The organism is Microbacterium barkeri, from assembly GCF_027921765.1.
GTDB classification, from domain to species: domain Bacteria; phylum Actinomycetota; class Actinomycetes; order Actinomycetales; family Microbacteriaceae; genus Microbacterium; species Microbacterium barkeri.
Genome location: NZ_BSEJ01000010.1, coordinates 53,965 through 108,616, shown reverse-complemented (window position 1 = coordinate 108,616; position 54,652 = coordinate 53,965). Strand labels below are relative to the sequence as shown.

The following is a 54,652-nucleotide window of genomic DNA, read 5'->3' as shown; positions in this document are numbered from 1 at the left end:
CGGGCGGCCCCGACGGGTTCGGGCCGGCGTGGACCCTCCCGCTGCTGACCGCGCTCGTCGGGGGAGGGACGACGCTCCTCGTCGCGGGGCTCGCGCTCGTGGGAGCGCGCGGGGGCGCGAGCGGACGCACTCGCCGGCACGGGCAGCGCATGTCCCTGCGCATGCTCGCCGCCGTCATCTGGTGGGAGGTCGGACTGCTCGGCGTCGGGCTCTCCGCGAGCGTCTTCGCCCAGGTCGGTCTGGACGACGCGAGGGACGCGCCTCCGGTCGGATGGGGGATGGCCGCGGGCTTCGCGGTCGGGGTCGCGCTCGGCATCGCGGCCTGGCTCGTCACGATCGACCCTCCGCACGAGGAGGGCGAGAGGCCTCGTCCGGTCGCGCTCGCGACGCACGAGCGCGCGGTCTGGGCGCGCACCGCCTCGATGGCGCCCGCCGGCATCGCGCTCCTCGCGGTCTCCGCCGCGGCGGTCATCGCGATCGCGCTCGTGACCGCCTCCCTCGATCTCGCACAGAGCGGCGCGCTCTCGGGCGGGACCTGGATCACGATCGCCGCGGCGGCGCTCGTGACGTTCCTCGTCGGCGTCGGGTGCGTCTTCCGCGTGCGGGTCGACGAGGCCGGGCTGACGGTGCGCGCGCCGATCGGCTGGCCCCGCGTGCGCATCTCCGCGTCCGACATCCGCGCGGTCGAGGTCGTCCTGGTGAACCCGATGGCCGAGTACGGCGGGTGGGGCTGGCGCTGTGCGGTCGGCAGCGGCTGGGGCGTCGTGCTGCGCGCCGGCGAGGCGCTGCGGGTCACACGGGCGAACGGCAAGGCGTTCACCGTCACCGTCGACGACGCCGACACGGCCGCGGCGCTGCTCGCCGGGTTCGCCGAGCGCGCGAGGGCGTGACATCGCGCCCGCGCGCGCCCGTTACGATTCTGTGGACGGCGCGACGCCGCACCCGACCTCCGGCACGGCGCCGGACCCCTCACCCGAAGGACCCGATCCATGCGACTCTCCTCGTTCTCCCGCCGTGGCCTCGGCGCCGCAGGTCTCGCCGCAGGCGCTGCGCTCGTCCTCGCCGGCTGCTCGTCGGACGGCGGCGGATCGGAAGGCGGCGGGGAGGAATCGCTGTCGATCGGCATCAGCCAGCTCGTGCAGCACCCCGCGCTCGACGCGGCGACCGAGGGCTTCAAGCAGGCCTTCGCCGACGCCGGATACGTCGAGGGCGAGACGGTCGAGTTCGACGAGCAGAACGCGCAGGGCGAGCAGGCGAACGCCGTCACCATCGCGCAGAATTTCGCCTCGAGCGACCTCGACCTCGTCCTCGCGGTCGCGACCCCCGCTGCGCAGGCCGCCGCTCAGGCCATCCTCGACACCCCGGTGCTCTTCACGGCGGTCACGGACGCCGTCTCGGCCGAGCTCGTCGACTCGAACGAGGAGCCGGGAGCCAACATCACTGGCACGAGCGACGCCGCGCCGATGGCCGAGCAGTTCGAGCTGCTCCGGCAGCTCGTGCCCGACGCCGCCACCGTCGGCATCGTCTACAGCTCGGGCGAGGTGAACTCGGAGGTCCAGGTCGCCGCGGCCGAGGAGGTCGCCGACGAGCTCGGCATCGAGATCGTCACCCAGACGGTGACCACCGCGAACGACATCGCGCAGGCCACCGAGGCGCTCGGCGACGTCGACGCGATCTACGTGCCCACCGACAACATGGTCGTCGCAGGACTCGCCTCGCTCGTCCAGGTCGCCGAGACCCAGAAGACGCCGGTCATCGCCGCCGAGGCGGGCACGGTCGAGAGCGGCGCGATCGCGACGATCGGCATCGACTACACCGAGCTCGGCCGCCAGACCGGCGAGATGGCGCTGCGCATCCTCGAGGAGGACGCCGACCCCGCGACCATGTCCGTGGAGACGGCCAGCGAGTTCACCTACGTCGTCAACCCGGGCGCGGCCGAGCGCATGGGCGTGGAGATCCCCGCGGAGATCCTCGACCAGGCCGAGACCGTCGAGTAGAAGCCGGCAGGGAGGACGCGCATGATCGGCGCGATCGAGCTCGGCCTCGTCTACGGGGTCATGGCGCTGGGCGTGTACCTCACGTTCCGCGTCCTGAACTTCCCCGACCTGACGGTCGACGGGAGCTTCACGACGGGCGCGGCGGTCGCCGCGGCGATGATCACGACGGGGCAGAACCCCGTCGTCGCGACCCTCACGGGCGCCGCGGCGGGCGTCGTCGCGGGAGCCGTGACCGGCGTCCTGCACACGAAGGGCCGCATCGACGGCCTGCTCGCCGGCATCCTCACCATGATCGCGCTATGGTCGATCAACCTGCGGATCATGGGCACGGCCAAGGAGGACGCCACCGTCGCGGCCAACCTGCCGCTCCTGCGCGCCGACACGCTGTTCACCCCGCTGCGCGACGCCGACCTGCTCGGCACGTGGGGCGGCGTCGCGATCATCCTCGTCGGCGTCGTCGTGCTGAAGCTCGCGGTCGACTGGTTCCTCTCGACCAACCTCGGGCTGGCGATCCAGGCCACCGGCGACAACGGGCCGATGATCCGCAGCTTCGGCGTCTCGACCGATCGCACGACCATCCTCACGCTCGCGATCTCGAACGGCTTCGTCGCGCTCTGCGGCGCGCTCGTCGCGCAGTACCAGGGCTTCTCCGACATCAGCATGGGCATCGGCCTGATCCTCGTCGGGCTCGCGTCGGTCATCCTCGGACAGGCCGTGTTCGGCCAGCGCTTCATCTGGCTCGCGAGCCTCGCCGTCGTGCTGGGCGCCGTGCTCTACCGGCTCATCATCTTCTTCGCGATGCGGGCGGGCCTCGACCCCAACGACATGAAGCTCGTCACCGCCGTGCTCGTCGTTCTCGCGCTGCTGCTGCCGCGCTGGGGCTTCCTCAAGCGCATCCCCTCGCTCCGCGGCCGCGGCGGACGCGTCGCGCGGCGCGAGCCCGAGCCCGCCGTCCCGGCGCCCGCGGGCGCCGAGAGAGGGAGGTGACCGCCATGCTCGTCATGGACGGCATCGTCAAGACGTTCTTCCCCGGCACGGTCAACGAGCGCCGCGCGCTCGCCGGGCTCAGCCTCACGCTCGACGAGGGCGACTTCGTCACGGTCATCGGGTCGAACGGCGCGGGCAAGTCCACGCTGCTCAACTCGATCTCGGGGCGGATCGCCGTCGACGGCGGCACGATCTCGATCGACGGACGCCGCGTCAACCGGCTCCGCGAGTTCCAGCGTGCGCGGTACGTCGGCCGGGTCTTCCAGGACCCCATGGCGGGCACGGCGCCGAACCTCACGATCGAGCAGAACCTCGCCCTCGCCGCGCGCCGCGGCAGGCCGCGCGGCCTCGGCCGCGGGCTCACCCGGAAGCAGCGCGAGCGCTTCCGCGAGGAGCTGCGCGTGCTGCAGCTCGGCCTCGAGGACCGACTCCACGCGAAGGTCGGGCTCCTCTCGGGAGGCCAGCGCCAGGCGCTCTCGCTGCTCATGGCCGGCTTCACCCAGCCGCGCATCCTGCTCCTCGACGAGCACACGGCGGCGCTCGACCCGCAGCGCGCGGACCTCGTGACGCGGCTCACGCAGCGGATCGTCGAGCAGGGCGGCCTCACGACGCTCATGGTCACGCACAACATGGAGCAGGCGCTCGCCCTCGGCAACCGGCTCATCATGATGCACGAGGGGCGCATCGTCTTCGAGGCGACCGAGGAGCGCAAGCGCAGGCTGACGGTTCCCGATCTCCTGGCCGAGTTCCAGAAGATCAAGGGCGCGACCCTCGACGACCGGGCCCTCCTGGGCTGAGAATCGGGGCATGACCGCTTCGCATCCCGACGCATGGGCCGCCGTCGACCGCTACCTCGCCGAGACCCTCGTCGGGAGCGACCCCGCGCTCGACGCCACGCTCGCGTCGCAGGATCGCGCGCATCTTCGGCCCATCGAGGTCGCGCCCGTCGCGGGCAAGCTGCTCCATCTGCTCGTGCGGATCTCCCGTGCGCGGCGGGTGCTCGAGATCGGCACGCTCGCCGGCTACTCCGCGATCTGGATGGCCAGGGCGCTGCCCGCGGACGGGCGGCTGATCTCGATCGAGGCCGAGCCGGCGAACGCCGCGCTCGCGCGGGAGAACGTCGACGCCGCCGGGGTGGGGGAGCGCGTGGACATCCGCATCGGCCGCGCCGCCGACGTGCTGCCCGGTCTCGCCGACGAGGCGCCGTTCGACCTCGTCTTCATCGACGCCGACAAGGAGTCGAACACCGTCTACCTCGACTGGGCGGCGCGGCTCTCGCAGCCCGGCGCGGTCATCGTGGTCGACAACATCGGGCGCAGCGGCGAGGTGGCGAACGCCGACACGGACGACCCTCAGATCCAGGGCGTGCGCGGCGGCCTGGCCATGCTGGGCGAGGACCCCCGCTTCGATGCGACCGGCCTGCAGACGGTCGGCGTGAAGGGCTGGGACGGCCTCGCGATCGCCGTGCGCGTCTGACCGGTCAGGACCGACCGCGCGTCGGCAATAGACTGGCCAGCGGATCGACGTCGCTCCCCGCATCACCCACCGACAAGGAGTACTTCCGTGGCACTGATTGAGGCTGTAGGCGCTCGCGAGATTCTCGACTCGCGAGGCAACCCGACCGTCGAGGTGGAGGTGCTGCTGGACGATGGCATCGTGCAGCGCGCGGCTGTCCCCTCCGGCGCGTCGACCGGCGCCTTCGAGGCATACGAGCTGCGTGACGGCGACAAGGGCCGCTACGCCGGAAAGGGCGTCCAGAAGGCCGTCGACGCCGTCATCGACGAGCTCGGCCCGGCCATCGAGGGCCTCGACGCCAGCGAGCAGCGCGTCATCGACCAGGCGCTCATCGAGGTCGACGGCACCGAGAACAAGAAGCGCGTGGGCGCGAACGCCATCCTCGGCGTGAGCCTCGCGGTCGCCAAGGCCGCCGCCGACAGCGCCGACCTGCCGCTGTTCCGCTACGTGGGCGGCCCCAACGCCCACGTGCTGCCCGTCCCCGCGCTCAACGTGATCAACGGCGGCGCGCACGCCGACACGGGCGTCGACATGCAGGAGTTCTTCCTCGTGCCGCTCGGCGCGGAGACCTTCAGCGAGTCGCTGCGCTGGGGCACGGAGACCTACCACGTGCTCAAGAGCGAGCTCAAGGCCGGCGGCTACGCCACGGGCCTGGGCGACGAGGGCGGCTTCGCCCCTGACCTCCCGAGCAACCGCGGTGCGCTCGACTTCCTCATGGCCGCGATCGAGAAGGCCGGCTTCACGCCGGGCAAGGACATCGCCGTCGGCCTCGACGTCGCGTCGACCGAGTTCTTCAAGGACGGCGTCTACCACTTCGAGGGCAAGCAGCTCACGGCCGAGGAGCTCACGTCGTACTACGAGGACCTCCTCGCGAACTTCCCGCTCGTCACGATCGAGGACGCCCTCGCCGAGGACGACTGGGAGGGCTGGAAGGCCCTCACCGACCGCATCGGCGGCAAGGTCCAGCTCGTCGGCGACGACCTCTTCGTGACCAACCCGCAGCGTCTCTCGGACGGCATCGCGAAGGGCGTCGCGAACTCGCTGCTCGTCAAGGTCAACCAGATCGGCACGCTCACCGAGACGCTCGACGCGGTCGCGCTCGCGCAGAGCAACGGCTACACCGCGATGATGTCGCACCGCTCGGGCGAGACCGAGGACACGACGATCGCCGACCTCGCGGTCGCCGTCAACTGCGGTCAGATCAAGTCCGGCGCGCCCGCTCGCAGCGACCGTGTCGCGAAGTACAATCAGCTTCTGCGCATCGAGGAGGAGCTGGGTGCCGGAGCGAAGTTCGCCGGCCGCAGCGCCTTCCCGCGCTTCACGGCGTAAGCAGGGCGAGAGCCCCGCTCGGAAGGGGGAGTCATGGCGAGAAGACCATCGGCTCCCCCTTCCGCCGTTCGCGGACGGGGCCGTGCGGACGGCCGTCCTGTCGACGTGCGCGGCTGGCTCGGCGGCATCCGCCTCTCCGGGTTCACGGTCATCATGCTCGGCCTCGTCGTGCTCGCGGCGTTCGTGCTCGTGCCGACCGCGAGCACGTACCTCGAGCAGCGCCAGCGGATCGCGTTCCTGCAGGAGGCCGTCCAGGTCAGCCAGGACGAGGTCGACGCGCTCGAGCGCGAGCGCTCCCGCTGGCAGGACCCCGCCTACATCACGACCCAGGCGCGGGAGCGCCTGTTCTACGGCTTCCCGGGGGAGGTCGTGTACATCGTGGAGAACGACCTCGAGGAGGCCGATCAGCCGCGCGAGCCCGACCCCGTGAGCGCCGAGGTCGAGGAGGCCGAGCACGACTGGATGGGCCAGATGCTCCGGTCGGTCGTGGCCGCGGGGCTCACCGAGAACGCCGTCTCCGAAGAGGACGCCGCGCTCGACGGCGGGGGCGTCTTCCAGCCCGACTCCAGCACCGACCAGTAGCCTGACGGGGTGACGACTCCTCCCTTCGAGCCCGTGCGCCCCGTCGATCTCGAGGTGGTCTCGGCGCAGCTGCAGCGCGAGGCCCGCGGCGTCGTCGGCATCGCCGCGCGCTGCGTGTGCGGCAACCCCACCGTCGTCGCGACGGCGCCGCGCCTTCCCGACGGAAGCCCGTTCCCGACGTTCTACTACCTCACGCACCCCGCGGCGACCGCCGAGATGTCGCGCCTCGAGGCCAACCAGCTGATGCTCGAGCTCGCCGCGCTGCTCGAGGCGGACGAGGACGTGCGCGCTGGCTACCTCCGCGCGCACGAGGCGTACCTCGCCGACCGCGCGCAGTTCGGCGACGTGCCCGAGATCGCCGGCATCTCCGCGGGCGGCATGCCGACCCGGGTGAAGTGCCTGCACGCGCTCGCCGGGCACGCCCTGGCCGCCGGTCCGGGAGCGAACCCGATCGGCGATCTCGCCCTCGAGCGATCGGCGTGGTCGCCCGAGCGGTGCGCCTGCGAGGATCCCGGCGCGGCTGCATGACCCGACGCGTCGCCTCCCTCGTCATCGCCCTCCTGGCGCTCGCGGGCGCGGCCGCTCCCGCGTCGCCGTCGGCGCTCGCGCAGACGGCGCCCGCGGCGCCGGTCGCCGCGCCCGCGACCGCGGATGACGAGGACGAGGGCGACGACGAGACCCCGTCTCCGACCCCGACGCCCACCGAGACCCCCGAGCCCGACGATCCGATCCGGTCGGCCGAGTACTGGCTCGAGGAGTACGGCATCGACGAGGCGTGGGAGACGACGCGCGGGGCCGGCGCGACGATCGCGGTGATCGACACGGGCATCGCGAAGGGTCCGGCCGAGTTCGAGGGCGCCGTCGCCGACGGCACGGATGTGTCGGGCGTCGGGTCCGAGGACGGCCGGACGCCCGTCGGCGTGCAGGACCAGAACCACGGCTCGTACGTCGCCTCCCTCGCCGCCGGGCGCGGCACAGGGGAGGACACCGGGATGATCGGCGTCGCGCCGGAGGCGGACCTGCTGTCGATCTCGATCGGCTTCGGCTCCTCGGCGGCGGTCCCGTTCGACGAGCAGGTCGCGAAGGCGATGGTGTGGGCCGTTGACCACGGTGCCGATGTCATCAACCTCTCGTTCACGACGAACACGCTCGACTGGGACGAGAGCTGGGACGACGCGTTCCTGTACGCCTTCGAGCACGACGTCGTCGTCGTCGTGGCAGCGGGGAACCGGGCGAGCGGCACGACCGTCGTGGGCGCGCCCGCGACCATCCCGGGCGTGCTCGCGGTCGCCGGGGTCGACACCCGCGGCGTGGCCTCGGTCGGCGCGTCGACGCAGGGCATCACGATCGGCGTCGCGGCGCCCAGCGAGCAGCTCCTCGGCGTCTCGGCGACGGGCGACGTCGTGACGTGGAACGGCACGAGCGGCGCGGCGCCCATCGTCGCCGGGATCGCCGCGCTCGTGCGGTCGGCGCACCCCGACCTCGACGCGGCGAACGTGATCAACCGGATCATCTCGACCGCGAACCGCCCTCCCCAGGTCGAGGACGTGCCCGACCCGCAGTACGGATACGGTCTCGTGGACGCCGAGGCGGCCGTGAGCGCTCCCGTCTCGCGGGTGGCCGAGAACCCCCTGGGGAGCCTCGCGGACTGGATCGCGCTCCACCGTCGCGCTGACTCGGGCCCCGAGCCCACGCCGACAGCGGGAGCGGTCGAGATCCCGCCCATCCCACCCGCCGATGCGCCCGGTGAGGCGAGCTCTCCGTTCGCCCCGTCGGCCGACAGCATGCGCGAGGTGACGCTGCCGCTCTTCGCGCTGAGCGCCGCTGGTATTCTTGTCGTGCTCGGCGTCGTGTCTGCGGTCAGGCGCGTTCGTTCGACGCGCGCGCAGCGATAGCCAGCCGAACATCAACTCAAGGAGTGACGTTTCACGTGCCCAAGATTCTCATCGTCGGTGGTGGATACGCGGGGTTCTACACCGCGTGGAAGCTCGAGAAGCACCTGCGACGCGGAGAGGCCGAGGTCGTCCTCGTCGACCCGCTTCCGTACATGACGTACCTGCCCTTCCTGCCCGAGGTCGCGGCCGGGTCGATCGAGCCGCGCCACGCGGTGGTCTCGCACCGCCGTCACCTCAAGCGCACGAAGCTCATCACGGCGAAGGTCACGAAGATCGACCACGCCCGCAAGACGGCGACGATCACGCCCGAGGGCGGCGAGGCGTGGGAGTACACCTACGACCAGATCGTCGTGACCGCGGGGTCGGTTTCGCGCACGTTCCCGATCCCGGGCATCGCCGACAACGCGATCGGCATGAAGTCGATCGAGGAGGCCGTCGCGGTGCGCGACACCCTCATCGGCAACTTCGAGAAGGCCGCCGCCCTCCCGAAGGACAACCCCCTCCGCCAGCGCCTCCTCACGACCGTCGTCGTGGGCGGCGGCTTCGCGGGCATCGAGACGTTCGCCGAGCTCCGCTCGCTCGCGAACGCGCTGCTCGAGAAGTTCCCGGAGATCTCGTTCGACGAGACGCAGTTCCACCTCATCGAGGCGATGGGCCGCATCATGCCCGAGGTCTCGCTCGAGACGAGCGAGTGGGTCCTCAAGGACCTCGCCAAGCGCGGCGCGCACGTGCACCTCGACACGCAGGTCACCTCGGCCGTGGACGGCGTCGTCGAGACGTCGACGGGTGAGAAGTACCCGACCGACCTCATCATCTGGACCGCGGGCGTCATGGCGAACCCCATCGTCGTGAACGGCGGCGACCTGCCCAAGGAGGCCCGCGGCCGCATCAGCGCCCAGGCCGACCTGCGCGTCGTCGACGCCGACGGCAACGTCGTCGAGGGCGCGTGGACCGCGGGCGACGTCGCGGCCGTGCCCGACCTCACGGGCGGCGGCGTGGGCGGCATGTGCGTCCCGAACGCCCAGCACGCCGTGCGTCAGGCGAAGCGCCTCGCGAAGAACCTTGTGGCGGTCATCCGCGGCGAGCAGCCGGTCGACTACGTGCACAAGAACCTCGGCGCGGTCGCGGGCCTCGGGCTCTACAACGGCGCCTTCCAGTCGGGCAAGATCGCCCTCAAGGGCTTCGTCGCCTGGGTCGCGCACCGCGGCTACCACGGCCTCGCGATGCCGTCGTGGGAGCGCAAGTGGCGCGTCATCTGGGGCTGGGTGCACAACTTCTTCCTCGGTCGCGACACCGTCCAGCTCGGCACCACGCAGGCGCCCCGGGTCTTCTTCGAGACCTACGCCTCGCGGCCGAAGCCGAAGGTCGAGGAGCAGCCGGCTCCCGCCGAGCAGCCCAAGGTCGAGGAGCCTGCGGCCGCTCGTTGAGCAGCTTCGCGCGAAGGCCGTCACCGCTGGTCGGTGACGGCCTTCGCCATGCCGTAGCGTCGTTTCCACCCCCCGTAGCCCAACGGCAGAGGCAGGCGACTTAAACTCGCTTCAGTCTGGGTTCGAATCCCAGCGGGGGGACCGAGCGGGCCGGCTCAGGAGGCCGGCGTGTAGGTGATCGCCACGAGCTGCGAGCCCGGCAGCACGCGGGCGCCGCGCAGGAGCAGCGGCGCGGGCGCGCCCCGGTACAGCGGCGAGCCGCCGCCGACCAGGGCCGGGCCGACGAGCAGGATGAGCTCGTCGACGAGCCCGTGCGCGAGGAGCGGATTCCACGTGGTCGAGCTGCCGAACATGATGATGTCCCGCCCCTCCGCCTGCTTCAGTCGAGCGATCTCCGCGGTCGCCTCGGCGCGCGGGACGACGCGTGTCGTCGCCGCCCACGGATCCTCCGGCCTCACCGCGAACGAGTCGCTGACGACGACCGCCTCGAGGGCGAGCACGCGCTCGGCGATCTCCCGGTCCCGTGCGCCGGAGTCGTCGCTCTCGGCGACGGCCGACCAGGTGTCCCAGTTGAGGCGGAACCAGCGGCTGCCGTAGACGATCGTGTCGGCGTTCCGCAGAAGGTCGAGATTGTGGTCGTTGAAGGCGTCCTCGAACGGCATCACCGCGAGGTCGTGTTCCGGCCCTTCGAAGAAGCCGTCTGCCGAGACGAGCACCGAGACGATGAGCCTGCGCATGACGCGAGGCTAGGGATGACCGGGCCTGCGCGCCAGATCAGCCCTCGCGGCGGCGCACGATCTCGGCGATCCAGATCGGGGCGTACGGCGACGTGCAGTTCGGCGGCGTCGGGTAGTCCTTGAGCACCTCGAGTCGCTCGCCGATCGCGATCGCCCGCTCACGCAGGTGCGGGTGGTGGATGCCGATGGTCGCGAGCGTCTGATTCATCGCCCACTGGAGGCGGTCCGGGGCATCCCTCATGTCGGCTTCGATCCGGTCGAGGAGATCCTCGAGGTCGAGGCCCTCGGGCTTCTTCGCGACGCGGTCGGTCGTGAGGTCCCAGCCCGCGGCCGCGACCGTCGGATCCGCGTCATCGAACCAGCGCGTGCGAAGCGCCTCGGCGTGCGGCCCCTTCTTCACGACGTAGTTCACGAGCCAGTCCTGCACCTTCGGCGCGCGGGCCTCGCGCAGCATGGCGTCGAGCTCCTCCGCGGAGAGCTCGCGGGGCCGCGCGACGAGCACGGCGACGAGGCGCGCCGCCGTGTCGTCCGTGCGCCACAGCGCGCGGGAGAGGCCGGTGTCGGCGCCGAGGCGCTTCGCGACCGCCCGCAGCTTCGTGAGGTTGACGCCGTGGTCGTCGCCGTGCCGCTCGTTGACCGCGCGCATCCGCGGATCCTCCAGCGCGGTGAGCTCGGCGAGCACATCGGACACGGTCGAGTCGGCGATCCCCTGGGCCATGAGCTCAGCGTACGCGCCTGCGGCTCATGCGAGCAGGGCGCGCAGGCGAGCGAGCCCCTCGCGGAGCTCCGCGCGCGATGCCGTGTACGACAGTCGCACGTGCGTCTGCGCGGTCGCTGCGCCGAAGTCGCGGCCCGGCGTGAGCGAGACGTGCACCTCCTCGAGGGCGCGGCGGCAGAACCCCCAGGCGTCCATGCCCGTCGAGGACACGTCGGCGTAGACGTAGAACGCGCCGTCCGGGGGCACAGGCACCGAGAGGCCCAGCTCCGCGAGCCCGGCGAGCGCGATCTCCCGCCGCGCGCGCAGCTCGGCCCTGCGGTCCTCGCAGACGGCGAGCGTCTCCGGCGTGAAGCACGCGAGCGCCGCGACCTGGGCGGGCGTGGACGCGCACAGGAAGTAGTTCATCGCGAGCCGCTCGACGGGCGCGACGAGCTCCTCGGGGAGCACGCACCATCCGAGACGCCATCCGGTCATCCCGAAGTACTTCGAGAAGCTCGACACGACGATCGCGTCCGGATCATGAGCGAGCACCGTCCGCGGCCGGAGCCCGTTCTCGCCCTCATCGGCGAGGTCGAGGTAGATCTCGTCGACGAGACGCCAGGCCCCGCGGTCCCGGGCGAAGGCGCAGATCGCCGCGAGCTCGTCGGGGCGGATGGTCGTGCCGGTCGGGTTCGCGGGCGTCGCGATCATGACGGCGCGCGTGCGCGGGGTCCAGGCGTCCGCGACCGCGGCCGCATCGAGCTGATAGCGCGCGGCCGCGGGAGCGGGGAGGGTCACCGCACGGGCGCCGAACGTCTCGATGAGCTGCCGGTTGCACGGGTACGAGGGGTCCGCGAGGAGCACCTCGTCGCCCTCGTCTGCGATCGCGGCCAGCGTGACAAGGAGCGCCGCAGACGCGCCCGACGTGACCGCGATGCGGCGCGGGTCGACGTCGACGCCGTGCCGGTCGCGGTAGAAGCCCGCGATCGCCGCGCGCAGCGCCGGCAGCCCGAGCGCCGGCGTGTAGGGGAGCGGGCGGCCGTCCATCGCCGCCCGCATCGCCTCGCGCACGGTCGGCGGTGCGCCGAAGTCGGGCTCGCCGAGCCCGAGGCGGATGACACGGTGGCCCTCCGCCTCGAGCTCGGCGGCGCGCGCGCCGAACGCCATCGCGTGGAAGGGCTCCACGCGCTCGGCGCGGCGGGACATCCTCATGCGACGACGGCCGTCAGTTGAGGGCGGGCGTGTCCTGCGGGATCACGCCGTCGCCGTAGAGGTCGGTGGCGAGATCGCGGAGCGCGCGGAGGGCGACCCGCTGCGTCAGAGGACCGTAGGAGATGCGTGCGACGCCGAGCGCCTCGTACTCGGCGGCCGTCAGCGCGCCGGGCAGCCCGATCACGCTGACCTTGCGCTCCCCGATGCCCTCGACGAGTCGGGCGACCGTGTCGCGGTCGAGCGCGCCGGGAACGAACACGAGGCTCGCTCCGGCGTCGAGGAACGCGCGTCCGCGTGCGATCGCGTCCTCGATGCTCTCGTCGCGGGGCCGGTCGCCCGCGCGCACGAACGCGTCGGTGCGCGCATTGAGCTGGAAGGCCACGCCCTCGGCCTCCGCCGCGCGGGTGATCGCGGCGACCTTCGCGACGGAATCGTCGAACGGAGCCAGGCGGTCCTCGACGTTGGCGCCCACGACGCCCACGCCGATGGCACGGCGCACCGTGTCGGCCGCGTCGTCGTATCCCGCATCGAGATCGGCCGTGACCGGCAGGTCCACTGCCTCGACGATGCGCGCGATCGCCGCGAGGTTGACCTCGAGCGGCATCTCGCCGTCCTTGAATCCGTGCGATGCCGCGATCGAGTGGCCGGCCGTGGCGATCGCCCGCGTGCCCGGCAGGCCGGCGACCGTGCGGGCGCTGACCGCGTCCCACACGTTCACGACGCGGAGGATCTCGGGGGCTTCGTGCAGCGACTTGAGGGAGAGGGCCCTGTCCTGAATGCTCATGCCTCGACGCTATCGACCCGCGGCGCCCGCCAGGGTCGTCCGCGCATGTGTGTCTCCCGTGACCTCACACGAGCGGCTTCTCGAGCTCGTCGAAGCGCAGGCCGGCCACGCGCGGCTCCCCGAAGCGCGCGTCGCCGTAGGGGAAGGGGGAGGTGCCGCCGGTGGGGCGGTAGCCGCGGCGCGCGTACCACGCGATGAGGTCCGTCCGCGCCGAGATCACGGTCATCCGCATCCGCGGGGATCCCCACTCCTCGCGTGCGACGCGCTCCGCCTCCGCGAGGAGAGCCGCGCCGAACCCGCGGGCCTGGCGGGCGGGGTCGACGGCGAACATCCCGAAGTAGGCGTGATCCGCACGCCGATCGAGGTGGCACGTCGCGACGATGTCGCCATGATCGGAGAGCGTCAGGAGCCCGCCGGTGGCCGAGCCGACGAGCTGCTCGACCTCGTCGGCGCCGGTGCGGCGCCCGCCGATGAGGTGCGCCTCGGTCGTCCAGCCGGCGTCGTCCGCACGGTAGGCGCGCTCGACGACGGAGACGATCGCCGCGACGTCGTCGACGGTCGCGAAGCGGAAGCGGAGGGAGGAGTCGGGTCGTGCGATCACGGACGCCATCGTATGCGGATGCGCAGGCGGCGCACGGTGGCCGCGGATGGCGCGGTGTCTAGGATGGACGCAGAAACCAAGGGGGTTCCGTCGTGGAGTGGTTGATTCCCGTTCTCGTCGTGGTGGCGATCGTCGTCATCGCGGCGATCTACCTGTGGGCGACGTACAACTCGCTCGTCCAGCTCAACGTGCGCGTCGACGAGGCGTGGAGCGGGATCACGGTCCAGCTCAAGCGAAGAGCGGATCTGATCCCGAACCTCATCGAGTCGGTGAAGGGCTACGCGGCGCACGAGAAGGCGGTGTTCGAGAACGTCACGCGGGCGCGCGCCGAGACGCTCGCGGCATCGGGCCCCGCGGAGGCGGGAGTCGCCGAGAACCACATCCAGCAGGCCCTCAAGAGCCTGTTCGCGGTGGCGGAGTCCTACCCCCAGCTGCAGGCGAGCCAGAACTACCTGCAGCTGCAGCACAGCCTCGTCGACACCGAGGACAAGATCCAGGCCTCGCGCCGCTTCTACAACGGCGGCGTCCGCGAGCTGAACACGAAGATCTCGGTGTTCCCGAACAACCTCTTCGCGCGCAACCTCGGATTCGCCCAGCGTGAGTTCTTCGAGGTCGACGGCGGGGCCGCGATCTCCGAGCCGCCGCGCGTCCAGTTCTGACCGCTCGGGCCGAAGGGCTCCTGCTCAGTTCACGCTGAGCAGGAGCCCTTCGTCATCGAGCGAGATCGTTCCGTAGAGGCTCCAGGCATCGGTGCGGTAGGTGAAGACGCCCTCCGTGCCGTCGGGGCGCGTGCCCGTGACGGTCGCGACGACGGCGCCGCCGGTGGCCTGGAAGGTGCCCGTCTCGAGGTCGATCGCGGTCTCGGGCATCCGGTCCGCACGGAAGGAGACCTCGGCCGCCTCCGCGAGGTCGGCCGGCCAGGGGACGATCATCCCGCAGCCCTGCGGCACCTCGGAGGCGGTCGCGAGACAGCCCTCCAGATGGGCGGTCAGCTCGGCTTCGGCATCGGCGAGCGCCTGGTCGGTGAACGTCGGCGCGAGATCGACCGCGACCGGCTCGGCGGACGTGCCGACCTCGGCCGTGGCTGCTCCGTCGAGGTACTCGGCGGGCCACGCCGACACCTCGTACGAGCCCGGAAGGAGTGCGAGCTGCGCGGCGCCGGCCTCGAGCGCGACCGGCTCGCCGGCCACATCCACCCACGCGCCGCGCGTCGCCGTCACCGTCACGGGCGAGAGCGGGACCTCGGCGACGTGCCATCCCGATGGGGAGGAGGTCAGCGTGAACGCGAGCTCCTGCGGCTCCCCGTCGAGGGTCGCCTCCGCCCGCACCTGGGCGCTGTCCTCCGACTCGTCGACCTCGACGATCTCGGCGGAGGAGAGATGCGCGGACGCCGTGGAGAACGCGCTCCACGCGGTGTCCGGCACGGCGTCGGCGTCTGCGAGCAGGGCGCGGACCGCGTCGGCGTCGCCCGACGAGAGCGCGTCGAGATACCGCGCGGCCGTCTCCTCCGCGCTCGCCGGTCGGCTGGTCGACCAGAAGCCGATCGCGAGCATGCAGACGACGATCACGCCGACGACGGCGAGGATCGGGACCAGGGGTCGTTTCATGCGGGCTGCCTCCACCCGCAACACTAATCAGCCGTTGCTCGGAGAGCGCCGGGATGGGCGTGGCGCGGCGCGTCGAGCACGTGCGCGACATCGTCCGCGGCATCGCCCCAGTGCGAGACGGAGATCGCGTCGAGCCCCTGCCAGGCCGCTGCCTCGCGCAGCGCCTCCGCCGCCCTCTCGGCGACGGCGGCCGGATCGACGTGCGCCTCCCACCAGGCGGACTGCACGCGCAGCGCGCCCGCCGCGCGGTCGGCCTTGAGGTCGAACCGACCCGCGATGCGGTCTCCGACGAGCAGCGGGAGCGAGTAGTAGCCGAACCGGCGCCGCTCGGCCGGCGTGTAGATCTCGATGCGGTAGTCGAATCCGAACATCCGCTCCGCGCGCTCGCGGAACCACACGACGGGGTCGAAGGGGGTGAGCAGGGTCGCGCGGTCGATGCGCCGGGGGAGCACGGCGTCCCGATGACGCCAGGCCGGCAGCGCACGGCCCGCGCGCTCCCACCCGCGCACGGCGACGGGGACGAGCTCTCCCGCGTCCTCGAGGTCGGACACGGCGGCGAGGACGCCGCGGCGGTCGCGCAGCCGGTGGTAGTCGGCGATGTCGGATGCCGTGGCCACGCCGTATGCGAGCGCCGCCCGGCGCACCAGCTCGCGGACCGCGTCGTCGGGGGCGACGACGCGCTCGAGGTGCTCGTGCGGGATGAGGTGCTCGGCGAGGCCGTAGCGGCGCTCGAAGCCGTTGCGGCCGGCGATCGCGACCTCGCCGAAGCGCCACAGCATCTCGAGGGCGCGCTTGACGTCGTCCCAGCCCCACCACGGGCCGCGGCTCGCCTCGACATCGCGCTCGATCTCCGCGGGCCGCAGCGGACCGCGCTCCGCGAGCTCGGCGCGCACCCAGTTCACGGTGTCGGCGTTCGCGGCGAACCAGCTTCCCGGCCCCGCGTACCGGCTCCGCATGGCGTCCATGCGGAATCGCCAGAGCGGCCAGTCCGCGACCGGGACGAAGGTCGCCTCGTGGGCGAGGTACTCGACGTGCTCGGGCGCCCGCCCCCGACGCGCGGGGGTCAGGACGAGGCGATCCAGCAGATCCCGGTCGTAGGGCCCCAGCCGCGAGAAGAGCGGCATGTAGTGCGATCGGGAGAACACGTTCACGGAGTCGATCTGCAGGACGTGCATGCGCGCGAGCTCGCGGCGGACATGACGCAGCGAGGGCGCGGCCGGACGCGCACGGGAGAGGCCCTGGGCGGCGAGGCCCACGCGGCGGGCTTCGGCAGCCGAGAGGACATCCTTCACGCGCGCAACGCTACCGGCGACCTCCGACACCGGGTCGCGCAGGCGGCCGATCGCGTGCCGACAGCGGAATGCACCCGGGATTAGGATGACGAGGATGAGCGACGACACGCCCCCGAGCTCTCGCGCGGGATTCCTCCGTCGACGCCGCGCCGCGCCGCCGAGCGCTCCTCCCGCGAGCCCTCCGCCCGCGGATCCCGTCGAGGTCCCCGTCGGACTGCGCATCGCGACGGCCTACGGATGGCGCTTCCTCGTGCTCGCCGCCGTCGCCGCCGTGATCGTCTGGCTCGTCATCCAGTTCAAGCTGCTCGTCATCCCGATCTTCGTGGCGACGCTGCTCACCGCCCTCCTGTTCCCGTTCTTCTCGTGGATGCTGCGCCACCGGGTGCCGCGCGTGCTCGCGGTCGTCGTGAGCGTGCTCGGGACGCTGGCGATCGTGACGGGCCTCGTGTGGCTCGTCGTCTGGCAGATCTCGCGGCAGGCGGAGGAGGTGCGCGCCCGCGCGGCCGAGTCGATCGCCGGTCTGCGGACCTTCCTCATCGACGGAGGGCTCGTCACCGCCCAGCAGCTCGACGACCTGCTCGCGGGAGGCCTCCAGCTCGTCGAGGAGCAGGCCGATCTCCTCCTGAACGGCGCGCTCGCGGTGGGCTCGACCGTGGGGCACGTGGCCGCCGGCGCGCTCGTCGCGCTCTTCGTGCTCCTGTGCTTCCTCCTCGACGGCGCCGGCATCTGGCGCTGGACCCTCAGGCTCTTCCCGCGCGCGGCGCGGCCGGCCGTCGACGCGGCGGCGCGCAACGGCTGGACCACGCTCATCAACTACGCGCGCACGCAGATCATCGTCGCGACGATCGACGCGATCGGCATCGGCATCGGCGCGTTCGCGCTCGGCGTGCCCCTGGCCATCCCCATCGCGGTCCTCGTGTTCCTCGGGGCATTCGTCCCGTTCGTCGGCGCCATCGTCACGGGTGCGCTCGCGGTCGTGATCGCGCTCGCCTACAACGGCATCTGGATCGGCGTCGCGATGCTCGCGGTCGTCCTGCTCGTGCAGCAGGTCGAGAGCCACATCCTGCAGCCGCTCCTCATGGGATCGGCCGTCAAGGTGCACCCGCTCGCGGTCGTCCTCGTCGTCGCGGGCGGCTCGATGGTCGGCGGCATCGCCGGCGCCCTGTTCGCGGTGCCGGTCGCGGCGTTCGTGAACGTCGTGGCCGTGACGCTCAGCTCGGGGTCGTGGCGCACGGGAGCCGAGGTCCGCTCGGCCGATCTCATCTGGAGCACGGTCCCCAAGAGCCTCGGCCGAGGCGACGAGGACGACCACAGGAAGGCACGCACATGACGCGGATGGACGCGGACGCACCCGAGGACGCTCACGCGACGCCGGACGCCCCGCCGATCCCCGCGCTCGCCGAGTTCGAGGAGGCCGCGCGCTTCCTCGAGGGCGTCGTGGAGCACACCCCGACCGAGTACTCGCAGCACCTCAGCGAGGTGCTCGGCGCCCCGGTGCACCTCAAGCTCGAGAATCTGCAGCGCACGGGGTCGTTCAAGGTGCGCGGGGCGACCTACCGCCTGTCGCGCCTCACGGAGGACGAGCGGCGTCGCGGCGTGGTCGCGGCCTCGGCGGGCAACCACGCGCAGGGCGTCGCGCTCGCGGCGCAGCAGCTCGGCATCCCGGCGACGATCTACATGCCGCTCGGCGTTCCCGTCCCGAAGCTCCTCGCGACGAAGGGCTACGGCGCCGAGGTGGTGCTCGACGGCGCGACCGTCGACGTCGGGCTGCGTCGCGCTGCGGAGCACGCCGAGCGCACGGGAGCCGTGCTCATCCACCCGTTCGACCACCGCGACGTGATCATCGGCCAGGGCACGCTCGGCCTCGAGATCCTCGACGACGTGCCCGACGTCGACACGATCATCATGGGGATCGGCGGCGGAGGCCTCATCGCGGGCGTCGCCGCGGCCGCGAAGGCACGGGCGGCCGCGGCGGGGCGCACGGTGCGGATCATCGGCGTGCAGGCTGAGAACGCCGCGCCCATGCTCCCGTCGCTCGCCGCCGGAGAGCCCGTCCGCGTCGAGACGAAGCCGACGATCGCCGACGGCATCCTCGTCGCCCGCCCGGGCGATGTGCCGTTCGCGATCGTCCGCGAGCTCGTCGACGAGGTCGTGACCGTGGGGGAGGACGACATCGCGCGCGCGCTCCTCGTGCTGCTGGAGCGGGCGAAGGTCGTCGTCGAGCCGGCCGGCGCGGTCGGCGTCGCGGCCATCCTTGCGGGCAAGGTGAGTCCGCAGGGGTCCACGGTCGCTCTCCTGTCGGGCGGCAACATCGATCCGCTCCTGCTGCAGCGGGTCGTCGCGCACGGCCTCGCCGCGTCGGGCCGCTACATGACCATCCGCATCCCGCTGCCCGACCGTCCCGGTCAGCTCGCGCGCGTCTCCGAGCTCCTCGCGGAGGCCGGAGCGAACGTGATCGAGGTGCTGCACACACGGCACGGGCAGGGCATGCAGATCAGCGAGGTCATCCTGCAGATCTCCGTCGAGACGCGCGGCGAGGAGCACAAGCTGCTCACGCTGCAGATCCTCCGCGACGCGGGCTTCCGGCCCGAGATCCTGCCGGAATGACGAGAGAGGGCGACGGCCGGCCGGCCGTCGCCCTCTCGTGCGTGCGGGCTCAGCCCGTGAAGGTCTCGACCTTGACGATCTCGACGGGGATGTCCTTGCCGTTGGGCGCCTGGTAGCTCGTCTTCTCGCCCTCCTTGAGGCCGAGGATGGCGGCGCCGAGCGGGCTCTGCTCGCTGTAGACGTCGAGGTCGGTGCCTCCGGCGATCTCGCGGCTGCCGAGCAGGAAGCGCTCCTGGTCGCCGAACACGACCGCCGTCACGACGGTGCCGGGCTCGACGATGCCGTTGGACTCGGGGGCGACGCCGACCTTCGCGTCCTTGAGGAGCGCCTGCAGCTGGCGGATGCGCGCCTCCTGCTTCCCCTGCTCGTCCTTGGCCGCGTGGTAGCCGCCGTTCTCGCGGAGGTCGCCCTCCTCGCGGGCCGCCTCGATGCGCTTCGCGATCTCCTCACGACCGGTGGTCGAGAGGTGCTCGAGCTCGGCGGCGAGGCGGTCGTACGCCTCCTGCGTCAGGAACGGGACCTGGGTGTCATCGGACACGGTCTGTCTCCTTCGTGGATGCGCGGCCGAGGGGGCCGGCATATGTGAAGACGCCCCGGCAGGTCGCCGGGGCGTCGGATGGACTGACCGTCGATCTTACGGAACCCAGCAGGACTTCACAATTCCGGTCGTCGCCTCCGCGACGGTGGGGATGCTCTCGGTGTGCGAGGCCGACACGGCGTCGGACGGCGGGTACTCGACGATCCGCCAGCCGACCACGCCGAACTGCTCGTCGAGCGCCTCGAGCGCGCAGGCGACGCTCTCGCGCGAGCCCGAGGTGATCTGGAAGGTCACCGACACCTCGTGCTCGCTGCGCACCTCGTAGCCGAGATCGTCGAAATCGACCTCGGCGGCGGCGGTCTGCATCGTCGACCACCCGAACCACCCGACCGCGAGGGCGGCGAGCGCGATTCCCGCGATCCATGCGATGCGGCGCGAGCGGCGGGGGATTCGCCCGTAGCGCTCGTCGAGACGCTGCTGGATCGTCACGGCGTCGTCCTCTCAGGTCGGGCGAACTAGGCTGGGACTCCAGGCTAACCGCCTTTTCCCGGCGCCCCGTCTCGGGCGCCGCGCACCCCTGAGGAGTCCTCGATGCCCGCTCTCGCCGTGCTCGCCGCCACCCCGAGCCCGCAGCCGACCGTGGACCCGGACCTCGTCACGCCCGGCCCCCTCGGCTTCGCGACGATCGTCGTCCTCGTCATCGCGGTGTTCCTCCTCGTCTTCGACATGCTGCGCCGCGTGCGCCGGGCGCGGTACCGCGAGGAGGCGAACGCCGTGCTCGACGCGGAGGAGGCCGCCGCACAGGAGGCGGCCGCGCAGGAGGGCGCCGATCCGCGGGGAACCGGGACGGCGTCGGATGGCCGCGGTGAGACGGGCGAGGAGCCTACGCCGGGCCGTTGAACGCGGGATCGAGCGCGATGAGCAGCGCCCCCGCCCAGTGGCAGAGGAACGCGAGCACCGTGCACACGTGGAAGATCTCGTGGAATCCGAAGTGGCCCGGCCACGGGTTGGGCTTCTTGATCGCGTAGACGACCGCGCCGGCCGAGTAGAGGAGGCCGCCGACGATCACGAGGACCATCATCGTCCGGTTCGCCTGGAAGAGATCGCCCATGTACATGACGGCCGCCCAGCCGAGCACGAGGTAGAGGGCGACGTAGAGCCACCTCGGGGCGCCGATCCAGAACACCCGGAAGAGGATCCCGAGGAGGGCTCCGGTCCAGACGAGCACGAGCAGCAGCACGCCCTTCGACGGCGGCAGCGCGAGCACGCCGATCGGCGTGTACGTGCCCGCGATGAGCAGGAGGATGTTCGCATGGTCGATCCGCTTGAGGATCAGACGCGTGCGGGGCTTCCAGTGGAAGCGGTGGTAGAGCGCCGAGTTGCCGAAGAGCAGGAGCGACGACGCGGCGAAGACCGCCGACGCGGCCTTCGCCGCCGCGCCGTCGGCGAGCGCCACCAGGACGATGCCCGCCACGATCGCGACGGGGAAGGTCCCGGCGTGGATCCAGCCGCGCCACGACGGCTTGGGCTCCTCGTGGGCGTCCGCGCGCGCGGCATCCATCAGCGGGAGCCGGGGCACGCCGTCCGGGGTCTGCGCGGGCGTGTGCTCGTCGGAGGTCATGGTCTGACAGTACGCGCCAGCGCATGCCGTGAGCGGCACGCGGACGCCCGGAGTACGCTCGGAGGGTGATCAGCGAGCGGTCGGCGGCAGGACGGGGGCCTCTGTACCGTCTCTACATCTCGCGGCTGCACCGGCAGATCGATCCGGCGAAGGTGCCCCACCACGTCGCGATGATGATCGACGGCAATCGCCGCTGGGCGCGTCAGCTGGGCTACGAGACGCCGGCGCACGGGCACCGCGCGGGCGCCGCGAAGATGCGCGAGTTCCTCGAGTGGTGCGAGGCCATCGGCGTCGAGGTCGTCTCGCTCTACCTGCTCTCGCACGACAACCTCCGCAAGCGCGACAGCCGCGAGCTGCAGGATCTCATCGAGATCATCGCGGGGCTCGCGGGGCAGCTCTCCCGACGACGGGACTGGCGCGTGCAGCACGTGGGACGCTCCGAGGGCCTTCCGGACTTCCTCCTGTCCGCCCTGCGCGACGCGGAGGAGCGCACCCGCGGCAACAGCGGGCTGCACGTCAACCTCGCGGTCGGGTACGGCGGACGCCACGAGATCGTCGACGCCGTCCGCAGCATCATCCGCGAGCACGGGTCGAACGGGGGCACCCTCGAGGATCTCGCCGCGCACCTCACGCCCGAGCAGATCGCCGAGCACCTCTACACGGGAGGTCAGAAGGACCCCGACCTCGTCATCCGGACGAGCGGCGAGCAGCGCCTGAGCGACTTCCTGCTCTGGCAGAGCGCGCACAGCGAGTTCTACTTCCTCGAGGCGCTCGGCCCCGACCTGCGCGAGGTCGACTTCCTCCGCGCCATCCGCGACTTCGGGTCGCGAGACCGGCGCTTCGGCCGCTGACGCGCGCAACCTCGCGGACCCCCGCCTCTGCGAGAATGGAGGCGTGACCACCCTCGCAGACCTCACCGCCTCGTTCGACGTGGAACCGGGCTATCTCGACTGGGCGCGGTTCGGCCCCCTCTCCCGCACCGTGCGCGAGGAGGCGATGGCCGATCTCGAGCTGCTCGGCTCCGGTCGCGAGAGCGGGATCGGCCTCGTGTCCGGCCGTGCGGACGAGGCGCGCGCGGCGATCGCCGGCCTCCTGCGCGTGGACCCCGCGGAGGTCGCCCTGCAGCCCTCGACCACGCACGGCCTCGCGCAGGCCGTCTACGGCGTCACGGGCGGCGTCGTCGCGTCGCCCCTCGAGTTCCCCAGCATCCCCGTGACGATCGCGCGGGCCGCGACCGCCCTCGGCCGCATCGTGCCGCAGTGGATCGCGCCCGAGCACCGGTTCGTCACGCCCGAGGCCGTCGCCGAGACGATCGACGAGTCCACGAGCGCCGTGGCCGTGAGTCTCGTCGACTTCCGCACCGGCTACCGCGCCGACCTCGCAGGCATCCGCGAGGTCATCGGCGACGACCGGCTGCTCATCGTCGACGCGACGCAGGCCGTCGGCGTCGTCGACGCCGAATGGACGGCCGCCGATGTCGTCGCCGCGCACGGATACAAGTGGCTGCGGGCGGGGCGGGGCACCGGCTTCGCGTGGTACGGCCGACGGGCGCGCGTCGCGCTCGACCCGGTGCTCTCGGGCACCACCGGCACGGACGCCGACGACCTGCCGTACGACGTCGTGCCCGTGCCGGCGCCCGCGCCCGATGCCCGCGCCTTCACGGTCTCGCGCCCCGACCCCCTGGCGGCCGCGCGTCTCGCGTCGGCGGTCGGCGAGGTCGCATCCGCGGGCATCGCCGAGATCGAGGCGGCCGTGGCGGAGCGCGCCGGACGCATCATCGAGATCGCCGACGCGCACGGCATCGAGGTCGTGACGCCGCGCGATCCGGCCCGACGCGCGGGCATCGTCGCCCTCGACCCCGGGGCACGTCATGTCGGAGCCCTCGGCGCCGCCCTCGCGAACGCGGGGGTGACGGCGACGGCGCGATCCGGATACGTCCGCGTGTCGCCGCACGTCGCGACCGACGACGAGACGCTGCGGATGCTCGACGACGCGTGCGCGGTCTTCGTGCAGACGCGCGTGGGCTGACCTCGCCGCGTTCACGAGATCTTCATCCGCCCGTCAGCGTGTCCATGCGCCGCAGACGGCCCCGGCGGTCGTAGCTTCGGATCACCGGGCAAGGCGTCCGGTCGGGTCGGCCGTCAGGACTGCGACTCGTGGCCCCAGGTCGACTCGTCGAATCCGGGCGGAAGCCCGGGGTCGGGAGTGTGACGTGGCCACCACGACGGGCGTGAGCACCAGCACTGTCAGGAAGACCGGGCGGCGGTCGACGACGCGGGAGGCGCAGGACCTGCGCACCTACGTGCTCGACACCTCGGTCCTGCTGAGCGATCCGAGGGCGTTCTTCCGCTTCGCGGAGCACAGCGTCGTGATCCCCGTGGTGGTGATCACCGAGCTCGAGGGCAAACGGCACGATCCGGAGATCGGCTACTTCGCACGCGCCGCGCTGCGGCACCTGGACGAGCTGCGCGTCGAGCACGGGCGCCTCGACTTCCCCGTGCCCGTGGGCGAGGGCGGCACACTGCGCGTCGAGCTCAACAACACCGACCAGAGCGTGCTGCCCAGCGGCATCCGCCTCGCCGACAACGACAGCCGCATCCTCGCCGTCGCCGCGCACCTCGCACAGGACGGACAGAGCGTCACGATCGTCTCCAAGGACCTCCCGATGCGCGTGAAGGCCGCCTCTCTCGGCCTCGCGGCAGAGGAGTACCTCGCCGAGCAGGCGGTCGACTCGGGCTGGACCGGGATCGCGACCCTGCAGGTCTCGGGCGACGAGATGTCGGACCTCTACGAGAGCGAGGTCGCGCTGCACGACGACGCACGGGGGCTCCCGGTCAACACCGGCCTCGTCATCCAGTCGGAGCGGGGCTCGGCGCTCGGCCGCGTCACGGGCGACGGCGAGCTGCGCCTCGTCCGCGGCGACCGCGAGGTGTTCGGCCTGCACGGGCGCTCGGCCGAGCAGCGCATCGCGATCGACCTCCTCCTCGACCCGACCGTCGGCATCGTCTCCCTGGGCGGGCGCGCCGGAACGGGCAAGTCGGCGCTCGCGCTCTGCGCGGGGCTGGAGGCGGTGCTCGAGCGCCAGCAGCAGAAGAAGATCATCGTCTTCCGGCCGCTGTTCGCGGTGGGCGGTCAGGAGCTCGGCTACCTGCCCGGCGACCAGGCCGAGAAGATGAACCCCTGGGGCCAGGCGGTCTTCGACACGCTCGGCTCCGTCGTGTCGCAGAACGTCCTCGACGAGGTCGTGGAGCGCGGGATGCTCGAGGTGCTCCCGCTCACGCACATCCGCGGCCGCTCGCTGCACGACGCGTTCGTGATCGTCGACGAGGCGCAGTCGCTCGAGCGCAACGTGCTCCTCACGGTGCTGAGCCGGATCGGGCAGGGATCGAAGGTCGTCCTCACGCACGACGTGGGGCAGCGCGACAACCTGCGCGTCGGCCGTCACGACGGCATCGCGAGCGTCATCGAGTCGCTCAAGGGACACGATCTCTTCGGGCACGTCACGCTCACGCGCAGCGAGCGCTCGGCGATCGCGGCCCTCGTGACCGACCTGCTGGAGGTCGGCGAGCTCTCCTGACGTGGGCACGGCGACGGCGGCGGGGCAACGTCCCCGCCGCCGTCGCCGTGCGTATCCTCGGATACCGGTCGGCATGTCGGCCGACGCACGAGGAGACGAAGGAGTCACGGCCATGGCACAGGACCCAGCCCCGCGCATCGCCCCCGAGACCGAGGCGTCGCCGCCCGTCGCCGTTGCAGACGACCGCCGCTGGACGCCGCTGCGCATCGTGATCTGGACGGCCATCGCCCTCCTCGGCGGCGTCGCATGGACCATGCTCGCGATCGTGCGCGGCGAGACGGTGAACGCGATCTGGTTCGTCTTCGCCGCGGTGTGCACGTACCTCGTGTTCTACCGCTTCTACGCGAAGTACATCGAGCGGAAGATCGTGCGCCCGGATGACCGTCGCGCGACGCCCGCGGAGTACCGGTCGGACGGCAAGGACTTCGTCCCCACCGACCGGGTCGTGCTGTTCGGCCACCACTTCGCCGCGATCGCCGGCGCAGGGCCCCTCGTGGGCCCCGTTCTCGCGGCCCAGATGGGATACCTCCCCGGCACCATCTGGATCATCGTGGGCGTCGTCCTGGCCGGCGCGGTGCAGGACTACCTCGTGATGTTCTTCTCGATGCGCCGCGGCGGCCGCTCGCTCGGCCAGATGGCGAAGGATGAGCTGGGCCGCTTCGGCGGCGCCGCGGCCATCCTCGCGACGCTCCTCATCATGATCATCATCACGGCCATCCTCGCGCTCATCGTCGTGAACGCCCTCGGCGAGAGCCCGTGGGGCGTGTTCTCGGTCGCCATGACCATCCCGATCGCGCTGTTCATGGGCGCTTACCTCCGCTGGATCCGCCCGGGCCGCATCCTCGAGGTCTCGATCATCGGGTTCGTCCTCCTCATGGCGGCCATCGTCGGCGGCGGCGCGATCGCGGCGACCGAGTGGGGGCAGGCCCTCTTCCACCTCGACCGCGTGACGGTCGCGTGGGCCATCATCGTGTACGGCTTCGTCGCCGCCGTCCTGCCCGTGTGGATGCTGCTCGCGCCGCGGGACTACCTCTCGACCTTCATGAAGGTGGGCGTGATCGTCGCGCTCGCGGTCGCGATCGTCTTCGTGCGTCCCGAGATCTCGGTGCCGGCGTTCAGCGAGTTCGCGAGCGGCGAGACGGGGCCGGTATGGAGCGGGCCGCTGTTCCCGTTCCTCTTCGTCACGATCGCCTGCGGCGCCCTCTCGGGCTTCCACGCGCTCATCTCGTCGGGCACGACGCCGAAGATGATCGAGAAGGAGAAGCAGACGCGCTTCATCGGCTACGGCGGCATGCTTATGGAGTCGTTCGTCGCGGTCATGGCTCTCGTCGCCGCCGTCTCGATCGACCGCGGCATCTACTTCGCGATGAACTCCTCGGCGGCGGCCACTCTCGGCACGGTCGAAGGGGCGGTGGCCTGGGTGAACGGGCTCGGGCTGACCGGCGTCTCGCTCACGCCGGACGCGCTCACCACCATGGCCCAGCTCGTGGGGGAGGAGTCGATCGTGTCGCGCACGGGCGGCGCCCCGACCCTCGCGGTCGGGCTCGCGCTCATCATGGGCCAGTGGATCGGCGGCAGCGGCATGATGTCGTTCTGGTACCACTTCGCGATCATGTTCGAGGCGCTGTTCATCCTCACGGCGGTGGATGCCGGCACGCGCGTCGCACGGTTCATGCTCCAGGATTCGATCGGCAACGTCGTGCCGCGGTTCCGCGACACGTCGTGGCGGCTCGGAGCGTGGATCTGCACGGCGATCATGGTCGCCGGCTGGGGAGCGGTGCTCATCATGGGCGTGACGGATCCGCTCGGCGGCATCAACACGCTCTTCCCGCTGTTCGGCATCGCCAACCAGCTGCTCGCCGCGATCGCCCTCGCGGTCGTGCTCACGATCGTCGCGCGGCGACGGACCTTCGGGGCGCTCTGGATCGTGGCGCTCCCGCTCGCGTTCGTCACGGTCGTGACGACGGTCGCGTCGCTGCACAAGATCTTCTCGGGCGTGCCGGCGGTCGGCTACTGGGCGCAGCACGCCGCATTCCGCGATGCGCTCGCCGCGGGGGAGACCTCGTTCGGCACCGCGCCGAGCGTCGCGGCGATGGAGGCGGTCGTGCGCAACACGGCGATCCAGGGGACGCTCTCGATCATCTTCCTCGTGCTGACGCTCATCGTGCTCGTCGCGGCGATCGTCCGCGTCGTGCAGGCGCTGCGGTCGACCGAGACGATCGACAACGAGGACGCGCCCGTCCCGTCGCGCCGGTTCGCCCCGGCAGGGCTCATCCCCACGGCGGCGGAGCGGGCCGCGCAGCGCGAGTGGGATGCGCTGCCCGCGGAGCGCCGTCCCTCGCGGGGGCACTGATGGCCATCCGACTGCTTGCGCCGCTGGCCGCCGTGGGCAGCGTGTGCGCGCGCTTCGTCTCGGGGATGACCGGGCAGTCGCGGTACGCGGCGTACCTCGCGCACGAGCGAGAGCGCCATCCCGACCGCGAGCCGCTCACCGAGCGGGAGTTCTGGCGCGAGATTCACCGCGCGCAGGACCTCGATCCCGGCGGGCGCTGCTGCTGACAGCCGAGAGGGCCGGTCGGCGAGGGGTCTCCTCGCCGCCCGGCCCTCTCGCGTGGACCGGTCAGACCTCGTCGGTCGTCTCGGACGGCTGCTGCCCGTTCTCGCGCTTGCGGCGGGCGAGGAACGCCAGGCCCGCGGTCGCGAGCGCACCGGCGCCCGCGAGCAGGCCGCCAACGACGCCGCCGCCCGTGGGCGACAGCGGGGCGTCGGGGCCCGGCGAGGGCGCGGCGCTCTGCGACGGCGACGGGACCGGCGTCTGCGACGGAGCCCGCGTGGGCGCCTGGGTCGGGGTCGCCGTGGGGCTCGCGCTCGGCGTCGTGGTGGGCGTCGGAGTCGACGTCGCGGTGGGCGTCGGCTCAGGCGTCGCGGTGGGCTCCGCCGTCGGCGTGGGCGTCGGCGACGGCGCGGCCACGGGCATCACCTGGACGACCGTCGGGCGGGGGCCGGCGAACGTCCCGCCGCCGGCGCCCGAGAGCGGGGCCTGCTTCATGCTGTCCGGGAACGTCGAGGTCTGCTCCTCGAACGAGCCGTCCTCACCCGGGTGCTGCACCGACACGAACACGTGCCATTCGTCGTCGTGGATGACGGGGCCGCAGGTCTCGGCCTCACGCGGCACCGACAGGAACTGCTCGACTCGGCCGCGCTGGTCGCCCTCGAGGCCGACGCGGAAGAGGCCGTCGTTGAACCCGATCGTGCTGGGCGCGCCGTCCGTCGAGATCCAGAGGTTGCCCGCCGTGTCGAAGGCGAGGTTGTCGGGGCACGAGATGGGCGAGACCTCGTCGACCGGGAAGCCGGAGAAGTACGCCGAGTCGTTGCGCGCGGGGTCGCCCGCGACGAGGAGCAGCGTCCAGCCGAAGGTGCGCGCGGTCTGGTCGCCGCCATCCTCGGTGATCTCGATGATGTGCCCGTCGCGGTTCTCGGTGCGCGGGTTGACCTCGTCGGGGCCGGCCTTGCCCTCCGTGCCGCGGTCGCTGTTGTTCGTGCACGCGACGTAGACACGGCCGCTCGTCGGATGCGGCTGGACGTCCTCGGGACGGTCCATCTTCGTGGCGCCCGCGCGGTCGGCCGCGAGGCGCGTGTGCACGAGCACCTCCTCGACCCTCATCCCGTCGACGGCCGATGCGCCGTCGACGACGAGGGGGAGCCACTCGCCCGAGCCGCCGAAGCCGCCGTCGGAGGGCAGCGTGCCCGAGCCGTCGATCTCGGTCGCGGGCGAGTCGCCCGAGAAGCGCGCGACGAAGAGGTCGCCGTTCTCCAGCAGCGTCATGTTGTGCGCGCGGTCGCCCTCCACGTACGTGTCGCGGGAGACGAACTTGTAGAGGTAGTCGAAGCGCTCGTCGTCGCCCGTGTACGCCACGACCCTGCCGTTCGCGGCGACGATCACGTTCGCGCCCTCGTGCTTCAGGCGGCCGAGAGACGTGTGCTTGCGCGGCGTCGAGGACGGGTCGGTCGGGTCGATCTCGACGATCCACCCGAACCGGTTGGGCTCGTTCTCATAGCCGGGGGTGCGCGCGTCGAACCGCGGGTCGACGTTCTCCCAGCCACGCGCGGTCTCCTCGTCGGCGAGGCCGTAGCGCTGCTCGGCCTCCGAGAGGCCGGACGAGCGGAAGTAGCCGTCGAAGTTCTCCTCGCCGCTGAGGATGGTGCCCCACGGGGTCGTGCCGCCCGAGCAGTTGCCGAAGGTGCCGAGGACGGTCCTGCCCTCCGGATCGGCGACCGTGCGCAGGAGCTCGCTGCCTGCGGCGGGCCCGGTGAACGCGTAGGGAGTGTCGTCGAGGAAGCGGCGGTTGAGGGCTCCGCCCACGACGGGCGTCCACGGCGCGGTCTCGCTCGTGCGCGTGAGCTCGACGACGCTGAGACCGTGCGCCTTGAGTCCGACGCGGCGCACGCGCTCGACGTCGCTCTCGAGCTGCTCGGCGGGGAACATCACGTTCTCGTTCGTGTACTCGTGGTTCACGAAGAGGATGGCGGTGGTGGCCGAGGTGCGGATGATGTCGGTGTAGTCGACGTTGTAGCCGAACTGCCGGGCCTGGGCCTCGGGCGTCTGGTTGAGGGCGTCGAAGGCGGGGCTGTCGGCGAAGAGCGGGTCGCCCCAGCGGATGATGGGGGTCCAGTCGAATCCCTCCGGGACGACGAAGCTGTCGACCGTGTACGCGACGGGGTCGATCGGGGCGAAGCCGAAGGCGCCGGTCTCGCCCACGGCGGCGTAGGCGGTGCCGGTCGACGCGGCGGCGCGCTGCCCGGCCAGCGACGGCGCCAGCACGATCGCGGCGGCGCCGGCCGCACCGAGGCCGAGGAGAGCGCGGCGGGAGAGCTGGGCGTCGACGATGTCGCGGAAGTAGCCGTTGCCGGACGTGTTGCACACGCCCTTCGCGCAGGCGTTGGCGCACTTGAGGTGGCAGGTGACGGCGCTTCGCTTGCCCTTGACGTGCTGCGCCATGGGCAGCGTGCGGCCCAGGTTGATGACCATGTTCGACTGTCTCCTTCTCGCGGGCGGGGGAATCCCTTGTCGATCAGGCCCCGGAGAGCCCTCGCCACCACCTCACCGATGCCGGGTGTCCGGCAGGTGAAGCGGCGGCGAACGCCGGCTGACGCCCCGGGCACGGCTCGCATGCAGAGGGCCCGGGCGGACGATCGTCCACCCGGGCCCTGAGAGCGGGCTCCGCGTCAGCCCGCGTGCGTCATCGAGAGCAGGTCGAGCTTCTCGTCGAGCTGCTCCTCCGTGATCTCGCCGCGCTCGACGTAGCCGAGGTCGATCACGGCCTCGCGGACCGTGATGCCCTTCGCCACGGAGTGCTTGGCGATCTTCGCCGCCGCCTCGTAGCCGATCACCTTGTTGAGCGGCGTCACGATCGACGGCGACATGCCCGCGAAGGCGGCCGCGCGCTCGACGTTCGCCTCGAGACCCGCGATCGTCTTGTCGGCGAGCACGCGCGAGGCGTTGGCGAGGAGGCGGATCGACTCGAGCAGCGCGGTCCCCATGACCGGGATCGCCACGTTGAGCTCGAAGGCGCCCGACGCGCCGGCCCACGCGATCGTCGCGTCGTTGCCGATGACGCGCGCGCAGACCATGAGGGTGGCCTCGGGCACGACGGGGTTCACCTTGCCCGGCATGATCGACGAACCGGGCTGGAGGTCGGGGATGTGGAGCTCGCCGAGCCCCGTGTTCGGCCCCGAGCCCATCCAGCGCAGGTCGTTGTTGATCTTCGTGAGCGAGACGGCGATCGTGCGGAGCGCGCCCGATGCCTCGACGAGACCGTCGCGGTTCGCCTGCGCCTCGAAGTGGTCCTTCGCCTCGGTGATGGGCAGGCCGGTCTCGGCCGCGAGCAGCGCGATGACCTTCTGCGGGAAGCCGAGCGGCGTGTTGATGCCGGTGCCGACCGCGGTGCCGCCCAGCGGGACCTCCGCGACGCGGGGGAGCGACGCCTCGACGCGCTCGATGCCGAGCCGCATCTGGCGGGCGTATCCGCCGAACTCCTGGCCGAGCGTCACGGGCGTCGCGTCCATGAGGTGCGTGCGGCCGGACTTGACGACCGACTTCCACGCCTCGGCCTTCTCCTCGAAGGCCTTCGCGAGGTGGTCGAGCGCGGGCACGAGGTCGGTGATGAGCGCCTCGGTGACGGCGACGTGCACCGACGTCGGGAAGACGTCGTTCGACGACTGCGAGGCGTTGACGTGGTCGTTGGGGTGCACGGGCGAGCCGAGGCGGTCGGACGCGAGCGTCGACAGGACCTCGTTCATGTTCATGTTCGACGACGTGCCCGACCCGGTCTGGTAGGTGTCGACGGGGAACTGGTCGTCGTGGGCGCCGGTGGCGACCTCGTCGGCCGCGGCCGCGATGGCGTCGGCGATCGCGCCGTCGAGCGTCCCGAGCTCCTTGTTGGCGAGGGCCGCCGCCTTCTTGATGCGCGCGAGCGCGGCGATCTGGCGCGACTCCAGGCCCTTGCCCGAGATGGGGAAGTTCTCCACGGCGCGCTGCGTCTGCGCGCGGTAGAGGGCGGTCGCGGGGACGCGCACCTCGCCCATGGTGTCGTGCTCGATGCGGTACTCGATCTCGGTCACTTCCTTGTTCCCTCCGGGTTCAGGCGGCCGCGTCGGTCGCGACGCCCATGGTGACGTGGGGCACCGCGGTGCCCTCGGCCAGTCGGTAGTTGGCTCCCACGATGCCGAGACGGCCCTCCGCGACGGCGCGGGAGATCAGCTCGGACGACTGCAGGATCCAGTCGATCGTGTCGCGCACGTGCAGGCGGCCGACGAGCTCGGCATCGACGGTCGCGGGGGTCGCGCCGTCCGACTCGCGCAGCGCCGCGTGCACCGCGGGCACGATCGGCGAGATCTGACGCCAGATGTGCGGGGGCAGAACGGGTGCGTCGGGCCCCGTGCTGTCGATCGCGGCGCGGACCGCGCCGCACGAGTCGTGCCCGAGCACGACGAGGAGCGGCACGCCGAGCACCTCGACGGCGTACTCGAGGGAGCCGACGATCGACTCTCCGGGGACCTGGCCGGCGTTGCGCACGACGAACAGGTCGCCGAGGCCCAGGTCGAAGATGATCTCGGCCGCCAGCCGCGAGTCGGAGCATCCGAAGAGGGTGGCGAGGGGCGTCTGCCCCGCCGCGAGCTCGTGACGACGGCGGACATCCTGGTGGGGGTGCGCGGGCGTGCCCGCCACGAACCGGGAGTTGCCGGCCTGCATCTTCTCCCACGCCTCGGCGGGGGTGAGGTTCTCGCTCATTCGGGTGTCCCTTCTGCGGTCGCGAGTGCGTCGATCTGGTCGGCCACGAGCGCGGCGAGATCGGCGGCGACCTCCGGCTCGGAGGATCCGTACACGAGGACGTGGTCGGCGCCGGCCTGGGTGCCCAGCGCGTACGACACGTTGGCGTTCGCCTCGGGGTCGGAGATCTCGTACACGTCCCAGCGGACGCCGTCGATCGTGACGGCATCGGTCGGCGCCGCCCCGCCCAGGACCCGCGCGGCCCAGGTCTCGTCGGCGTCGAAGCCCTGGCTCAGTCGGAGGAAGCCGGTCTCGGTCGGAACGTACGCGATGCTCCACGTCGTGACGTCGCCGGTCTCGAGCCGCGCCGAGTTCACGCGCCAGTCGTCCGGGGCGTCGGGGACGATCGCGTCGTGGCCCGTCGTCTCCTCGGCATCGGCGGCGATCGCCGCCACGTTGATGGGCGCAGGCTCCGGGGCCTCGCCGCGCGGCACGCCCCACACGATGACGGCCACGACGGCGAGCGAGACGACGAGCGCGACGATGAGGTTGCGGAACGTCTGGCTGCCGCGGTAGATGCGCGAGCTCTCGGCCTTCCGTGCGGCGATCTCGTCAGGCGTCTCGGGGCGGCCGAGGTGTGCGGCGATGCGCGGCTCGCGCGCCATCAGGCCTCGCCCCCCGCGGCGCGCGCGGCCTCGAGACGGCGCTTCGCCCCGAGCAGCCACTCCTCGCACCGCGCCGCGAGCGCCTCGCCGCGTTCCCAGAGCGCGAGGGACTGCTCGAGGGTGGGCGCGCCCTGCTCGAGCTCGGACACGACGCGGACGAGCTCGTCCCGCGCCTGTTCGAACGAGAGGGACGCGACGTCGGCGGGGGGAGCCTGTTCGGTCATAGCGGTTCCATCCTACGAGGAGGCGGGCGCGGTGCCCGCGTCGAGCGGTCCGCCCGAGGTCGCCGACACGGCGCCGTGCTCGAGGGTGAGCACGAGCCGCGCGCCACGGGGCGCGTCCTGCGCGGACCGGAGGATGGCGCCATCCTCTGCCTGCGCGATCGCGTAGCCCCGTGCGAGCGTCGACTGCGGCGAGAGGGCGCGCAGCGACGCCCGCAGCTCCGCGGTGCGGCGCTCGCCGTCGTGGATGCGCCGCTGGGCGATGTCGCGCCCTCGCGCCACGAGGAGGAAGACGTCCTGCTGGCGTGTCTCGACGAGGCGCTCAGGCGCCCGCAGGACGGGGCGCGAGCGGATGTGCTCGAGCTGCGCGATGTCGTGCTGGAGGCGATGCTGGAGCCGTGTCGCGAGACGCGACCGCAGCTGCGCGACCAGCGCCCGCTGCTCGCCGACGTCGGGGACGACCCGCTTCGCGGCGTCGGTGGGCGTCGAGGCGCGCAGGTCGGCGACGTCGTCGAGCAGCGGATGGTCGTTCTCGTGGCCGATCGCGCTCACGACCGGGGTCCGAGCGGCCGCGACCGCGCGGACGAGGCGCTCGTCGCTGAACCCGAGGAGCGACTGCGGATCGCCGCCTCCGCGGGCGATGATGATGACGTCGATGTGCGGATCCGCATCGAGCGCGCTGAGCGCCTGGAGGATCTCGGGCACGCTGCGCTCGCCCTGCACGGCGGCGTGGATCGTGCGGATGTCGACGTGCGGCCACCGCAGCTCGGCGTTGCGCAGGACGTCCTTCTCGGCGTCCGAGCGCTCGCCCGTGATCAGCCCGATGCCGTGGGGCAGGAAGGGGAGCGGCTTCTTCCGGGCGGGGTCGAAGAGCCCCTCGGCGCGCAGCTGCGCGCGGAGCCTCTCGAGACGCTCGAGCTGCTCGCCGAGGCCCACGTGGCGCATCGAGGTGACCTGGAAGGAGAGGTCGCCGCCCTTCGGGTAGTAATCGGCCTTGACGCACGCGATCACGTGGTCGCCGACCTTCAGATCGGCCGGGGTGCGGGCGCGGACGCTGGACCACATCCGGATCGAGATCTGCGCATCCGATCGGAGGTCTTTCAGGCGTCCGAACACGGCGCCGCCGCGCACGTTCCACGAGGTGATCTCGCCCTCGACCCACACGGCGCCCCAGCGGTCGATGAAGCCCTTGATCGTCTGATTCAGGCGCGCGATCGAGGTCGGCGCATCCGGCTTCGAGTCGCGCGGGGCGACGGAATCGGCGGGGGGCTGCTCGCCCTCGGCGGGCTCCGGCTGGAACGTCGTCATGATCTCCTCGCGGCGCACTCTTCGGACGGCGGCACCCTGCCTGTCCCCAGGGGGCGCACGTAGGATCGGAGCATGAGCTCGACCGCCATCCATCTGCCCGTGCCCCGCGTGCCGGGCAGGAGCGTGCGCCTTCAGGATAACCCCGTGCCCGGACGCAAGCGGGTGCTGCTCGCGGCGCCGCGGGGCTACTGCGCGGGCGTCGACCGCGCCGTGATCACGGTCGAGAAGGCGCTCGAGCGCTACGGGTCGCCCGTCTACGTGCGCAAGCAGATCGTGCACAACATCCACGTCGTGCGCGAGCTCGAGGCGAAGGGCGCCGTCTTCGTCGAGGAGGTCGACGAGGTGCCAGAGGGCGCGCACGTCGTGTTCAGCGCGCATGGGGTCTCGCCCGCCGTCGTGAGCGCCGCGTCGGACCGGGGCCTCCAGGCCATCGACGCCACGTGCCCGCTCGTCACCAAGGTGCACCGCGAGGCCGTGCGCTTCGCCCGCGACGACTTCCACATCCTGCTCGTGGGTCACGAGGGCCACGAGGAGGTCGAGGGCACCGCGGGAGAGGCGCCGGAGAACGTCACGATCGTGAACTCGCCCGACGAGGCCGACACGATCGAGGTCGAGGATCCGTCGAAGCTCGTGTGGCTCTCGCAGACCACGCTCTCGGTGGACGAGACGATGGAGACGGTGAACCGCCTGCGCGCGCGCTTCCCCGAGCTGCACAACCCGCCGTCCGACGACATCTGCTACGCGACGCAGAACCGCCAGGTCGCGATCAAGAAGGTCGCGGCCGGAGCCGATCTCGTGATCGTCGTCGGCTCGGCGAACTCGTCGAACAGCGTGCGCCTCGTCGAGGTCGCCCTCCAGCACGGCGCGAAGGCCGCATACCGGGTCGACTACGCGAGCGAGGTCCGGCAGGAGTGGCTCGACGGCGTCGAGACCGTGGGCGTGACGAGCGGCGCCTCCGTGCCCGAGGTGCTCGTCCAGGAGGTGCTCGACGCGCTCGCGAGCGCCGGCTACCGCGATGTCGAGGAGGTGCGGACGGCGGAGGAGGACCTCATGTTCTCGCTGCCCAAGGAGCTCCGCCAGGATCCGTCGGGTCGCCGCGACGCCCGTGCCGTGGGAGGCCGAGGCCGCGCATGACCGAGCCCCGCGACGACGCGCGGCCGCAGCCGCGGTTCGGGCAGTACGCCACGCCCGAGGAGCAGCGCGCGCGCATGGGGCTCCCGTCCGCTCCCGAGACCCGTGCGCCGGTCCCCGCGGCCCCCGTTCCGCCACCGTCTGCCGATGCTGCGCCGCGCCTGTCTGGCGGCCGCCTGATCGACCGCGCGGCGACGGTCGCGATGCTCGTCTACGGGATCTTCAGTGTGATCCAGTCGATTCCGCTCGTGCTCGACACCACGCGCCTGCTCGAGACGATGGGACTCGACGTCGAGCTCGCCGACCCGGCCGGCATGCGGATCTGGGGCGTGGCGGCCGTGATCGTGCTGACGCTCGGATGGATGGCGACCGCTCTCCTGTCATGGCGCGTCGCACGGCGCGGGCGCCTCACCTTCTGGGTGCCGATCGCCGGCGCTGTCGTCTTCAACCTGCTCGCGAGCATCGTCGTCGTGATCCCCCTCGTGAGCGATCCCGCCGTCGGGGATGCCGTGCTGCGGATGCAGGAGTCGTTCGGCTCCTAGCTCCGAGACGACGAAGCCCGGCGCCGCATGGCGCCGGGCTTCGTCGTCTGGAAGCGCTGTCAGCTCTGCGACTTGCCGAACGAGCCGAGCTGGCGGGTCGACTCCACGACGCGCGCGGCCATCGCCGACTCGGCGACCTTGCCCCACGCGCGCGGGTCGTACTGCTTCTTGTTGCCGACCTCGCCGTCGACCTTCAGGACGCCGTCGTAGTTCGAGAACATGTAGCCCGCGATCGAGCGCGTGAACGCGTACTGCGTGTCGGTGTCGATGTTCATCTTGACGACGCCGTTCGCGACCGCGAGCGCGATCTCCTCCTCGGTCGAGCCGCTGCCGCCGTGGAAGACGAGGTCGAGCGGCTTCTCGCCCGTGCCGAAGCGCGCCTGGATGCCCTCCTGGATCTCGCCGAGGAGCTCGGGGCGGAGCTTGACGCCGCCCGGCTTGTAGACACCGTGCACGTTGCCGAAGGTCAGGGCGGCGATGTAGCGGCCCTGCTCGCCGAGGCCGAGCGCCTCGACGGCCTTCGTGACATCCGCGACCGTCGTGTAGAGCGCCTCGTTCGAGCCCTCGTGCGCGACGCCGTCCTCCTCGCCGCCGACGACGCCGACCTCGATCTCGAGGATCGCGTTGATGTTCTTCATGCGGGGGAGGAGGTCCGCCGCGATCTGGATGTTCTCGTCGAGCGGCACGGCCGAGCCGTCCCACATGTGCGAGTTGAAGAGCGGCTCGCCGCCGTTCTTCACGAGCTCCTCCGAGTACTCCAGGAGCGGGAGCACGAAGCCGGGGAGAGCGTCCTTCGGGCAGTGGTCGGTGTGCACGCCGACCGTGATGGGGTAGTTCTTGGCGACCTCGTGGACGTACTGCGCCATGGCGATCGCGCCCGTGGCGCGGCCCTTGACGGTGTGCCCGGCGAAGTAGTCGGCTCCGCCGGTCGTGACCTGGAGGATGCCGTCGGAGCCGGCCTCGGTCAGGCCCTGGAGCACGGCGTTGATCGTCTGCGAGCTCGACACGTTGAATGCGGGGTAGGCGAAGCCGCCCGCCTTCGCGCGGTCGAACATCTCTGCATACTGATCCGGGGTGGCGACGGGCATTGCGGTGCTCCTTCGAATGGCGAGGTGAGTGCAGTCTCAGCCTAGCGAAGGCCGGATCTGCTCCGAGGACGGCGGCAAGCGGGCGCGATCCTCACGATCCGGAAAGAAACGCAGTTCCTTCGAGCTGGAGCGCGCGAAGAACCCCGATCTGCGCCATCCGCTGCCGCTACTCTCTCAGCATGACTGCCGACACGCACGAGATCACGAGCGCCGACGACCTCATCCCGCTCCACCCCGACCGCAACATCGCGCTCGAGCTCGTGCGCGCGACGGAGGCCGCGGCGATCCGCTCGGTCCCGTTCATCGGCCGCGGCGCGAAGGAGGCCGCCGACGGCGCGGCGGTCGACGCGATGCGCGCGTTCCTCGCGACCGTCGACTTCGACGGCGTCATCGTGATCGGCGAGGGCGAGAAGGACAACGCGCCGATGCTCTTCAACGGCGAGCACGTGGGCACGGGGCGCGGTCGCTCGTACGACATCGCGGTCGACCCGATCGACGGCACCTCGCTGACGGCGGCCGGGCGCAACAACGCGCTCTCCGTGATCGCGCTCTCCGACCGCGGCACGATGCTCGACGCGTCGAGCGTCTTCTACATGGACAAGCTCGTCACCGGCCCCGCGGGCGTCGGCGTCGTGGACATCCGCCTGCCGATCGCCGAGAACATCCGCCTCCTCGCGAAGGCCCTCGACAAGCCCGTCGAGGAGATGGTCGTGTCGGTGCTCAACCGTCCGCGCCACGAGCAGCTCATCGAGGACATCCGCGCGACGGGCGCGGGAACGCGCCTCATGAGCGACGGCGACGTCGCGGGCGGCATCAACGCGGCCCGCCACGATGCGCGCACCGACATGTGCGTCGGGATCGGCGGCAGCCCGGAGGGCATCGTCACGGCGTGCGCGATCAAGGCCCTCGGCGGGCACATCCAGGGCCGCCTCTGGCCGCGCGACGACGACGAGGCGCAGAAGGGCATCGACGCGGGCCTGAAGATGGACCACGTCTACGAGGCGGATGACCTCGTCGCCGGGAGCAACACGATCTTCGTCGCGACGGGTGTGACCGACGGCGCGCTCGTCGAGGGCGTGCGCCGCAAGGACGGCTACGTCTACACCGAGAGCGTCGTGCTCCGCGGGCACTCGGGCACGCTCCGCCGCATCTCGTCGGACCACCTCGAGTCGAAGTGGTTCTGATCCCCTGAGCGCGGTCCGCCGCGTTCGTGATGTGTCTGTGACCGCCTCTCAGCCGACTTCGGCGACAATGGAGGTGGCGCAGGAGGACTCAGCGCGTCACGGGAGGGGTGGACCGAGATCATGGCAGTGCACGAGACCGTTCAGCAGACCGTGCGGGAACCCGACGTCCGGACGGGCGCGCAGGCAGTCGTCGCCGCCGCGAAGGACCCGGCGCGTCGCCCCGATGTCCTCTTCCGCGTTCGCCGCGCGCCGGACCAGGAGGCGAGCCCCTGGTGGCACATCGGCGCGTTCGTGGTCACCTCGGCGGCGGTCGTCGCCCTGCTGAGCTTCCTGCCCGGCTGACTCCGGCCAATCGCCCGGCGGGTGGGTGGCTCAGCCCACCGGCTCGGCGACGAGCAGCGTCGCGATGGCGATGCCCGCCGACTGTGCGAGCGCCTCGATATCGTCCACGCCGAATCGGCGCGCCGCGTCGATGACGATGTGCGCGGATGCCAGGGCGTCGGCGCCCGCGTCGTGGTGCGCGAAGCCGGTGAAGCCGGCCGCGGCCGCCGCGCTCGGCAGCTTGTAGGACGGGAGATCGTACGTCTTCCGTGCGAGCTGGAGGCTGCACAGCGAGCGCCAGGGCGGGCAGGCGACACCCGTGGCCGCCGACGCGCGACCGAGCACGCCCATGTCGAAGCTCGCGCTGTGCGCGACGAGGATGTCGTCACCCGCGAAGCCGCGCAGATCGTCGAACTGCTCGGCCCATTCGGGTGCCCCGACCACGTCGTCGGCGTGGATGCCGTGGATCGTCGAGTTGAAGGCGAAGAACTCGTCGAAGCCCGCAGGTGGCCGGATCAGCCACGAGGCGCGAGCGGCGATCTCCCCGCCCCTCACTCGAGCGAGACCGACCTGGCATGCGGACTCCGGGCGGGAGTTCGCGGTCTCGAAGTCGATCGCGGTGAAGTCGAGGGGCATCCGTCCAGTCTCTCCGACCGTTCCTGGGAGCGCGGACCGCGGCGCGCCTGTGAGTACTCCGAAATAACTTGCACACTGATGTGCAGATTACTACCGTGGAGGTCATGGACGAGACCGCACCGCCCCGTGGCCGTCGCCGCGACGCGCTCGAGAACAGGGAAGCCCTGCTCGAGGCCGCCGCGCGCCTGCTCCGACGCGATCCCGAGGCATCGATCGACGCCGTCGCCGCCGAGGCGGGTCTGAGTCGGCGCGCCCTGTACGGCCACTTCCCCTCCCGGGACGCGCTCCTCGGCGAGCTCGTCGAGCGGGGCACCGCGCGGATCGCCTCGGCACTCGCCGACGTCGGCGACCCCGACCCGGCCGCGCACGTCGCCCGGATCGGGATGGCGCTCTGGCAGGAGGTCTCGGACGTCAAGCTCGTCGCGCGCGTGATCGTGCGCGGACCGCTCGAGCGAGCGGCCGCGCGCGGGCTCGAGCCCATCCGCGCGTCCCTCCGCGACGCGGTCGCGCGCGGTGCCGCGTCGGGCGCCTTCCGCTCCGACGCGGACCCGGCGATCGTGGCACGGCTCATCGAGGACTCCGCGCTCGCGGTGCTCGACGAGGTCGTGCGGCGCGGGCTCGGCGACGCCGAGGCGCGGCACCTCGTCGTGGTCACGGCACTCGGCGTCGCCGGGCTGTCCTGGCGCGACGCCGCGGCCGTCGCGATGGCGGTGGGCGCGGCATGAGGATCTCGGCGCGGGGCATCTCGAAGGGCAGCGTGCTGCCGGAGACGACGGTCCACGCCCGCTCGGGCGAGGTCGCCGTCGTCCCCGTCGAGGGCGGACAGCGGCCGAGCGTGCTGTCGCTCATCCTCGGCGGCCGGATGTCGCCCGACTCGGGCGAGGTCGCTCTCGACGGCGCCGCGGACGCGCGAGCGCTGCGGCGCGCGGTCGCGATCGTCGACGCGCCCGACGTGAGCGCCCCCGTCGACGATCTCGCCCTGCACACCGTGCTCCGCGAGGAGCTCGCCTTCTCGGGGGTGCGCGGCACGCGTCGCGCAGCGCGCCGGATGCTCGCCGACGAGGGGCTCGTCGCCTACCGCGACACCGCCATGGGCGAGCTCCCCGCCGAGGTGAGGGTGCGCGTCCTCACCGAGACGGCGGCGCGTCGCCGCGGAGTCGAGGCGCTCGTCATCGTCTCGCCCGACCGCCACGGCGGCGACCCATGTGGATGGTACGAGGTCGCGCGGTCGTGGGCAGACCGCGGGCTCCTCGTGATCGTGCTCGCCGGCGGCGCATCGGTCGAGGCCGTCGGGGCGCTCATGGCACTCGAGCGCGACGCGCACGCCCAGGTCCACGACGTCGTCCGCGAGCCGGTTGCGGCCGAGACCGCGCCGCTGCCGGTCGCGCCGCCCGTCACCGTCCTGCGTTCCGAGACCGACGTCCCCGTCGAGGGCGAGCGGGAGACCCCGGCTCCGTCCGCGCCATACGACACCGCGCCATCCGACATCGCGGACGCGGAGCCATCCGCCGCCGCATCCGCCTGCCCCGACCCGATCGCGTCGCGACCCGACGCGGAGGAGACCGAACGATGACCTTCCTCACCCTCGTGCGCACCGAGCTCAAGCGCCTCACGGCCACGCCGATGGCGAAGCTCGCGCTCGCGGCGCTCATGCTCGTGCCCGTGCTCTACGCCGGCCTCTATCTCTGGGGCAACGACGACCCGTACGGGAACCTCGATCAGGTGCCGGTCGCGCTCGTCGTCGCAGACGAAGGGGCCACGCAGGACGGCGAGACCGTCAACCACGGCGATCAGGTGCGCGACCAGCTCGTCGAGGACGCCGAGATGGACTGGCGCGTCACGACGTCGCAGGAGGCCGCAGACGGGATCCGCTCGGGGGAGTACGACTTCATCGTGACGTTCGGGCCGGACTTCTCGCGAGCGCTCACCTCGGCGGCGGGGGATGACCCCGAGCAGGCCGTCGTGGAGGTCACGACGAACGACTCCAACAGCTACCTCGCGGGCACGATCGCGGATCAGGTCGGCGAGAAGGTGCGCTCGAGCCTCACGCAGGAGGTCGGCCGGGAGGCCGCGCAGAAGCTGCTCGACGGGCTCGCCACCGTGCGATCGGGCCTCGTCGACGCCGCAGACGGCGCGCGGGAGCTCGCGGACGGGACGGGCGAGGCGCGGACGGGATCGGCGACGCTCGCGGATGGCGCCGGCACGGCGGCCGACGGCGCCTCGCGGCTCACGGACGGCCTGACGACGCTGCGCGACTCGACCGCGGCCCTGCCCGACCAGACGCGCCAGCTCAACGACGGCGCACACCAGGTCGCAGCGGGCAACGCGCAGCTCTCCGCGATGGTTCAGCCGGTCGCGCAGCGCATCGGCGACGCGGTGGCGAACCTCCCGACGGAGGAGGACATCCGGGGCCGCCTGCAGGAGGCCGGCCTCGACGAGACGCAGATCCAGACGGTGCTCGGAATCGTCTCGCCCGTGCGGACGGATCTCGAGAGCGCGAACGCGCAGGTGCAGGATGCCGCGGGCAGCATCCAGGCGCTCGCCGACGGCAGCGCGCAGGTCGCCGAGGGCACGCAGAAGCTCGCGGACGGGATGCCCGCGCTGGTCGACGGGATCTCGAGCGCCCAGTCCGGCGCGTCGGACCTGTCGACCGGAGTGCGGCAGCTCGCCGACGGCGCGTCGTCGCTCGCGGACGGCCTCGTCAAGATTGACGACGGCGCCGTGCAGCTGCGTGACGGACTCGCCGACGCCGTCACGCAGATCCCCGACCAGTCAGAGGACGAGCGGAAGACAGCCGCCGCGATGATCGCCGACCCGGTGCACGTGTCGTCGAATGCGATCACGGAGGCGTCGTCGTACGGTGCGGGAATGGCGCCCTTCTTCATCAGCCTCGCGGCATGGATCGGGATCTACGCGCTGTTCCTCATCGTCAAGCCCTACTCGAAGCGCGCGGTCACGGCGCTGCGGCGACCCCTGCCCATCACGCTCGCGGCATGGACGACGCCTGCGGCGCTCGGCATCCTGCAGATGGCCGTCGTGTTCTGCGTCGTCGCGTTCGCCCTCGGGTACGCCGTGGCGCAGCCCTGGCCGATGCTCGGGTTCATGGCCCTCACCTCCGCGACCTTCGCGGCGATCATCCTCACGCTGAACGTGCTGCTGGGGAGCGTCGGGCAGTTCCTCGGGCTCGTGCTCATGGTGCTCCAGCTCGTCACGGCGGGCGGGACGTTCCCGTATCAGACGCTGCCGACGCCGCTTCGGACGCTGCACGAGGCGCTGCCGATGAGCCATGCGGTCGACGGCATCCGACAGCTCATGTACGGAGGGGACTACGCGCGCGCCTGGGCGGACGCGGGATTCCTCGGGCTGTGGCTCGTCGGCGCTCTGCTCGCGGCCTTCGTCGTGACCTTCCGGATGACGCGACGCCGCACGCTGCGCGACCTCCGGCCATCCCTCATCGGGTGATCGGCCGGGCGCTCTCGAGGATGCGCTGGAGGCAGAACCCGACCGTCGCGGCCTCGGGACTCGGAGCCCCGGCGTCGCGCACGGTCGAGAGGTAGCCGGCGACCGCGTCCTCGGCGGCGGACACGAGATCGTCGGCGTCCTCGGACTCGAGGGGCGCCGCGACGAGGTCGGCGCACGCGCGGATCGCGGTGACGAGCGGCTCATGCGCCGTGCGGTCGACCGTGGGCTCGCCGTCGTCCTCGCCACCCGAGCGGAAGAGCGCGTCGCTGAGGTCGCGGATCGAGAACACCGTGTGCTCGAGAGCCCTGCGGCGCCGGTCGTTGACGGCGCGCTCCTCACGGTGGCCGCGCGAGCGCGGGTTGCCCCGGGCGCTCTCGTCGGCATCGAGCACGTCGGCCGCGACCGCGGAGGCGGTGCGACGGAGCCCGCTCACGATCGTGTCGATCTCCTCGCGGGGCCCGGTGCCGCGCTCGAGGAGGTCCGCGAGATCGCGAAGCGACCCTGCCGCGGCATCCCTCAGCTGTGAGAGGCGCCGGCTGGCATACCCGAGGTGCAGCGGCGGCACGATCGCGAGGTTGACCGCGAGGCCGACGACGACGCCGAACGCGAGCGTGACGATGTACGAGATCGAGAACTGGTCGGCGTCGGCCCCGCCGAGGAGCAGGACGAACATCCCGGCCATCGCGACCCAGTCGCCGCCCGCCCCGAGGAAGCGCGTGGCCCCGGCGAGGACGCCGACGCCGACCACGCCGCCGAGGGCGACCACGGCCGGACCGCCCGCGTGCACGAGAGCGAGCCCCGCGGCGCCGAGCGCGATGCCGATGCCGACGCCCGCGAGCGTCTGCAGGCCCGTGCGCACCGAGCGCATCAGGGTGGGATACATGCTCACCAGCGCGCCCAGGGGAGCGTAGTAGGAGTACTCGTTCTCGGCGAAGGGCACCCAGGGGGCGAGGTACCACGCGAGACCGCACGCCACCGCCGTCTTGGCGGCGAGGAGGCCGCGCCCCGGCCCCTCGAGCTCCTGGCTGCGGCGCTTGAGCGCCTCCCACCGCGAGCGCCACGTCATGATCGAGACGGTACCGGTCGCCATGCGCTCGCGGAACGGGTGGACAGCGCCCGGGGTCGTCGTCTATCCGCGGGGCGGCCTCGCAGGCGCCGCGCCGTAGGATGGATGCCCGTGGCTCTCACTATCGGAATCGTCGGCCTGCCCAACGTCGGCAAGTCCACCCTCTTCAACGCCCTGACCAAGAACACGGTGCTCGCGGCGAACTACCCGTTCGCGACGATCGAGCCGAACGTCGGCGTCGTGGAGCTGCCGGACGCGCGCCTGGATCGTCTCGCCGAGATCTTCGGCTCGCAGCGGATCCTCCCGGCGCCGGTGTCGTTCGTCGACATCGCCGGCATCGTGCGCGGGGCGAGCGAGGGCGAGGGCCTCGGCAATCAGTTCCTCGCGAACATCCGCGAGGCCGACGCGATCGCGCAGGTCGTGCGCGGGTTCGCCGACACGGATGTCGTGCATGTCGACGGCAAGGTCGATCCGGCGAGCGACATGGAGACGATCAACACCGAGCTCATCCTCGCCGACCTCCAGACCCTCGAGAAGGCGCTGCCGCGTCTCGAGAAGGAGGTCAAGGGGAAGAAGACCGACCCGGCCGTGCACGCCGCGGCCCTCGAGGCGAAGGCCGTGCTCGACACGGGCAAGACGCTGTTCCAGGCCGGCTTCGACGTCGCGCCGATCAAGGAGCTCGGCCTGCTGACGGCCAAGCCGACGCTGTTCGTGTTCAACGTCGACGAGGGCGTCCTCACCGACGCCGCGCGGATGGCGGAGCTCGCGGCGCTCGTCGCGCCCGCCAAAGCCGTGTTCCTCGACGCGAAGGTCGAGTCGGAGCTCATCGACCTCGAGCCGGCCGAGGCACTCGAGCTGCTCCAGTCGCTCGGCCAGGAGGAGTCGGGGCTCGACCAGCTCGCGCGCGTCGGCTTCGAGACGCTCGGGCTGCAGACCTACCTCACCGCGGGGCCCAAGGAGGCGCGCGCGTGGACCATCCGCAAGGGGTGGACGGCACCGCAGGCCGCCGGGGTCATCCACACCGACTTCGAGCGCGGCTTCATCAAGGCCGAGGTCGTCTCGTTCGCCGACCTCGACGAGGCCGGGTCGATGAACGAGGCCAAGGCGAAGGGCCGCGTGCGGATCGAGGGCAAGGACTACGTCATGCAGGACGGCGACGTGGTCGAGTTTCGATTTAACGTATAGCGTTATTGACGCTTCGCGTTATACACTGGTCTCGTGATCAGGTCGTTCGGGAGTAAGGACACCGAGCGCCTGTGGCGTCGTGAGCGCGTGCGGTCCATCGATCCCAGGATCCATCGGGTTGCTCTGCGCAAGCTGCGCCAGGTGGGGTCGGCGGAGGTGCTCGAAGACCTCCGCGTCCCGCCCGGCAACCGGCTCGAAGCACTGAAGGGTGATCGGGCCGGGCAGTACAGCATCAGGATCAACGACCAGTGGCGAATCAGCTTCGTGTGGACGGATGCTGGGCCAGAGGAGGTGGAGATCGTTGACTATCACTGACAAGATCGAGCCGATCCACCCGGGAGAGGTCCTCATGGAGGACTTCATCGAGGGGTTCGGGATCACTCAGAACAAGCTCGCGGTGTCGATCGGGGTGCCGCCGCGTCGGATCAATGAGATCGTGCACGGCAAGCGGGGGATCACCGCGGACACCGCATTGCGGCTGGCGAAGTACTTCGGCACGTCGGCTGAGTTCTGGATCAACCTGCAGAGCCACTACGAGCTTGACCGGGCAGAGGATGCTGCGGGGGAGCAGATCGAGTCGATCACGCCGCTGCAGGTCACGTGAGCGACTTCGCCGCCTACGCGCCCAGCGTGAATCCGTCGGTGGCCAACGGGACGGTCAGCACCAGGTTGGCCGACCCGGCGGACGCTGGCGCGCTCGCCACAGTCATGGCAGTGCGTGGCGGAACCGTCGACGAACACGTCGATCGCGCGCGGAGGATGATCGAGCGGCTGGATGTCCTGCTCATCGCTGAGCGGGATGGAGATGCAGTCGGCTGGTGCGGCGTGCAGAAGTTCGCACTTCACCCCGGCTCTGATCCGGAGTGGCTGATCGCAGGGCTGACGGTCGTGCCTGAGGCGCGCCGAGAGGGTGTCGCTGCCCGGCTGCTGGGCGAGGTGCTCCGAGCCGCGACGGAGAGAGCGCCTGGCGAGTCGGTCTTCAGCGTGATCAACGCCCGGAACCTCGCCTCGATCGATCTGCACCTGAAGCTGGGATTCGTCGAGGTGGGGCGGTCGGCGAACTACGCGGGCATCGAGTTCACCGGCGGTGAGGGAGTGCTGCTGAGGCATGGGTGAGCTCTTGACCCAGAGGTTGGTCTGTACCGGAACTCGGTGGAGTTCCGCTTCAATGTGTGAGGCGATTGGCTGCCTATCGCGTTGACCAGCGGGGGTTCAGTCGTCCAAGAGTGGGTTGTATCTCATGCTCAGCCCTCGTTCGATCGCCGCGAGGCCTCCGGCGATGATGACGAGGAGGTTCTGCCAACCCGCGAGGCGGATCGCCGGGATCTCGAATACTGGGAGCCCGACGTACGACGTCAGCAGACCGACGAGGTTGATCAGCTGAGGAAGCTCGAGCAGAAGCACCCCCACGACGATGAGGGTGGCGACGATTCCGACTGCTCGACTGGTTGCGGGGTGCTGGCGGTCGAGGTTCGCTCGCCAAGCCTCGGCGGTGCCCGCAGCAGGGGTCAGCGGCTGGGTCTCCCGTGCCTTCGCCTCGCGGATGCGTACGTACTTCATCCCGAGCTTTGCGACAGCTGCCTCGATGTGCGCGCCGTCTTCGATGGCGAAGGAGGCCTTGCGTCGCGTTGTGTCGACGAGGCGACCGTCGCGGTACAGGGAGATGCGCTCATCGAGATCGAGGTACCCGGAGTCGACGACGTAGTGATGTCCGTTCCGGTGCACCTCGAATCTCCCCCGGATGAGGCCGGCTCCCCACCGGAGGGGCCTCAGCGTCGTTGATGATTGCGTGGTCACGATGCGACTCCTCGAAACATGTCGTCGATGGATGTCTGCAGCAGCGCGAGCGCCCGATCGGGCGAGGACTGGCCGAGGAGAACCTGCCCGCTGAGCCCTTCGGCCGTAGCAAGGAGTCCCTGAAGAGTGCCTTCGGTGTTGTTCGAGTCGAGGCGGATCCTGCTGGATTCCAGGAGGCGTTCGAGGAAGGCGAGAAGTTCGGCGTGCCCCTCGCGGATCCTCGTCGCCAGGATGTCCTCCGTGAGCGCCAGCGACTCGAACTGCGCCACCACCCGCAGTCGTCGCATCGCTGTGTCGTCGGTGGGAATCATCGCGCGCAGGACGGCGGTCAACACCTGTTCCGGCGCGGCGGCTTCCCCGACGGCCGTGGCCACCTCTGCGGCAACGGCGTGCTGTACCGAGTCGAAGGCCGCGAGCATCAGAGCAGTGCGGTCGGGGAAGTAGTGCTGAACCCGGCCGGGCGAGACCCCAGCAGCGGCAGCAACTCGTCGCACCGTCAACGCGCCGGCACCTTCCTCCGCCACCAGTACGCACGCTGCGGCAGCGATAGCGCCGCGCACTGTCTCGTGGTCCCGCCCCACACCTCGGCTCACTGGCACCTCCTAATCGATACGAGTGTATCGGATTGCGAGGCAGGTGTGCCAGATGTTCGTCCGTGCCGGAACTCGGTGGAGTGGAGATTCAATTTGTGAGCAAGGGGCGGCCCACCTCCAGCCCATAGGCCGTCGCGGGGTGAGGATTTCACGTCGTACTGTCGAGTGGGCGAAAACGAGCGGAGGGACGGTCTCCGGATGGAGTACAGGATCATCGCCGAGGGCATCGTGACGTTCGGAATCCTCACGCCGTGGTCGGACGTCCGGTCTGTTGTGCTGGCACGCGAACCGGGCGTGACGGTCGGCGGTCTCACCGTTGCCGAGTCCTATCTGCAGATCATCGTCGAACTCATGAACGGTGACTTCCTCGAGATCCCCGAAGGGAGCCCGAGCTGGGACTCGGTGGTGGACCATCCGCCGATACATCGCCCATTGCGGGTGCCCGACCTCCCAGCGCTGCTCGCCACGGATGGAGTGGAAGACGCGGTGCTCTGGCGCGCCTGACAACCAAGAGGTTGAAGCGGTTCGCTGCGCCCGTCTGCCAGAGGTTGGTCTGAACCCCGCGACCTGGGGAGTTTCGATGAGCAACTCTGAGGAGATTCGCTGAGCGCCGTCACCCCGTGTCCTCGCCGGCGGGAACACGTCCCGGATCAGCTCCCAGACCTCGTCCGTGATGACATCTCGCGACACGACTCAAGAATCACCTGAAGGCTCCACACCCACATTTAGCAACACGGCCTAACGGGCCGGCCGAGTTGCCGGTCTACTCGATCGCCGAGGCATTCGTGAAGCGATCCGGAATGTACATCGGGCAGCCCGTCACGTTCGAGCGAGTGCACACGTTCCTGCTCGGTTTCGAAACGGCGATGTTGTACGTTCGCGACGAGCTCGCGCGCGATCGCAATGCGTTTCAGCCCGTGGGCGTGCTCGGTCAGTTCCGGGAGCAGCTGCGATCCGAGGGGCGGCTCAGGTGGGACTCCTGGTCCCTGACGATCGTGGCGGAAGCGATCGGCTGGACTGGCGACGCGCCTCCGGCAATCGACGATCTGACCGAAGAGCAACACCTCGAGGCAGTCCGGAACCTTCTCCCGTTGCTCGAGAAGGTCTTTGCCCTCCCCGCGGAGCTTGTCACCTCGCTCCGTGACTCCGCCTGAGAAGGGTGGGCGCACCACCGCTGTCGGTGGGGCGAGCCATGCTCTACGGCGCGTGGAAGAACGGCGGCGCGCACATCTTCTCGGTCGTCAAGACCGAGAACGGCGTGCGTCTCGTCGGCGGCCAGGTCGCCGATGCGGATGTGTCGAGCTACCTCGACGGCATGCACTTCGGCCCGGAGCTGCCGGCCACGCACAAATCCTGGGCCGACGTCGTCACCGACCAGAATGAGGCGCTCGAGCGTGGGCGGATGCAGTTCCTCCAAGAGCTCGCGGATGCCAGCACCAACCGGCCCGGCCTGAACCGGATCGGCGTCGGCGGGCTGATGCTGACGGAAGAGGAGCAGGAGCGCATCGCAGGTATCGTCGAACGCGGACCAGGATCCGGTGGACAGTGAGGACGCTTCATGCTGACGTTCGATGAGGCGCGCGAGGCGCTTCGCGCGTACCTGGAGGAACATCCGCCCGCCATGGCCGGGACGCTCTACATCGCGCCAGAGGGGCTCGAAGACGATGCCGCCTACTTGCCGACCTGGGGTGCGCGTGAGGCGCTCGTCGAATGGCGTGACGCGTATATTCGCCGCGACAACCAGGCGCTGTTCGTCGACAAGCAGACCGGCGAGATCACGGTCGAACTCCGCAACGCGGCGCACAAGCGGATCATGAAGATGACTCCGGTGCGCGCCACGGAGGCGTGAGCGCTCGGGGAGCTGCCGTGCGGCGCACGGGTGCGGAGAGTCGCTGATCGAGGATGCCTGGAGGAGTGATTTGATGGAGATGGTGGAGCCTGCCCTGATGGCGCGGTGTGATGCGCTGCGGCAGCCGGTGACGGATCTGACGTTGTCGGGGATCCAGGAGGTGATGGATCCCAAGGCGGTTCCGCGGGCGATGGCGGCGATCAATCAGGTGTCGGCGGTGCTGGCGGAGGGGACCGCGGGGATCGAGTCGCCGCGGTATCTGTCGTGGCACGCGACGGCTTCGCAGACGCTGCGGAGCATGATGGACGCGCTGCAGGCCGGTGATGGGGCGGAGTCGTGGCGGCTGTTCACGGCACCCGGAACGGGATTCAACGAGCTCGGCGCTGCGTGCCAGGGCTGTGAGGGCTGGTGACCGTGGGCGAGATCTATCGCGCCGAGGACGCCGAGGTGGTGGCGCGGCGGATCGCGGCTGCGACGGGTGCCAAGGCGAACACTCCTCGTGAGGGTGAGCTGCTGAGGTTCGTCCCCGGGAACCTGTTCGTCGCCGATCGCGCCGAAGACGGCACGTATCGCCTGCGGGAGTTCGAGCGGGGTGCGGTCGAGTTCGAAGTCCGCTCGGACGCGTTCGATCCGATCGTCCGGGCGCTGACGCTCGCAGTGGCGCCGTCCGCATCCAACGTTCGGTACGACCCGGATTGGCAGTCGGCGCGGCTGGATCCGCGGTTCGAGTGCAGCTCGAGTGATCTGAGGTGGCCGGCCGACGAGCACGGATCGTGGGCGGTCTTCGACGGCGGTGCGGCGAGCGGCCCGATGCGACTCGCGCGGGTGATGGACGCATCGATCGAGGAGATCGCGCAGGCGATGGCTCACCCGGAATCGGGCGGCCTGCTCGACGGCATCTACCGCCTGGTGTGAAGGGGGCGCCGGATCCGCAATGACGGAGCATCGTGACGGCGCACCGCGGCGTCTGGGTCCGGGCCGGTGCGCTTACTGGGACGGTCGGCCGTGCAAGTGCGAGCCGCCTTCGACGATGTCCCGGAACGGCAGGTCCGCGGCCTTGGACACGAATCACGATGACGGAGCACTGATCATGGTCGAGAGAGATCGCAGTGGACGGCGGATTCCCCGTCGATTCTCCGACGCCGTGCATCTCGAGTTCCGCGGCTACCGCTACCCCCTCACGGCGGGGGGCGCGCGCATTCGAGGCGACCGTGCCGTTCGCGGAGCTGACCGACGTCGAATCCGTCGCCAATGTGCTGGCGACGAACGCCGCGTGAGGGGAGGGACAGGCCTGTGGAGGTGAACGAGCCTGCGCTGGTGGCGCGGTGTGACGCGCTGCGGCAGCCGGTGACGGATCTGACGCTGTCGGGGATCCGGGCGGTGATGGATCCGAAGGCGGTGCCGCGGGCGATGGCGGCGATCAATCAGGTCTCGGCCGTGTTGGCGGAGGGGACGACGGGGATCGATTCTCCGCGGTATCTGTCGTGGCATGCGACGGCGTCGGAGACGTTGCGGAAGATGATGGAGGCGCTCGAGGCCGGGGATGGCGCGGCGTCGTGGAAGCTGTTCACGGATCGTGAGACGCTGTTCACGGATCGTGAGACCGGGTTCAACGAGCTCGGCGCGGCCTGCCAGGGGTGCGAGGGCTGGTGACCCGGCACGAGTTCGACGGGAGCCATGATGGGTGACTGGTACGACACGCTGTTCTGGAGCGAGCCGCGGCCGCTTCGCGACTCGGACCGCGCGCTTCTGGCCGGAGCGGGGCTGCCGGCTGAGCACCCGGGCTGGACTCGGGCGGCGGCATGCGTGCAACGCACCGTGTGGAACGCGAGCCAGGAGCGCGAGGAGGTCTTGACCGAGAGCTACGAGGGGCAGCGCTATCGCAACGAGGAGCTCGGCCTGGCGTACTACTCGACGCTCTCGCGCGATCCGGAGGAGCCCGACCAGCTCAGACCTGTCGGGGACACCTCGGACCGGGACATCTTCTACCGGATCTACCAGAGCTGGATGGCCCGCTATCGCTGATGCCATCGACGCGGACCAGGATCCGGTGGACAGTGAGCCGGCGACGTCGGCGGCGTTCAGTAGGATCTGAGCATGGCCGTCGATGTGATCCGTCTGCACGCCACGCCCGCGCACGCCGCGCGTGCCCGGAAGGCGGAGCGGGGCATCGTGCTGGTCTCGCTGATCCCGGGTGCCTTCGGCGTACTCTTCCTGTGGCTCGGCGTGCTGAAGCCGCTCATCGACGGTGAGCCGGTCACGGTCGCGGGCGTCATCTTCACGCTCGTGTTCCTCGGGATCGTCGTCGGCGCGATCCTCTGGGCTCGGCATGCGCGCGCGACGAGCCTGCGCTCGGTCGGACCGGACGGGTTGGTGTTCGCGGTCTCGACGCAGCAGTTGACGCTCGCGGACCGCGTGATCCCGTGGAGCGAGATCGCGAGCATCGCCTTCCGGCGCACGCTCGAGCTGAGCACCGACGCCACCGGCACGGCGGCCGCGGCAGGCCGTCGGATCGGGCAGCGGCTCGCGGCGAACTCGGGCCGCAGCTATCACAACGTCATCGTCACGAAGACCGACGGGTCGACGGTGAAGTTCCCGTTCGGCTCGTACCTGGGTGACCTCGAGTTCGAGCAGGCGCAGGCCGCGACCCGCTCGGTCTCGCCCGTGCCGGTGAAGCGGACCGGCAACTACCCGGACGCGGACGACGTGGAACTGCCGATCTGACAGCGATCCGGCGAATCGCGGGACGACTCAGGCGGGCGGCGCGGGCGGCAGATAGAGGTTTCGTACGAGATCTCCTGACCGCTCGGGGTGTCCCAGATCTGCGGCCGGCCATCGACGTCGACGAGCTGCAGGTCCGATCCGACCTCGAAGCTCCAAATGCCGATCAGCGCCGGTTCCAGCGCACAGGCCAGGTTGTAGTCGACGACATGCCAGGCCGACGGATCCTGCAGGGTCTCATCCGTGTCGATCTGGCTCATGAAGCGCCAGCCGGTGTCGCCCGGCGCGGCCGACGGTTCGCGCACCATGAACTGCACGCGCGCCTCGCGCCCGAGCACGCTGCTCGTGACGAGGCACGTGCCGGCGTTCTCGATGCAGATCGGGTAATCCACGGCCTGTAGCTCCTCGGTTCGGGTCAGCGCTGGCCGGCGACCGTGAAGCGCTCGAGCACGCCCTGGGCGACGAGATCGCGGATGCCGACGAAGTCATCTGCGAGCGTCATCCGCAGCCCGCCGCCGGCGCGGCCGAACCACGGCTGGGCAACCCCCACGCGCACGAGCACATTCGCGCGGGTGAGCAGCATGTGCCGGTCTGCGCCCGCGCCGAGTGCGGTCGGCGGCAGTGCTCGCGCCTCGAAGCTCGTGCCGTACGGGAAGAACTGGGTGCCGTCGAGCACGCCGATCCGGTCGACGAGCAGGCCGACCGGCAACTGGATCAGCAGCGTCTCGCGCTGTGTGCGGTCCACGAGGTCCGCGAGGTGCGGCGTCGCCGCGTTGATGGCCTGCTCCACGTCGGCCGAGGCGAACTGCGCGACGGGCGGCAGCGGCTGGACGACCCAGGCCGTGTTGCTAAATGCTGGTTCGGACCCTTGGGTGATCCTTGAGTCGTGTCGCGAGATGTCATCACGGACGAGGTCTGGGAGCTGATCCGGGACGTGTTCCCGCCGGCGAGGACACGGGGCCGTCGTCCGGTGGATCGGCGCACAGTGGTCGAGGCGACCGCGTGGCGGTTCCGCACGGGATCTGCGTGGCGAGACCTGCCCGATCGGTTCGGGAGCTGGAACACGATCTACAAGAACTTCCGCCGGTGGGCGAGCGACGGCGTCTGGGAGGACCTGCTCACCCACGTGCAGAAGCGGGCGTCGCTGGCTGGCGAGATCGACTGGGTCGTGTCGGTGGATTCCTCGATCGCGCGTGTCCATCAGCATGGCGCGACCTTGCCCCGGGTCACAGGGGGATCCGTCGAACTACAAGAAGTCCGGGCCAGAGCCTCCTGACCACGCGATCGGCCGGTCACGGGGTGGTTTGACGACGAAGATCCATCTCGTCTGCGTCGGGAAGGCCCGGGCGCTGGCGTTCGTCCTCACTGGCGGGCAGGTCGCAGACACGAGCATGTTCACCTGCGTACTCGACGAGATCCACATCCCCGGCCGGGAGCCCGCGCGCACGAGACCGGACCGGGTGCTCGCGAACAAGGGCTACCCGTCGAAGAAGAACCGGGCCTGGCTGCGCGAGCGCGGCGTCAAGGCCACGATCCCCGAACGCGACGACCAGACCGCGCACCGTCGCAAGCGGCCGGGCCGTCCGATCGACTCCGGCGATGACCAACGGGAGCGCTACAAGGGCCGCAACGTCGTCGAGCGGTGCTTCAACTTCGTGAAGCAGTGACGCGGACCCGCTTCCCGCTACGACAAGACCGCCCGGTCATACGCGGCAGGACTCTGCCTCTCCGCCGCTCTGCAATGGAATTAGCAACACGGCCTAGTCTCGCGCAGTGGTAACTGACCGGCGCCGTCGGCGATCGGATGGAGCGGGTGCAAGCGGCTATAGGTCCGTACTGGCACTCATTCAGGCCTCGCATAGGGATCTCGGGGCTCTTACACGACAGTCCGTGAGGGTTGCCGGATGCATGCGTTCGAGTTCTCCTCTGTCGACTGGCTACTACTCGCCGCGCCCGATGACCCGGTACTGCTGGGCTCCGTGGCGGTCGCGTACGGCGATGCCGAGGTTGCGGAGTTCGTCTCGGGCGTCCTCGGCGGCGCCGGGACGCTTGTCGGCCAGCGCACGTTGCCGGGCTCGCAGGAGGTCGTGCGTGCGGGCATCCAGCAGCCCGCTGCCGTCGACCCAGGTGGCGAAGGCGTGGTCGTGGGGGTCTCGTGTTCCTTGCCAGGGGTAGTCGAAGCGTTCGAAGGCGTCGCGCAGCCTGTCGACGAGCACCTTGTCGGTGTTGACGCGCAGCAGTTCGTTCGTGGCGCTGTCGGTGACGACAAGGTCGCGACCGTCGGTGAACACACCGCCGATGCGTTCACGAGCGACGTAGCGGTTGCTCCCGGCACGGTGCACCGTCACTCCCTCGGGAGTGACGGTGATGGTGCCGTTCTCCTTCTGCCACTCTTTGGCGAACCAGAACCCGACACCGAGCCCAGCCAGAGTGAGTACCGGGATCGCCCAGACCAGGGGCAGGCCCGCAGCCAAGCGCAGCGGACCGGGTGCGTCACCGGCGAGCCCGAGCAGCCAGGTCACGAGCGGTCCGATGACGAAGGCGGCGCCGAAGCCGAGCAGTGCGCCTGCCGCGTGCATGCCGACGATCCATCGCCGTGGGATCGATA

The 54,652-nt window shown here is 71.1% G+C and carries 63 protein-coding genes, 1 tRNA gene and 1 pseudogene (2 of these 65 running past the window's edge); 41 read left to right on the top strand and 24 right to left on the bottom strand.

Annotated elements, in window-relative coordinates:
- The 11 genes from PKE79_RS11310 to PKE79_RS11260 all read left to right on the top strand — a co-directional run.
- A protein-coding gene (locus PKE79_RS11310; RefSeq protein ID WP_271173794.1) for a DUF1648 domain-containing protein crosses the window boundary here: on the top strand, positions 1-890 show its 3' portion. It extends 157 nt beyond the left edge of the window; the window shows 890 of its 1,047 coding nt (coding positions 158-1,047); its start codon lies off the left edge, out of view; it ends in the stop codon at positions 888-890.
- A 99-nt stretch (positions 891-989) separates the two neighbouring features.
- The gene (locus PKE79_RS11305; protein ID WP_271173793.1) at positions 990-1,997 is read left to right on the top strand and encodes an ABC transporter substrate-binding protein; all 1,008 of its coding nucleotides are present in this window, start codon (positions 990-992) and stop codon (positions 1,995-1,997) included.
- A gap of 21 nt (positions 1,998-2,018) precedes the next feature.
- Entirely contained in the window at positions 2,019-2,984 is a 966-nt protein-coding gene (locus PKE79_RS11300; RefSeq protein WP_271173792.1) for an ABC transporter permease, read from the top strand.
- A 5-nt stretch (positions 2,985-2,989) separates the two neighbouring features.
- Positions 2,990-3,781: an ABC transporter ATP-binding protein gene (locus tag PKE79_RS11295; RefSeq protein ID WP_271173791.1), complete on the top strand. Its 792-nt coding sequence runs from the start codon at positions 2,990-2,992 to the stop codon at positions 3,779-3,781.
- 10 nt (positions 3,782-3,791) lie between these two features.
- The gene (locus tag PKE79_RS11290) at positions 3,792-4,460 is read left to right on the top strand and encodes an O-methyltransferase (RefSeq protein WP_271173790.1); all 669 of its coding nucleotides are present in this window, start codon (positions 3,792-3,794) and stop codon (positions 4,458-4,460) included.
- Positions 4,461-4,547: 87 nt separating this feature from the next.
- On the top strand, positions 4,548-5,828 hold the full coding sequence (eno, locus tag PKE79_RS11285) for a phosphopyruvate hydratase (protein ID WP_271173789.1): 1,281 nt from the start codon (positions 4,548-4,550) through the stop codon (positions 5,826-5,828).
- Positions 5,829-5,861: 33 nt separating this feature from the next.
- Complete coding sequence (locus tag PKE79_RS11280; protein ID WP_271173788.1) at positions 5,862-6,410, top strand: FtsB family cell division protein; 549 nt, start codon at positions 5,862-5,864, stop codon at positions 6,408-6,410.
- Positions 6,411-6,419: 9 nt separating this feature from the next.
- Positions 6,420-6,938 carry a DUF501 domain-containing protein gene (locus tag PKE79_RS11275; protein WP_271173787.1) on the top strand — a complete coding sequence of 173 codons (519 nt, stop codon included), beginning with the start codon at positions 6,420-6,422 and terminating at the stop codon, positions 6,936-6,938.
- Positions 6,935-8,305, top strand: coding sequence for a S8 family serine peptidase (locus PKE79_RS11270; RefSeq protein WP_271173786.1), 1,371 nt, complete (start codon positions 6,935-6,937; stop codon positions 8,303-8,305). The genes PKE79_RS11275 and PKE79_RS11270 overlap by 4 nt, the downstream gene beginning before the upstream one ends.
- A gap of 35 nt (positions 8,306-8,340) precedes the next feature.
- Positions 8,341-9,732, top strand: coding sequence for an NAD(P)/FAD-dependent oxidoreductase (locus PKE79_RS11265; protein WP_271173785.1), 1,392 nt, complete (start codon positions 8,341-8,343; stop codon positions 9,730-9,732).
- A gap of 68 nt (positions 9,733-9,800) precedes the next feature.
- A tRNA-Leu gene (locus PKE79_RS11260) sits at positions 9,801-9,873 on the top strand.
- 14 nt (positions 9,874-9,887) lie between these two features.
- On the opposite strand, the gene PKE79_RS11255 is transcribed toward PKE79_RS11260, so the two are convergent.
- The 5 genes from PKE79_RS11255 to PKE79_RS11235 all read right to left on the bottom strand — a co-directional run bounded on the left by PKE79_RS11255 (position 9,888) and on the right by PKE79_RS11235 (position 13,763).
- Positions 9,888-10,469, bottom strand: coding sequence for a dihydrofolate reductase family protein (locus PKE79_RS11255; protein WP_271173784.1), 582 nt, complete (start codon positions 10,467-10,469; stop codon positions 9,888-9,890).
- Between the two features lie 37 nt (positions 10,470-10,506).
- A complete protein-coding gene (locus PKE79_RS11250; RefSeq protein ID WP_271173783.1) occupies positions 10,507-11,187 on the bottom strand; it encodes a DNA alkylation repair protein in 681 nt (226 codons plus the stop codon).
- Between the two features lie 24 nt (positions 11,188-11,211).
- On the bottom strand, positions 11,212-12,372 hold the full coding sequence (locus PKE79_RS11245; protein WP_271173782.1) for an aminotransferase class I/II-fold pyridoxal phosphate-dependent enzyme: 1,161 nt from the start codon (positions 12,370-12,372) through the stop codon (positions 11,212-11,214).
- Between the two features lie 19 nt (positions 12,373-12,391).
- Positions 12,392-13,162: an isocitrate lyase/PEP mutase family protein gene (locus PKE79_RS11240; RefSeq protein ID WP_271173781.1), complete on the bottom strand. Its 771-nt coding sequence runs from the start codon at positions 13,160-13,162 to the stop codon at positions 12,392-12,394.
- A gap of 64 nt (positions 13,163-13,226) precedes the next feature.
- A complete protein-coding gene (locus PKE79_RS11235; protein WP_271173780.1) occupies positions 13,227-13,763 on the bottom strand; it encodes a GNAT family N-acetyltransferase in 537 nt (178 codons plus the stop codon).
- 92 nt (positions 13,764-13,855) lie between these two features.
- Here PKE79_RS11235 and PKE79_RS11230 point away from each other — a divergent pair, with 92 nt between their 5' ends.
- The gene (locus tag PKE79_RS11230; protein WP_271173779.1) at positions 13,856-14,422 is read left to right on the top strand and encodes a LemA family protein; all 567 of its coding nucleotides are present in this window, start codon (positions 13,856-13,858) and stop codon (positions 14,420-14,422) included.
- Between the two features lie 24 nt (positions 14,423-14,446).
- On the opposite strand, the gene PKE79_RS11225 is transcribed toward PKE79_RS11230, so the two are convergent.
- Positions 14,447-15,370, bottom strand: a complete 924-nt coding sequence (locus PKE79_RS11225; protein WP_271173778.1) for a hypothetical protein — start codon at positions 15,368-15,370, stop codon at positions 14,447-14,449.
- Between the two features lie 23 nt (positions 15,371-15,393).
- Positions 15,394-16,662, bottom strand: coding sequence for a winged helix-turn-helix domain-containing protein (locus PKE79_RS11220; protein ID WP_271173777.1), 1,269 nt, complete (start codon positions 16,660-16,662; stop codon positions 15,394-15,396).
- Between the two features lie 94 nt (positions 16,663-16,756).
- Here PKE79_RS11220 and PKE79_RS11215 point away from each other — a divergent pair, with 94 nt between their 5' ends.
- Both PKE79_RS11215 and ilvA read left to right on the top strand, forming a co-directional pair.
- Positions 16,757-17,992 carry an AI-2E family transporter gene (locus PKE79_RS11215; protein WP_271173776.1) on the top strand — a complete coding sequence of 412 codons (1,236 nt, stop codon included), beginning with the start codon at positions 16,757-16,759 and terminating at the stop codon, positions 17,990-17,992.
- 5 nt (positions 17,993-17,997) lie between these two features.
- Positions 17,998-19,269, top strand: a complete 1,272-nt coding sequence (gene ilvA / locus PKE79_RS11210) for a threonine ammonia-lyase (RefSeq protein WP_271173823.1) — start codon at positions 17,998-18,000, stop codon at positions 19,267-19,269.
- Between the two features lie 49 nt (positions 19,270-19,318).
- On the opposite strand, the gene greA is transcribed toward ilvA, so the two are convergent.
- Both greA and PKE79_RS11200 read right to left on the bottom strand, forming a co-directional pair.
- Complete coding sequence (gene greA, locus PKE79_RS11205; RefSeq protein ID WP_271173775.1) at positions 19,319-19,807, bottom strand: transcription elongation factor GreA; 489 nt, start codon at positions 19,805-19,807, stop codon at positions 19,319-19,321.
- A 96-nt stretch (positions 19,808-19,903) separates the two neighbouring features.
- Positions 19,904-20,296 (bottom strand): DUF4307 domain-containing protein, encoded by a 393-nt coding sequence (locus PKE79_RS11200; protein ID WP_271173774.1) that lies wholly within the window; start codon positions 20,294-20,296, stop codon positions 19,904-19,906.
- Positions 20,297-20,398: 102 nt separating this feature from the next.
- On the opposite strand from PKE79_RS11200, the gene PKE79_RS11195 reads away from it, so the two are divergent.
- Positions 20,399-20,707: a hypothetical protein gene (locus tag PKE79_RS11195; RefSeq protein WP_271173773.1), complete on the top strand. Its 309-nt coding sequence runs from the start codon at positions 20,399-20,401 to the stop codon at positions 20,705-20,707.
- Here the strand turns inward: PKE79_RS11195 and trhA are convergent.
- A complete protein-coding gene (gene trhA / locus PKE79_RS11190; protein ID WP_271173772.1) occupies positions 20,691-21,428 on the bottom strand; it encodes a PAQR family membrane homeostasis protein TrhA in 738 nt (245 codons plus the stop codon). The genes PKE79_RS11195 and trhA overlap by 17 nt on opposite strands.
- 65 nt (positions 21,429-21,493) lie before the next feature.
- On the opposite strand from trhA, the gene PKE79_RS11185 reads away from it, so the two are divergent.
- The 5 genes from PKE79_RS11185 (at position 21,494) to PKE79_RS11165 (ending at position 27,564) form a co-directional block, all read left to right on the top strand.
- Positions 21,494-22,279, top strand: a complete 786-nt coding sequence (locus PKE79_RS11185; RefSeq protein WP_271173771.1) for an isoprenyl transferase — start codon at positions 21,494-21,496, stop codon at positions 22,277-22,279.
- A 43-nt stretch (positions 22,280-22,322) separates the two neighbouring features.
- The gene (locus tag PKE79_RS11180) at positions 22,323-23,456 is read left to right on the top strand and encodes an aminotransferase class V-fold PLP-dependent enzyme (protein WP_271173770.1); all 1,134 of its coding nucleotides are present in this window, start codon (positions 22,323-22,325) and stop codon (positions 23,454-23,456) included.
- Positions 23,457-23,658: 202 nt separating this feature from the next.
- Positions 23,659-25,005 (top strand): RNA 5'-3' helicase PhoH2, encoded by a 1,347-nt coding sequence (phoH2, locus tag PKE79_RS11175; RefSeq protein ID WP_271173769.1) that lies wholly within the window; start codon positions 23,659-23,661, stop codon positions 25,003-25,005.
- Between the two features lie 112 nt (positions 25,006-25,117).
- Entirely contained in the window at positions 25,118-27,358 is a 2,241-nt protein-coding gene (locus tag PKE79_RS11170) for a carbon starvation CstA family protein (protein ID WP_271173768.1), read from the top strand.
- Positions 27,358-27,564, top strand: coding sequence for a YbdD/YjiX family protein (locus tag PKE79_RS11165; protein ID WP_271173767.1), 207 nt, complete (start codon positions 27,358-27,360; stop codon positions 27,562-27,564). Before PKE79_RS11170 ends, PKE79_RS11165 begins: the two co-directional genes overlap by 1 nt.
- A gap of 61 nt (positions 27,565-27,625) precedes the next feature.
- Here PKE79_RS11165 and PKE79_RS11160 read toward each other — a convergent pair whose 3' ends face one another.
- The 6 genes from PKE79_RS11160 to xseA form a co-directional block, all read right to left on the bottom strand.
- The gene (locus PKE79_RS11160; RefSeq protein ID WP_374727736.1) at positions 27,626-30,034 is read right to left on the bottom strand and encodes a PhoX family protein; all 2,409 of its coding nucleotides are present in this window, start codon (positions 30,032-30,034) and stop codon (positions 27,626-27,628) included.
- A gap of 197 nt (positions 30,035-30,231) precedes the next feature.
- Entirely contained in the window at positions 30,232-31,626 is a 1,395-nt protein-coding gene (locus tag PKE79_RS11155) for a class II fumarate hydratase (protein ID WP_271173766.1), read from the bottom strand.
- Positions 31,627-31,645: 19 nt separating this feature from the next.
- Entirely contained in the window at positions 31,646-32,296 is a 651-nt protein-coding gene (locus PKE79_RS11150) for a carbonic anhydrase (RefSeq protein ID WP_271173765.1), read from the bottom strand.
- A complete protein-coding gene (locus tag PKE79_RS11145) occupies positions 32,293-32,940 on the bottom strand; it encodes a DUF4245 family protein (RefSeq protein ID WP_271173764.1) in 648 nt (215 codons plus the stop codon). The genes PKE79_RS11150 and PKE79_RS11145 overlap by 4 nt, the downstream gene beginning before the upstream one ends.
- Entirely contained in the window at positions 32,940-33,164 is a 225-nt protein-coding gene (locus tag PKE79_RS11140; protein WP_271173763.1) for an exodeoxyribonuclease VII small subunit, read from the bottom strand. Before PKE79_RS11140 ends, PKE79_RS11145 begins: the two co-directional genes overlap by 1 nt.
- Before the next feature lie 12 nt (positions 33,165-33,176).
- Positions 33,177-34,469, bottom strand: coding sequence for an exodeoxyribonuclease VII large subunit (gene xseA, locus PKE79_RS11135; RefSeq protein WP_271173762.1), 1,293 nt, complete (start codon positions 34,467-34,469; stop codon positions 33,177-33,179).
- 72 nt (positions 34,470-34,541) lie between these two features.
- Here xseA and PKE79_RS11130 point away from each other — a divergent pair, with 72 nt between their 5' ends.
- Together PKE79_RS11130 and PKE79_RS11125 are read left to right on the top strand one after the other, a co-directional pair.
- On the top strand, positions 34,542-35,603 hold the full coding sequence (locus tag PKE79_RS11130) for a 4-hydroxy-3-methylbut-2-enyl diphosphate reductase (protein ID WP_271173761.1): 1,062 nt from the start codon (positions 34,542-34,544) through the stop codon (positions 35,601-35,603).
- Complete coding sequence (locus PKE79_RS11125; protein WP_271173760.1) at positions 35,600-36,142, top strand: DUF6264 family protein; 543 nt, start codon at positions 35,600-35,602, stop codon at positions 36,140-36,142. Before PKE79_RS11130 ends, PKE79_RS11125 begins: the two co-directional genes overlap by 4 nt.
- 59 nt (positions 36,143-36,201) lie before the next feature.
- Here the strand turns inward: PKE79_RS11125 and fbaA are convergent, their stop codons facing one another.
- A complete protein-coding gene (gene fbaA / locus PKE79_RS11120) occupies positions 36,202-37,230 on the bottom strand; it encodes a class II fructose-bisphosphate aldolase (RefSeq protein WP_271173759.1) in 1,029 nt (342 codons plus the stop codon).
- Between the two features lie 179 nt (positions 37,231-37,409).
- On the opposite strand from fbaA, the gene glpX reads away from it, so the two are divergent.
- Positions 37,410-38,414, top strand: coding sequence for a class II fructose-bisphosphatase (gene glpX / locus PKE79_RS11115; protein ID WP_271173758.1), 1,005 nt, complete (start codon positions 37,410-37,412; stop codon positions 38,412-38,414).
- Positions 38,415-38,534: 120 nt separating this feature from the next.
- Positions 38,535-38,756, top strand: coding sequence for a UDP-N-acetylmuramyl pentapeptide phosphotransferase (locus tag PKE79_RS11110; protein ID WP_271173757.1), 222 nt, complete (start codon positions 38,535-38,537; stop codon positions 38,754-38,756).
- Between the two features lie 30 nt (positions 38,757-38,786).
- On the opposite strand, the gene PKE79_RS11105 is transcribed toward PKE79_RS11110, so the two are convergent.
- Positions 38,787-39,371 (bottom strand): 3'-5' exonuclease, encoded by a 585-nt coding sequence (locus PKE79_RS11105; protein ID WP_271173756.1) that lies wholly within the window; start codon positions 39,369-39,371, stop codon positions 38,787-38,789.
- Between the two features lie 104 nt (positions 39,372-39,475).
- Here PKE79_RS11105 and PKE79_RS11100 point away from each other — a divergent pair, with 104 nt between their 5' ends.
- The 3 genes from PKE79_RS11100 to PKE79_RS11090 are packed head-to-tail and all read left to right on the top strand — an operon-like array spanning position 39,476 to position 42,833.
- Positions 39,476-40,096, top strand: coding sequence for a TetR/AcrR family transcriptional regulator (locus PKE79_RS11100; protein ID WP_271173755.1), 621 nt, complete (start codon positions 39,476-39,478; stop codon positions 40,094-40,096).
- Positions 40,093-40,944, top strand: coding sequence for a hypothetical protein (locus PKE79_RS11095; protein WP_271173754.1), 852 nt, complete (start codon positions 40,093-40,095; stop codon positions 40,942-40,944). Before PKE79_RS11100 ends, PKE79_RS11095 begins: the two co-directional genes overlap by 4 nt.
- Positions 40,941-42,833 carry a YhgE/Pip domain-containing protein gene (locus PKE79_RS11090; RefSeq protein ID WP_271173753.1) on the top strand — a complete coding sequence of 631 codons (1,893 nt, stop codon included), beginning with the start codon at positions 40,941-40,943 and terminating at the stop codon, positions 42,831-42,833. Before PKE79_RS11095 ends, PKE79_RS11090 begins: the two co-directional genes overlap by 4 nt.
- On the opposite strand, the gene PKE79_RS11085 is transcribed toward PKE79_RS11090, so the two are convergent.
- Positions 42,823-43,899 (bottom strand): FUSC family protein, encoded by a 1,077-nt coding sequence (locus PKE79_RS11085; protein WP_271173752.1) that lies wholly within the window; start codon positions 43,897-43,899, stop codon positions 42,823-42,825. The two genes, PKE79_RS11090 and PKE79_RS11085, sit on opposite strands and share 11 nt — an antisense overlap.
- A 111-nt stretch (positions 43,900-44,010) precedes the next feature.
- Here PKE79_RS11085 and ychF point away from each other — a divergent pair, with 111 nt between their 5' ends.
- Genes ychF through PKE79_RS11065 form a run of 4 tightly spaced genes read left to right on the top strand, consistent with a single transcriptional unit; the run spans position 44,011 to position 46,200 of the window.
- Positions 44,011-45,084 carry a redox-regulated ATPase YchF gene (gene ychF, locus PKE79_RS11080; RefSeq protein ID WP_271173751.1) on the top strand — a complete coding sequence of 358 codons (1,074 nt, stop codon included), beginning with the start codon at positions 44,011-44,013 and terminating at the stop codon, positions 45,082-45,084.
- 33 nt (positions 45,085-45,117) lie between these two features.
- Positions 45,118-45,399 carry a type II toxin-antitoxin system RelE/ParE family toxin gene (locus PKE79_RS11075; RefSeq protein ID WP_271173750.1) on the top strand — a complete coding sequence of 94 codons (282 nt, stop codon included), beginning with the start codon at positions 45,118-45,120 and terminating at the stop codon, positions 45,397-45,399.
- Positions 45,386-45,688 carry a HigA family addiction module antitoxin gene (locus PKE79_RS11070; RefSeq protein WP_271173749.1) on the top strand — a complete coding sequence of 101 codons (303 nt, stop codon included), beginning with the start codon at positions 45,386-45,388 and terminating at the stop codon, positions 45,686-45,688. Before PKE79_RS11075 ends, PKE79_RS11070 begins: the two co-directional genes overlap by 14 nt.
- Complete coding sequence (locus tag PKE79_RS11065; protein ID WP_271173748.1) at positions 45,685-46,200, top strand: GNAT family N-acetyltransferase; 516 nt, start codon at positions 45,685-45,687, stop codon at positions 46,198-46,200. The genes PKE79_RS11070 and PKE79_RS11065 overlap by 4 nt, the downstream gene beginning before the upstream one ends.
- A gap of 96 nt (positions 46,201-46,296) precedes the next feature.
- Here the strand turns inward: PKE79_RS11065 and PKE79_RS11060 are convergent, their stop codons facing one another.
- Positions 46,297-46,881: a hypothetical protein gene (locus tag PKE79_RS11060; protein ID WP_016697626.1), complete on the bottom strand. Its 585-nt coding sequence runs from the start codon at positions 46,879-46,881 to the stop codon at positions 46,297-46,299.
- Entirely contained in the window at positions 46,878-47,441 is a 564-nt protein-coding gene (locus tag PKE79_RS11055; protein ID WP_255266236.1) for a TetR/AcrR family transcriptional regulator, read from the bottom strand. The genes PKE79_RS11060 and PKE79_RS11055 overlap by 4 nt, the downstream gene beginning before the upstream one ends.
- A 231-nt stretch (positions 47,442-47,672) precedes the next feature.
- On the opposite strand from PKE79_RS11055, the gene PKE79_RS11050 reads away from it, so the two are divergent.
- The 9 genes from PKE79_RS11050 (at position 47,673) to PKE79_RS11010 (ending at position 52,047) form a co-directional block, all read left to right on the top strand.
- Positions 47,673-47,978: a hypothetical protein gene (locus PKE79_RS11050; RefSeq protein ID WP_271173747.1), complete on the top strand. Its 306-nt coding sequence runs from the start codon at positions 47,673-47,675 to the stop codon at positions 47,976-47,978.
- 296 nt (positions 47,979-48,274) lie between these two features.
- A complete protein-coding gene (locus PKE79_RS11045) occupies positions 48,275-48,628 on the top strand; it encodes a hypothetical protein (RefSeq protein ID WP_271173746.1) in 354 nt (117 codons plus the stop codon).
- A 38-nt stretch (positions 48,629-48,666) separates the two neighbouring features.
- Positions 48,667-49,023, top strand: a complete 357-nt coding sequence (locus PKE79_RS11040; protein WP_271173745.1) for a hypothetical protein — start codon at positions 48,667-48,669, stop codon at positions 49,021-49,023.
- A gap of 9 nt (positions 49,024-49,032) precedes the next feature.
- The gene (locus tag PKE79_RS11035) at positions 49,033-49,323 is read left to right on the top strand and encodes a hypothetical protein (RefSeq protein WP_271173744.1); all 291 of its coding nucleotides are present in this window, start codon (positions 49,033-49,035) and stop codon (positions 49,321-49,323) included.
- 73 nt (positions 49,324-49,396) lie between these two features.
- Entirely contained in the window at positions 49,397-49,735 is a 339-nt protein-coding gene (locus PKE79_RS11030; RefSeq protein WP_271173743.1) for a hypothetical protein, read from the top strand.
- Positions 49,732-50,238, top strand: coding sequence for a hypothetical protein (locus PKE79_RS11025; protein WP_271173742.1), 507 nt, complete (start codon positions 49,732-49,734; stop codon positions 50,236-50,238). Before PKE79_RS11030 ends, PKE79_RS11025 begins: the two co-directional genes overlap by 4 nt.
- Positions 50,239-50,616: 378 nt before the next feature.
- The gene (locus PKE79_RS11020; protein WP_271173741.1) at positions 50,617-50,976 is read left to right on the top strand and encodes a hypothetical protein; all 360 of its coding nucleotides are present in this window, start codon (positions 50,617-50,619) and stop codon (positions 50,974-50,976) included.
- Between the two features lie 24 nt (positions 50,977-51,000).
- Positions 51,001-51,348 (top strand): hypothetical protein, encoded by a 348-nt coding sequence (locus tag PKE79_RS11015; protein ID WP_271173740.1) that lies wholly within the window; start codon positions 51,001-51,003, stop codon positions 51,346-51,348.
- A gap of 72 nt (positions 51,349-51,420) precedes the next feature.
- Positions 51,421-52,047 (top strand): hypothetical protein, encoded by a 627-nt coding sequence (locus tag PKE79_RS11010; RefSeq protein ID WP_271173739.1) that lies wholly within the window; start codon positions 51,421-51,423, stop codon positions 52,045-52,047.
- Here the strand turns inward: PKE79_RS11010 and PKE79_RS11005 are convergent.
- The gene (locus tag PKE79_RS11005; protein WP_271173738.1) at positions 52,011-52,436 is read right to left on the bottom strand and encodes an immunity protein Imm33 domain-containing protein; all 426 of its coding nucleotides are present in this window, start codon (positions 52,434-52,436) and stop codon (positions 52,011-52,013) included. The genes PKE79_RS11010 and PKE79_RS11005 overlap by 37 nt on opposite strands.
- A gap of 23 nt (positions 52,437-52,459) precedes the next feature.
- The gene (locus PKE79_RS11000) at positions 52,460-52,834 is read right to left on the bottom strand and encodes a TNT domain-containing protein (protein ID WP_271173737.1); all 375 of its coding nucleotides are present in this window, start codon (positions 52,832-52,834) and stop codon (positions 52,460-52,462) included.
- A gap of 96 nt (positions 52,835-52,930) precedes the next feature.
- On the opposite strand from PKE79_RS11000, the pseudogene PKE79_RS10995 reads away from it, so the two are divergent.
- A pseudogene (locus tag PKE79_RS10995) lies at positions 52,931-53,795 on the top strand (IS5 family transposase).
- A 189-nt stretch (positions 53,796-53,984) separates the two neighbouring features.
- Here the strand turns inward: PKE79_RS10995 and PKE79_RS10990 are convergent.
- On the bottom strand, positions 53,985-54,652 hold the 3' portion of the coding sequence (locus tag PKE79_RS10990) for a YqeB family protein (protein WP_271173736.1). 22 nt of this gene lie beyond the right edge of the window; 668 of the gene's 690 nt are visible here — the last part of the coding sequence; its start codon lies off the right edge, out of view; the stop codon is at positions 53,985-53,987.

Bases quoted from the DNA above. Each gene is read 5' to 3' on its own strand.
- PKE79_RS11010 (WP_271173739.1), top strand. From the start codon at position 51,421: ATGGCCGTCGATGTGATCCGTCTGCACGCCACGCCCGCGCACGCCGCG.
- xseA (WP_271173762.1), bottom strand. From the start codon at position 34,469: ATGACGACGTTCCAGCCGGAGCCCGCCGAGGGCGAGCAGCCCCCCGCC.
- PKE79_RS11050 (WP_271173747.1), top strand. From the start codon at position 47,673: ATGGAGTACAGGATCATCGCCGAGGGCATCGTGACGTTCGGAATCCTC.
- PKE79_RS11100 (WP_271173755.1), top strand. From the start codon at position 39,476: ATGGACGAGACCGCACCGCCCCGTGGCCGTCGCCGCGACGCGCTCGAG.
- PKE79_RS11030 (WP_271173743.1), top strand. From the start codon at position 49,397: ATGGAGATGGTGGAGCCTGCCCTGATGGCGCGGTGTGATGCGCTGCGG.
- PKE79_RS11300 (WP_271173792.1), top strand. From the start codon at position 2,019: ATGATCGGCGCGATCGAGCTCGGCCTCGTCTACGGGGTCATGGCGCTG.
- PKE79_RS11015 (WP_271173740.1), top strand. From the start codon at position 51,001: ATGATGGGTGACTGGTACGACACGCTGTTCTGGAGCGAGCCGCGGCCG.
- ilvA (WP_271173823.1), top strand. From the start codon at position 17,998: ATGGACGCGGACGCACCCGAGGACGCTCACGCGACGCCGGACGCCCCG.
- PKE79_RS11255 (WP_271173784.1), bottom strand. From the start codon at position 10,469: ATGCGCAGGCTCATCGTCTCGGTGCTCGTCTCGGCAGACGGCTTCTTC.
- glpX (WP_271173758.1), top strand. From the start codon at position 37,410: ATGACTGCCGACACGCACGAGATCACGAGCGCCGACGACCTCATCCCG.
- PKE79_RS11160 (WP_374727736.1), bottom strand. From the start codon at position 30,034: ATGGTCATCAACCTGGGCCGCACGCTGCCCATGGCGCAGCACGTCAAG.
- PKE79_RS11290 (WP_271173790.1), top strand. From the start codon at position 3,792: ATGACCGCTTCGCATCCCGACGCATGGGCCGCCGTCGACCGCTACCTC.
- PKE79_RS11045 (WP_271173746.1), top strand. From the start codon at position 48,275: ATGTACATCGGGCAGCCCGTCACGTTCGAGCGAGTGCACACGTTCCTG.
- fbaA (WP_271173759.1), bottom strand. From the start codon at position 37,230: ATGCCCGTCGCCACCCCGGATCAGTATGCAGAGATGTTCGACCGCGCG.
- PKE79_RS11165 (WP_271173767.1), top strand. From the start codon at position 27,358: ATGGCCATCCGACTGCTTGCGCCGCTGGCCGCCGTGGGCAGCGTGTGC.
- PKE79_RS11150 (WP_271173765.1), bottom strand. From the start codon at position 32,296: ATGAGCGAGAACCTCACCCCCGCCGAGGCGTGGGAGAAGATGCAGGCC.
- PKE79_RS11215 (WP_271173776.1), top strand. From the start codon at position 16,757: ATGAGCGACGACACGCCCCCGAGCTCTCGCGCGGGATTCCTCCGTCGA.
- PKE79_RS11250 (WP_271173783.1), bottom strand. From the start codon at position 11,187: ATGGCCCAGGGGATCGCCGACTCGACCGTGTCCGATGTGCTCGCCGAG.
- PKE79_RS11130 (WP_271173761.1), top strand. From the start codon at position 34,542: ATGAGCTCGACCGCCATCCATCTGCCCGTGCCCCGCGTGCCGGGCAGG.
- PKE79_RS11240 (WP_271173781.1), bottom strand. From the start codon at position 13,162: ATGAGCATTCAGGACAGGGCCCTCTCCCTCAAGTCGCTGCACGAAGCC.
- PKE79_RS11195 (WP_271173773.1), top strand. From the start codon at position 20,399: ATGCCCGCTCTCGCCGTGCTCGCCGCCACCCCGAGCCCGCAGCCGACC.
- PKE79_RS11140 (WP_271173763.1), bottom strand. From the start codon at position 33,164: ATGACCGAACAGGCTCCCCCCGCCGACGTCGCGTCCCTCTCGTTCGAA.
- PKE79_RS11085 (WP_271173752.1), bottom strand. From the start codon at position 43,899: ATGACGTGGCGCTCGCGGTGGGAGGCGCTCAAGCGCCGCAGCCAGGAG.
- PKE79_RS11170 (WP_271173768.1), top strand. From the start codon at position 25,118: ATGGCACAGGACCCAGCCCCGCGCATCGCCCCCGAGACCGAGGCGTCG.
- PKE79_RS11305 (WP_271173793.1), top strand. From the start codon at position 990: ATGCGACTCTCCTCGTTCTCCCGCCGTGGCCTCGGCGCCGCAGGTCTC.
- PKE79_RS11090 (WP_271173753.1), top strand. From the start codon at position 40,941: ATGACCTTCCTCACCCTCGTGCGCACCGAGCTCAAGCGCCTCACGGCC.
- PKE79_RS11125 (WP_271173760.1), top strand. From the start codon at position 35,600: ATGACCGAGCCCCGCGACGACGCGCGGCCGCAGCCGCGGTTCGGGCAG.
- trhA (WP_271173772.1), bottom strand. From the start codon at position 21,428: ATGACCTCCGACGAGCACACGCCCGCGCAGACCCCGGACGGCGTGCCC.
- PKE79_RS11040 (WP_271173745.1), top strand. From the start codon at position 48,667: ATGCTCTACGGCGCGTGGAAGAACGGCGGCGCGCACATCTTCTCGGTC.
- PKE79_RS11035 (WP_271173744.1), top strand. From the start codon at position 49,033: ATGCTGACGTTCGATGAGGCGCGCGAGGCGCTTCGCGCGTACCTGGAG.
- PKE79_RS11105 (WP_271173756.1), bottom strand. From the start codon at position 39,371: ATGCCCCTCGACTTCACCGCGATCGACTTCGAGACCGCGAACTCCCGC.
- PKE79_RS11225 (WP_271173778.1), bottom strand. From the start codon at position 15,370: ATGAAACGACCCCTGGTCCCGATCCTCGCCGTCGTCGGCGTGATCGTC.
- PKE79_RS11295 (WP_271173791.1), top strand. From the start codon at position 2,990: ATGCTCGTCATGGACGGCATCGTCAAGACGTTCTTCCCCGGCACGGTC.
- PKE79_RS11095 (WP_271173754.1), top strand. From the start codon at position 40,093: ATGAGGATCTCGGCGCGGGGCATCTCGAAGGGCAGCGTGCTGCCGGAG.
- PKE79_RS11270 (WP_271173786.1), top strand. From the start codon at position 6,935: ATGACCCGACGCGTCGCCTCCCTCGTCATCGCCCTCCTGGCGCTCGCG.
- PKE79_RS11110 (WP_271173757.1), top strand. From the start codon at position 38,535: ATGGCAGTGCACGAGACCGTTCAGCAGACCGTGCGGGAACCCGACGTC.
- PKE79_RS11145 (WP_271173764.1), bottom strand. From the start codon at position 32,940: ATGGCGCGCGAGCCGCGCATCGCCGCACACCTCGGCCGCCCCGAGACG.
- PKE79_RS11280 (WP_271173788.1), top strand. From the start codon at position 5,862: ATGGCGAGAAGACCATCGGCTCCCCCTTCCGCCGTTCGCGGACGGGGC.
- PKE79_RS11245 (WP_271173782.1), bottom strand. From the start codon at position 12,372: ATGTCCCGCCGCGCCGAGCGCGTGGAGCCCTTCCACGCGATGGCGTTC.